Origin of the sequence: Eikenella sp. NML070372, assembly GCF_001648415.1 — a bacterium.
Classification (GTDB): domain Bacteria; phylum Pseudomonadota; class Gammaproteobacteria; order Burkholderiales; family Neisseriaceae; genus Eikenella; species Eikenella exigua.
On record NZ_LXSN01000004.1, the window covers coordinates 848,151 to 904,880 of the forward strand.

General features: G+C 57.0%; 52 protein-coding genes, 1 other RNA gene and 4 pseudogenes (2 of these 57 running past the window's edge). 39 read left to right on the plus strand and 18 right to left on the minus strand.

Going from position 1 to position 56,730, the window contains the following annotated elements; translation table 11 throughout:
* A protein-coding gene (locus A7P97_RS05880; RefSeq protein ID WP_067530768.1) for a surface-adhesin E family protein crosses the window boundary here: on the minus strand, positions 1-334 show its 5' portion. 101 nt of this gene lie to the left of the window's left edge; the window shows 334 of its 435 coding nt (coding positions 1-334); its start codon is at positions 332-334; its stop codon lies off the left edge, out of view.
* Between the two features lie 81 nt (positions 335-415).
* On the opposite strand from A7P97_RS05880, the gene recQ reads away from it, so the two are divergent.
* Positions 416-2,248, plus strand: coding sequence for a DNA helicase RecQ (recQ, locus tag A7P97_RS05885; RefSeq protein ID WP_067596331.1), 1,833 nt, complete (start codon positions 416-418; stop codon positions 2,246-2,248).
* A 451-nt stretch (positions 2,249-2,699) separates the two neighbouring features.
* Here the strand turns inward: recQ and A7P97_RS05890 are convergent.
* Positions 2,700-3,924: pseudogene (locus A7P97_RS05890) on the minus strand (alpha-isopropylmalate synthase regulatory domain-containing protein).
* 1,468 nt (positions 3,925-5,392) lie between these two features.
* On the opposite strand from A7P97_RS05890, the gene A7P97_RS05895 reads away from it, so the two are divergent.
* The 5 genes from A7P97_RS05895 (at position 5,393) to A7P97_RS05915 (ending at position 10,778) form a co-directional block, all read left to right on the plus strand.
* Complete coding sequence (locus A7P97_RS05895; RefSeq protein WP_067525661.1) at positions 5,393-6,367, plus strand: class 1 fructose-bisphosphatase; 975 nt, start codon at positions 5,393-5,395, stop codon at positions 6,365-6,367.
* A 133-nt stretch (positions 6,368-6,500) separates the two neighbouring features.
* Positions 6,501-7,307: a carbon-nitrogen hydrolase family protein gene (locus A7P97_RS05900; RefSeq protein ID WP_067530770.1), complete on the plus strand. Its 807-nt coding sequence runs from the start codon at positions 6,501-6,503 to the stop codon at positions 7,305-7,307.
* A 110-nt stretch (positions 7,308-7,417) separates the two neighbouring features.
* On the plus strand, positions 7,418-8,107 hold the full coding sequence (locus A7P97_RS05905; RefSeq protein WP_067530771.1) for an NAD-dependent deacylase: 690 nt from the start codon (positions 7,418-7,420) through the stop codon (positions 8,105-8,107).
* Positions 8,108-8,288: 181 nt separating this feature from the next.
* Positions 8,289-10,169 (plus strand): monovalent cation:proton antiporter-2 (CPA2) family protein, encoded by a 1,881-nt coding sequence (locus tag A7P97_RS05910; RefSeq protein WP_067530772.1) that lies wholly within the window; start codon positions 8,289-8,291, stop codon positions 10,167-10,169.
* A gap of 15 nt (positions 10,170-10,184) precedes the next feature.
* Positions 10,185-10,778 (plus strand): 5-formyltetrahydrofolate cyclo-ligase, encoded by a 594-nt coding sequence (locus A7P97_RS05915; protein ID WP_067530773.1) that lies wholly within the window; start codon positions 10,185-10,187, stop codon positions 10,776-10,778.
* 202 nt (positions 10,779-10,980) lie between these two features.
* Here the strand turns inward: A7P97_RS05915 and grpE are convergent, their stop codons facing one another.
* On the minus strand, positions 10,981-11,562 hold the full coding sequence (grpE, locus tag A7P97_RS05920) for a nucleotide exchange factor GrpE (protein ID WP_067530774.1): 582 nt from the start codon (positions 11,560-11,562) through the stop codon (positions 10,981-10,983).
* A 260-nt stretch (positions 11,563-11,822) separates the two neighbouring features.
* Here grpE and dsbD point away from each other — a divergent pair, with 260 nt between their 5' ends.
* The 8 genes from dsbD to A7P97_RS10415 all read left to right on the plus strand — a co-directional run bounded on the left by dsbD (position 11,823) and on the right by A7P97_RS10415 (position 22,475).
* Positions 11,823-13,607 (plus strand): protein-disulfide reductase DsbD, encoded by a 1,785-nt coding sequence (gene dsbD, locus A7P97_RS05925; RefSeq protein WP_067530775.1) that lies wholly within the window; start codon positions 11,823-11,825, stop codon positions 13,605-13,607.
* Between the two features lie 430 nt (positions 13,608-14,037).
* Positions 14,038-18,813 carry an NAD-glutamate dehydrogenase gene (locus A7P97_RS05930; RefSeq protein WP_067530776.1) on the plus strand — a complete coding sequence of 1,592 codons (4,776 nt, stop codon included), beginning with the start codon at positions 14,038-14,040 and terminating at the stop codon, positions 18,811-18,813.
* Positions 18,814-18,824: 11 nt separating this feature from the next.
* The gene (gene tsaB / locus A7P97_RS05935; protein WP_156497486.1) at positions 18,825-19,526 is read left to right on the plus strand and encodes a tRNA (adenosine(37)-N6)-threonylcarbamoyltransferase complex dimerization subunit type 1 TsaB; all 702 of its coding nucleotides are present in this window, start codon (positions 18,825-18,827) and stop codon (positions 19,524-19,526) included.
* The gene (rimI, locus tag A7P97_RS05940) at positions 19,523-19,966 is read left to right on the plus strand and encodes a ribosomal protein S18-alanine N-acetyltransferase (RefSeq protein ID WP_067530777.1); all 444 of its coding nucleotides are present in this window, start codon (positions 19,523-19,525) and stop codon (positions 19,964-19,966) included. Before tsaB ends, rimI begins: the two co-directional genes overlap by 4 nt.
* On the plus strand, positions 19,960-20,988 hold the full coding sequence (locus A7P97_RS11040) for a uracil-DNA glycosylase family protein (RefSeq protein WP_067530778.1): 1,029 nt from the start codon (positions 19,960-19,962) through the stop codon (positions 20,986-20,988). Before rimI ends, A7P97_RS11040 begins: the two co-directional genes overlap by 7 nt.
* Positions 20,989-21,211: 223 nt before the next feature.
* On the plus strand, positions 21,212-21,550 hold the full coding sequence (locus A7P97_RS05950) for a hypothetical protein (protein ID WP_067530779.1): 339 nt from the start codon (positions 21,212-21,214) through the stop codon (positions 21,548-21,550).
* A 178-nt stretch (positions 21,551-21,728) separates the two neighbouring features.
* On the plus strand, positions 21,729-21,878 hold the full coding sequence (locus A7P97_RS10140; protein ID WP_156497487.1) for a hypothetical protein: 150 nt from the start codon (positions 21,729-21,731) through the stop codon (positions 21,876-21,878).
* Positions 21,879-22,031: 153 nt separating this feature from the next.
* On the plus strand, positions 22,032-22,475 hold the full coding sequence (locus tag A7P97_RS10415; protein ID WP_255361622.1) for a DUF945 family protein: 444 nt from the start codon (positions 22,032-22,034) through the stop codon (positions 22,473-22,475).
* A 108-nt stretch (positions 22,476-22,583) separates the two neighbouring features.
* Here the strand turns inward: A7P97_RS10415 and A7P97_RS05960 are convergent, their stop codons facing one another.
* Together A7P97_RS05960 and A7P97_RS05965 are read right to left on the minus strand one after the other, a co-directional pair.
* Complete coding sequence (locus tag A7P97_RS05960; RefSeq protein ID WP_067530781.1) at positions 22,584-23,225, minus strand: NAD(P)H-hydrate epimerase; 642 nt, start codon at positions 23,223-23,225, stop codon at positions 22,584-22,586.
* 56 nt (positions 23,226-23,281) lie between these two features.
* Complete coding sequence (locus tag A7P97_RS05965) at positions 23,282-24,022, minus strand: hypothetical protein (RefSeq protein ID WP_067530782.1); 741 nt, start codon at positions 24,020-24,022, stop codon at positions 23,282-23,284.
* A 311-nt stretch (positions 24,023-24,333) separates the two neighbouring features.
* Here A7P97_RS05965 and A7P97_RS10420 point away from each other — a divergent pair, with 311 nt between their 5' ends.
* Both A7P97_RS10420 and A7P97_RS11045 read left to right on the plus strand, forming a co-directional pair.
* Positions 24,334-25,257, plus strand: coding sequence for a UbiD family decarboxylase (locus A7P97_RS10420; protein WP_197474175.1), 924 nt, complete (start codon positions 24,334-24,336; stop codon positions 25,255-25,257).
* Entirely contained in the window at positions 25,254-25,718 is a 465-nt protein-coding gene (locus A7P97_RS11045; RefSeq protein WP_197474176.1) for a UbiD family decarboxylase, read from the plus strand. Before A7P97_RS10420 ends, A7P97_RS11045 begins: the two co-directional genes overlap by 4 nt.
* Before the next feature lie 127 nt (positions 25,719-25,845).
* Here A7P97_RS11045 and A7P97_RS10725 read toward each other — a convergent pair whose 3' ends face one another.
* Both A7P97_RS10725 and A7P97_RS05980 read right to left on the minus strand, forming a co-directional pair.
* A complete protein-coding gene (locus tag A7P97_RS10725) occupies positions 25,846-26,178 on the minus strand; it encodes a LysR family transcriptional regulator (RefSeq protein WP_231865662.1) in 333 nt (110 codons plus the stop codon).
* A 178-nt stretch (positions 26,179-26,356) separates the two neighbouring features.
* Positions 26,357-26,692: pseudogene (locus A7P97_RS05980) on the minus strand (heavy metal translocating P-type ATPase metal-binding domain-containing protein); the annotation flags it as partial.
* Positions 26,693-27,129: 437 nt separating this feature from the next.
* Between A7P97_RS05980 and A7P97_RS05985 the strand changes: the two are divergent.
* The 3 genes from A7P97_RS05985 (at position 27,130) to hemH (ending at position 31,230) form a co-directional block, all read left to right on the plus strand.
* Entirely contained in the window at positions 27,130-27,435 is a 306-nt protein-coding gene (locus A7P97_RS05985) for a hypothetical protein (protein WP_156497488.1), read from the plus strand.
* A gap of 334 nt (positions 27,436-27,769) precedes the next feature.
* Entirely contained in the window at positions 27,770-30,160 is a 2,391-nt protein-coding gene (locus A7P97_RS05990) for a DNA translocase FtsK (protein ID WP_067530785.1), read from the plus strand.
* A 56-nt stretch (positions 30,161-30,216) separates the two neighbouring features.
* On the plus strand, positions 30,217-31,230 hold the full coding sequence (hemH, locus tag A7P97_RS05995; RefSeq protein ID WP_067530786.1) for a ferrochelatase: 1,014 nt from the start codon (positions 30,217-30,219) through the stop codon (positions 31,228-31,230).
* 54 nt (positions 31,231-31,284) lie between these two features.
* Here hemH and A7P97_RS11050 read toward each other — a convergent pair.
* The 3 genes and pseudogenes from A7P97_RS11050 to ttcA all read right to left on the minus strand — a co-directional run bounded on the left by A7P97_RS11050 (position 31,285) and on the right by ttcA (position 33,414).
* Positions 31,285-31,740: pseudogene (locus A7P97_RS11050) on the minus strand (DUF6678 family protein).
* Between the two features lie 47 nt (positions 31,741-31,787).
* On the minus strand, positions 31,788-32,471 hold the full coding sequence (locus tag A7P97_RS06005; protein ID WP_067525630.1) for a CPBP family intramembrane glutamic endopeptidase: 684 nt from the start codon (positions 32,469-32,471) through the stop codon (positions 31,788-31,790).
* The gene (gene ttcA, locus A7P97_RS06010) at positions 32,461-33,414 is read right to left on the minus strand and encodes a tRNA 2-thiocytidine(32) synthetase TtcA (protein WP_067530787.1); all 954 of its coding nucleotides are present in this window, start codon (positions 33,412-33,414) and stop codon (positions 32,461-32,463) included. Before ttcA ends, A7P97_RS06005 begins: the two co-directional genes overlap by 11 nt.
* A gap of 149 nt (positions 33,415-33,563) precedes the next feature.
* On the opposite strand from ttcA, the gene A7P97_RS06015 reads away from it, so the two are divergent.
* From A7P97_RS06015 to A7P97_RS06025, 3 genes are all read left to right on the plus strand, one after another.
* Positions 33,564-34,019 carry a DUF4149 domain-containing protein gene (locus tag A7P97_RS06015; protein ID WP_067530788.1) on the plus strand — a complete coding sequence of 152 codons (456 nt, stop codon included), beginning with the start codon at positions 33,564-33,566 and terminating at the stop codon, positions 34,017-34,019.
* A gap of 123 nt (positions 34,020-34,142) precedes the next feature.
* Entirely contained in the window at positions 34,143-34,418 is a 276-nt protein-coding gene (locus tag A7P97_RS06020) for an accessory factor UbiK family protein (RefSeq protein WP_067530789.1), read from the plus strand.
* A gap of 10 nt (positions 34,419-34,428) precedes the next feature.
* Positions 34,429-35,925, plus strand: a complete 1,497-nt coding sequence (locus A7P97_RS06025; protein ID WP_067530790.1) for a YifB family Mg chelatase-like AAA ATPase — start codon at positions 34,429-34,431, stop codon at positions 35,923-35,925.
* Positions 35,926-35,970: 45 nt separating this feature from the next.
* On the opposite strand, the gene A7P97_RS06030 is transcribed toward A7P97_RS06025, so the two are convergent.
* The 3 genes from A7P97_RS06030 to pcnB all read right to left on the minus strand — a co-directional run bounded on the left by A7P97_RS06030 (position 35,971) and on the right by pcnB (position 38,702).
* On the minus strand, positions 35,971-36,630 hold the full coding sequence (locus tag A7P97_RS06030) for a deoxynucleoside kinase (RefSeq protein WP_067530791.1): 660 nt from the start codon (positions 36,628-36,630) through the stop codon (positions 35,971-35,973).
* Positions 36,631-36,700: 70 nt separating this feature from the next.
* Entirely contained in the window at positions 36,701-37,195 is a 495-nt protein-coding gene (gene folK, locus A7P97_RS06035) for a 2-amino-4-hydroxy-6-hydroxymethyldihydropteridine diphosphokinase (RefSeq protein WP_067530792.1), read from the minus strand.
* A 133-nt stretch (positions 37,196-37,328) separates the two neighbouring features.
* On the minus strand, positions 37,329-38,702 hold the full coding sequence (gene pcnB, locus A7P97_RS06040; protein WP_067530793.1) for a polynucleotide adenylyltransferase PcnB: 1,374 nt from the start codon (positions 38,700-38,702) through the stop codon (positions 37,329-37,331).
* Between the two features lie 157 nt (positions 38,703-38,859).
* Between pcnB and A7P97_RS06045 the strand changes: the two are divergent.
* From A7P97_RS06045 to A7P97_RS10730, 7 genes and pseudogenes are all read left to right on the plus strand, one after another.
* Positions 38,860-39,045: pseudogene (locus A7P97_RS06045) on the plus strand (DUF3460 family protein).
* Between the two features lie 15 nt (positions 39,046-39,060).
* Positions 39,061-39,753, plus strand: a complete 693-nt coding sequence (locus tag A7P97_RS06050; protein ID WP_067530794.1) for an O-methyltransferase — start codon at positions 39,061-39,063, stop codon at positions 39,751-39,753.
* Positions 39,744-40,409: a tol-pal system YbgF family protein gene (locus tag A7P97_RS06055; RefSeq protein WP_067530795.1), complete on the plus strand. Its 666-nt coding sequence runs from the start codon at positions 39,744-39,746 to the stop codon at positions 40,407-40,409. Before A7P97_RS06050 ends, A7P97_RS06055 begins: the two co-directional genes overlap by 10 nt.
* 74 nt (positions 40,410-40,483) lie before the next feature.
* A complete protein-coding gene (locus A7P97_RS06060; protein WP_067530796.1) occupies positions 40,484-40,990 on the plus strand; it encodes an SH3 domain-containing protein in 507 nt (168 codons plus the stop codon).
* Between the two features lie 236 nt (positions 40,991-41,226).
* Positions 41,227-42,819: a bifunctional phosphoribosylaminoimidazolecarboxamide formyltransferase/IMP cyclohydrolase gene (purH, locus tag A7P97_RS06065; RefSeq protein ID WP_067530797.1), complete on the plus strand. Its 1,593-nt coding sequence runs from the start codon at positions 41,227-41,229 to the stop codon at positions 42,817-42,819.
* Between the two features lie 106 nt (positions 42,820-42,925).
* Complete coding sequence (locus A7P97_RS06070) at positions 42,926-43,420, plus strand: hypothetical protein (RefSeq protein WP_067530798.1); 495 nt, start codon at positions 42,926-42,928, stop codon at positions 43,418-43,420.
* An 84-nt stretch (positions 43,421-43,504) separates the two neighbouring features.
* Complete coding sequence (locus A7P97_RS10730) at positions 43,505-43,864, plus strand: DUF6348 family protein (protein ID WP_231865663.1); 360 nt, start codon at positions 43,505-43,507, stop codon at positions 43,862-43,864.
* Between the two features lie 354 nt (positions 43,865-44,218).
* Here the strand turns inward: A7P97_RS10730 and A7P97_RS06080 are convergent, their stop codons facing one another.
* Positions 44,219-44,914, minus strand: coding sequence for a Bax inhibitor-1 family protein (locus A7P97_RS06080; protein ID WP_067531012.1), 696 nt, complete (start codon positions 44,912-44,914; stop codon positions 44,219-44,221).
* A gap of 204 nt (positions 44,915-45,118) precedes the next feature.
* Here A7P97_RS06080 and aroE point away from each other — a divergent pair, with 204 nt between their 5' ends.
* The gene (gene aroE / locus A7P97_RS06085) at positions 45,119-45,934 is read left to right on the plus strand and encodes a shikimate dehydrogenase (protein ID WP_082887631.1); all 816 of its coding nucleotides are present in this window, start codon (positions 45,119-45,121) and stop codon (positions 45,932-45,934) included.
* Positions 45,935-46,049: 115 nt separating this feature from the next.
* Positions 46,050-46,404: RNase P RNA component class A (rnpB, locus tag A7P97_RS06090), an RNA gene on the plus strand.
* A 167-nt stretch (positions 46,405-46,571) separates the two neighbouring features.
* On the opposite strand, the gene A7P97_RS06095 is transcribed toward rnpB, so the two are convergent.
* A complete protein-coding gene (locus tag A7P97_RS06095; protein ID WP_067526285.1) occupies positions 46,572-46,778 on the minus strand; it encodes a glycine zipper 2TM domain-containing protein in 207 nt (68 codons plus the stop codon).
* Positions 46,779-46,940: 162 nt separating this feature from the next.
* Between A7P97_RS06095 and A7P97_RS06100 the strand changes: the two genes are divergently transcribed.
* From A7P97_RS06100 to A7P97_RS06135, 8 genes are all read left to right on the plus strand, one after another.
* The gene (locus A7P97_RS06100; protein ID WP_067439548.1) at positions 46,941-47,174 is read left to right on the plus strand and encodes a hypothetical protein; all 234 of its coding nucleotides are present in this window, start codon (positions 46,941-46,943) and stop codon (positions 47,172-47,174) included.
* A 242-nt stretch (positions 47,175-47,416) separates the two neighbouring features.
* Positions 47,417-47,842, plus strand: a complete 426-nt coding sequence (gene rimP, locus A7P97_RS06105; protein WP_067530799.1) for a ribosome maturation factor RimP — start codon at positions 47,417-47,419, stop codon at positions 47,840-47,842.
* A gap of 39 nt (positions 47,843-47,881) precedes the next feature.
* Complete coding sequence (nusA, locus tag A7P97_RS06110) at positions 47,882-49,378, plus strand: transcription termination factor NusA (protein WP_067446468.1); 1,497 nt, start codon at positions 47,882-47,884, stop codon at positions 49,376-49,378.
* A gap of 15 nt (positions 49,379-49,393) precedes the next feature.
* On the plus strand, positions 49,394-52,111 hold the full coding sequence (infB, locus tag A7P97_RS06115; protein WP_067530800.1) for a translation initiation factor IF-2: 2,718 nt from the start codon (positions 49,394-49,396) through the stop codon (positions 52,109-52,111).
* A gap of 292 nt (positions 52,112-52,403) precedes the next feature.
* Positions 52,404-52,736 carry a hypothetical protein gene (locus A7P97_RS06120; protein ID WP_067447331.1) on the plus strand — a complete coding sequence of 111 codons (333 nt, stop codon included), beginning with the start codon at positions 52,404-52,406 and terminating at the stop codon, positions 52,734-52,736.
* Positions 52,737-52,757: 21 nt separating this feature from the next.
* Positions 52,758-53,129, plus strand: a complete 372-nt coding sequence (gene rbfA, locus A7P97_RS06125) for a 30S ribosome-binding factor RbfA (RefSeq protein WP_067530801.1) — start codon at positions 52,758-52,760, stop codon at positions 53,127-53,129.
* A 102-nt stretch (positions 53,130-53,231) separates the two neighbouring features.
* Positions 53,232-54,140, plus strand: a complete 909-nt coding sequence (locus A7P97_RS06130; protein WP_067530802.1) for a MoxR family ATPase — start codon at positions 53,232-53,234, stop codon at positions 54,138-54,140.
* The gene (locus tag A7P97_RS06135; protein ID WP_067530803.1) at positions 54,137-55,045 is read left to right on the plus strand and encodes a DUF58 domain-containing protein; all 909 of its coding nucleotides are present in this window, start codon (positions 54,137-54,139) and stop codon (positions 55,043-55,045) included. Before A7P97_RS06130 ends, A7P97_RS06135 begins: the two co-directional genes overlap by 4 nt.
* A 96-nt stretch (positions 55,046-55,141) precedes the next feature.
* Here A7P97_RS06135 and dut read toward each other — a convergent pair whose 3' ends face one another.
* From dut to fabD, 3 genes are all read right to left on the minus strand, one after another.
* On the minus strand, positions 55,142-55,594 hold the full coding sequence (dut, locus tag A7P97_RS06140) for a dUTP diphosphatase (protein WP_067526300.1): 453 nt from the start codon (positions 55,592-55,594) through the stop codon (positions 55,142-55,144).
* A gap of 98 nt (positions 55,595-55,692) precedes the next feature.
* Positions 55,693-56,439 (minus strand): 3-oxoacyl-ACP reductase FabG, encoded by a 747-nt coding sequence (fabG, locus tag A7P97_RS06145; RefSeq protein WP_067530804.1) that lies wholly within the window; start codon positions 56,437-56,439, stop codon positions 55,693-55,695.
* Positions 56,440-56,622: 183 nt separating this feature from the next.
* On the minus strand, positions 56,623-56,730 hold the 3' portion of the coding sequence (fabD, locus tag A7P97_RS06150; RefSeq protein WP_067530805.1) for an ACP S-malonyltransferase. 819 nt of this gene lie beyond the right edge of the window; only the last 108 of its 927 coding nucleotides appear in the window; its start codon lies off the right edge, out of view; it ends in the stop codon at positions 56,623-56,625.

The window sequence follows — 56,730 nt, forward strand, 5'->3', positions numbered from 1 at the left end:
CCAGCTTGTTGCCGGAAGCATCCCACATATCCACCGCAGCCAAACGGCGTGTACGCGTCTGGCAGTCGAACTGCCATTGGTTTACCGCCGTTTTGAAATGCGGCGTGTTCACATAATGCTCACGCCCCACATCCGACACGGTAATCCGCTCGCGGAAGCTAACCCAGCTGCCTTCTTTCCGAATACTGGAAGTGTCTATTTCGTAACGCATATTGCCGTTTTGGCTCAACCCCACTTCTCTCCAGCTGCCGCCCAGGCTCGGCCCGCTGCTCATGCTCGGACAACCCGCTAATACTAACACCGCACACAGCCCGGCCAATCTCTTCAGTTGCATAAAAATCCTTTCAGGTAGCCTTCAAACGCTATAAAATCCGCGCCATTATATCCAACAAATCCCGCAAACGGAAAACTACTCATGCCACAGCCCTCCGCCCTCAACATCCTGCGCGAAGTTTTCGGCTATCACGCCTTCCGGGGGCGGCAGGAAGAAATCGTGAACGCACTGGCAGAAGGGCAAAACCTGCTGGTGCTGATGCCCACCGGCGGCGGCAAATCCCTGTGTTATCAAATTCCCGCCCTGATGCGGCGCGGGCTGGCCGTGGTGGTGTCGCCGCTGATTGCCCTGATGGACGACCAAGTGGCCGCCCTGCAGGCTGCAGGCGTGGCCGCCGCCAGCATGCACAGTGGCATCGGCAGCAGTCAGGCGCAGCAGATTGCCGACACCATCGAGGCAGGCTACCTGAAACTGCTCTACGTTTCTCCCGAACGCCTGGTGAGCGAACGCTTCCTGCGCTTTCTCGACCACACCGAAATCAGCCTGTTCGCCATCGATGAAGCCCACTGCGTGAGCCAATGGGGGCACGACTTCCGCCCCGAATACCGCCAGCTCGGCCTCCTGGCCGACCGCTACCCCGCCATCCCCCGCATCGCCCTCACCGCCACTGCCGACGCCGAAACCCGTGCCGACATCAAACACTACCTTAAGCTGGAAAACGCCGCCGAATACATCGCCAGCTTCGACCGCCCCAACATCTACTACCAAATCATCGAAAAAAACAACGGCAAAAAACAACTGCTCGATTTTCTGCATAACCGCCCCCACGACGAAAGCGGCATCGTTTACTGCTTAAGCCGCAAAAAAGTAGAAGACACCGCCGCCTTTTTAAACGAATACGGCTACCGCGCTCTGCCTTATCACGCCGGCCTCACCATGACCGAGCGCAACGAAAACCAGCATCGCTTCACCCGCGAAGAAGGCCTCATCATCGTGGCCACCGTCGCCTTCGGCATGGGCATCGACAAGCCCGACGTGCGCTTCGTCGCCCACCTCGACATGCCGCAAAGCATCGAACACTTCTACCAGGAAAGCGGCCGCGCCGGGCGCGACGGACAGCCTGCCGCCAGCTGGCTGTGCTATGGCCTCAACGACTACTCCCTGCTGCGCGAACGCATCCAAACCGGTAACAGCAACGACTTCCAAAAGCAAATCGAACAGCAAAAACTCGAAGCCATGTTTGCCGTATGCGAAACCTCCGGCTGCCGCCGCGCCGCCCTGTTGCGCCACTTCGGCGAAGAAATCCCCCCCTGCGGCCACTGCGACAACTGCCTGCACCCGCCCGTCATCTTCAATGCCACCGAAAACGTGCAGAAACTCCTCAGCTGCGTTTACCGCGTTGGCCAGCGCTTTGCCGCCGGCTACGTTATCCACGTATTGCGCGGCAAAGCCGACGACTGGATTCGGCAAAACCGCCACGACCAGCTCTCCACCTACGGCATCGGCACCGCCCTGTCAGATAAAGAATGGCGTGGCATCATCCGCCAATGCATCGGCCAAGGCCTGCTCGCCACCGACCCGCACAACTACCACGCCCTCATGCTCACCCAAGCCGCCCGCCCCGTGCTGCAAGGCAAGCAGACCGTGATGCTGCGCCCGCTCAAACGCGAAAAATCCGCCACCCGCACCCCGCGCGAACAATGGCTGCGCACCGAGCGCGAAGAACGCCTCTGGCAAGCCCTGCGCCAATGGCGCACCGAACGCGCCCGCGCAGACAATGTGCCCGCCTACATTGTGTGTGGCGACCGCACCCTGCAAGACATCGTGCAGCAACGCCCCGCCAGCCTCACCGAACTGCAAAACATCTACGGCTTGGGCGAAGCCAAAATTCAAAAGTTCGGCAGCGACATCCTCGAAGTCTGCACGCGGTTCACCCAAGACAGCGACACAGCAACCACCCTGCCGGATGCCTAAGCCAATCCATAAAAGGCTACCTGAAATTTTCAGGTAGCCTTTTAAATGCGGACAACACGTTTCCAGCCAATTTGCCTTTGCCAAACATGGCGCAGCCCATGTTGTTCGGGCCGGTAAGCCAGGCAATACCGAAGCGGCAAAACCAGCTAGTTTAAATATAAAAACACAGGCTTTAGTCAGATTTGATGTGGCAGGGATCAACTAGCTGGGGCACAAACCGTCCTGCTCATACAGAATGATTCAGGCTACCTGAAAGAAGTCTGGCGCTGCAAAACTCAGGCGGGGATACCTGCATTGCTCAGATGTGTACATCCCCGCCTCCTGCACAACAAAAAGGCTACCTGAAAACCATACCACATAGTTTCAGGTAGCCTTTCGCGCAAAATCAAACCGCCCTGCGACATGATGCCGAAGGGCGGTACTTTAAAAGCAAGCGGAAAACAAAATCCTGCTAAATCCCTCCTTGCGCCTTCACTTTTTCACCACCTTCCAGCTTATTCAGCGCAGAAAGATAGGCTTTGGCGGTGGCGGCCAAAATATCGGTATCCGCACCTTGGCCGTTGGCCACGCGGCCGTTTCTGGCTAGGCGCACACCGGTTTCACCTTGGCTTTCCGTACCAAAAGTTACCATGTTCACCGAATAAATCTGCAATTCGGCACTGCTTTGCACCACGCTTTCGATGGCTTTGAAAATTGCATCCACCGGGCCGGAGCCGGTGGCTTCGGCATGCTGCTCTTCGCCATCGGCACTAAACACAATTTCGGCGCGCGGTAATTCGCCGGTTTCGGTAATGATGCGCTGGGAGATGATTTTGTAACGGTCTGGCGTAAGATTGAATATTTCGTCTGACACCAGCACATGCAGGTATTTATCAAAAATCTCACGTTTTTTATTGGCCAGTTCTTTGAAGCGGGCAAAAGCAGTATTGAGTGTTTCCTCGCTACCCAATTTGATACCCAGCTCAGCCAATTTGGTTTTTGAAGGCATTGCGGTCGGAAAGTTTACCCAAACTCAATCGGTTGGCCGACCAACCCACCGATTCGGCCGACATGACCTCATAGGTTTCCCGATGTTTAAGTATGCCATCTTGGTAGATGCCGGATTCGTGGGCAAAAATTGGCACCCATAATGGCCTTATTGGGCTGCACCGGATAGCCGGTGATGCTGGACACCAGCTTAGACGCGGGTACGATTTGGGTGGTATCGATGCCAGTTTCCAGGCCAAACAAGTCGTGCCGCACTTCCAGCACCATCACGATTTCTTCCAAGCTGACGTTGCCGGCCTCGATTACATCCACCCCCAGCCTCTCCAGCTGTCGTGCCACGCGTACTTTTTCTTCCTTGGTTATGGCGGCGCCCGGAGATTGCTCACCATCGCGTAGAGTGGTATCGACCACTATGCGGCTACTACCGGGCTGTGCCGGGACATGCTGCAAAGTAGGCTACTGCTCCAAAAAAGCATTCAAGTCCAACGGCCTGCCCTGCACTTCAGCCAGAGTAGTCAGCCTTTGCAGCTGCGCCAGCGGCAGCGAGCGCCGCGTGCGCGCCATTTGTAAATTGCCGCCGTGGAGGTAACTCCTTCGGGATCATGTAGGCGCAGTACCTCGGCTAATGCATTTACACCGACTAAATAAACAATCAGGAGATCGATATCGAGTTCATAATAGACTTTCAATCTAAACCGAGAATATAGTAGATGCCGCCATATATAGACATTTCTATAGACATAAAAACAAGCACGATTTTTACAAATAATGTGTAAACGAGTGAATTTTTATGCTTATTGCCCACAACCATTCACTTGTTGCGCATATGTTTTATCTTTTTTCACCTTTTTTGGTCACTATACTAGACATAAATGTAAAGAAATCGCTATAATTCAAAATAGATACAGAGGGTTTCCGAAAAAGAGAGGCTCGTTGAAACATAATATGTAAACAGCATTCTGCTAAAAGCGGCAAGCTTTGAACTCTTACCCTTGCGCTGCGATAACAAACAAATAGTAAAACTAATTCTGATACCCACAACCAGACAACTTCATCCCATACAACCAAGACTTGTTGCCTTACTAGATAAATTACAAAATAATTGAGGATGCAAGGTGTTTTGCGCTATTACTTTCGGGAGAATAACGATGTTTGATTTATCTCTCTCTTTCTTATTGCTAGCACTGCTGCTATGGCTGCTGGTGCGGCTGAAACAGCACCACCACCGCCGGCGCAAGCCGCTCACCGCCCACGGGCACGATGATTGCAGTTTTTTTACTCACGAGTATCACCGTGACGAACAATAGCCAATTCTGTGGCAACCGCCCAATGTACGTTCTACTTTCAGGTGGTAGCCTCTCAGCCTAGAAAGAAGCTTATATCCCACACCTACTGCGCAGCCTCGCCTTGGCCGCACTCCCAACTCCCCTCCCGCTACAACACAAACCCCATCTGAACTAAGTGCTCGACCAACTGATTGATCCGCTAAATCTTTCCACTTGCCTGTGCACCACCGTGTCCACCACCTCCGATTTCACCAACCAGAAAATCGCCTCACCGAACCAACAATAACCCCTGTCCGAACCTCGAACAACACGCTGCCGAGCAATATATTACCGGTATTAACCGCGAAGTATTCCAATCTGAAGAAGTACTGAACCAATTGCATGGAATCAGTCACAATGCAATAAACCAAACCTATACACAGGAAGAGGTGAACATCATGATTACCTTCTACCGCACGCCGATTAGACAAAACGTGCTGAACAGGGTGATTAACTAAAGCCATGATACCGCCAATAATACGCCTGATTAGCCAACACTACGAACAGACAAGCCAACACCTCACTCCGCCATTCCGGCACAAAGTAAAATGCATTCAGCGCGAAGCGGAATGCACAGTTCAGCCAGGCCGCGTCGGCAGTAATAAGCGCCGTTAAACTTCCCACGCCAAAACATGGCTGCACGTCAAATTTCTCCCTGCAAACCCTACCCCGCCAAGCCGCTGTGCGGGTAAAATATGGCCATGCCAACAGGCTACCTGGAAATAAAGTCCCTACGCAGTTCAAATCCAGCGTAACGGCGCTGCCATGCCAAACTTTTCAGGTAGCCTTTAACACAGATAACCCACAAAAACATCCTAATCGAGTTTTCCCCATGCCCACCCTGTCCCAATTCCTCCAGCAACACCTCGCCGAACACCACCTCCCCGCCGAATTAGGCAGCGTGGTTTCCACCATCGTCCAAGCCTGCCAAATCATCAGCGGCCAAGTGCGCCAGGGCGCGCTCGCCGGCGTGCTGGGTGAAGCCGGCAGCAGCAATGTGCAAGACGAAGCCCAGAAAAAACTGGACGTGATCGCCAACCAAATCTTGATTGACTCCCTCTCTGCCAACCCCGCCGTGGCCGGCTTGGCCAGCGAGGAAGAGGAGCAGTTTGTATCCGCCAACGATCAAGGCCGCTACCTCGTGCTGTTCGATCCTTTAGACGGCTCGTCCAATATCGACATCAATATTTCGGTCGGTACCATCTTCTCCATCTTGGAAAAACCTGCAGGCCCGCTTTCCACCCAATCCTTCCTGCAAAGCGGCCGCGCCCAAGTAGCCAGCGGCTACACGCTCTACGGGCCGCAAACCCAGCTCGTGTTCTGCCTGCGCCACGGCGTGGCTGTGTTTACGCTGGATGCCAGAGGCCAATTTGTCCAAACCCAGCTCAACCCGCAAATTCCACAGGCCACGCGCGAATTTGCCATCAATATGTCCAACCAGCGCCATTGGCAGCCGCCCATGCAGCAATACATTGCCGAACTGCTCGCCGGGGAAACCGGCCCCCGCGGCAAAAACTACAATATGCGCTGGGTGGCCAGCATGGTGGCCGAAATCCACCGCATCCTCATGCGCGGCGGCATCTTTATGTATCCCAAAGACGCGCGCGACCCGGCCAAACCCGGCAAACTGCGCCTGATGTATGAAGCCAACCCCTTGAGTCTCATCATCGAACAAGCAGGCGGCGCGGCCACCAACGCCCGCGAAAACATGCTCGATATCCAGCCAGAAGGCCTGCACCAACGCGTAGCCGTAATCATGGGCAGCCGCGAAGAAGTGGATTACGCCACCCGGTTGCACCAACAATAAACCCTTGGGCTACATGAAATAATTTCGGCTTCGCCGAAACAGCCGCCCGCAACAAAATATTGCTTTAACCCCGTTGAAGCAGATGCTTTCAGGTAGCCTCCCCTTAGTTTTCCAATCCGACATAGAACACACCATGCAAACCATCCGCGCCGCCGCCATCCAACTCGTTTCCCACACCGACCCCGCCGTCAACCGCCGCAGCGTCGTACAGCAAGTAGCCGCTGCCGCCCAAGCCGGCGCTGACTGGGTGCTGCTGCCCGAATACTGGCCGCTGATGAGCCGGCACGACACCGACAAACTCGCCCAAGCCGAACAATTCGGCCGCGGCCCCCTGCAAATCTTCATGTCCGAGCTGGCCGCCCGCCACCGCATCGTCTTATTCGGCGGCAGCATCCCCCTGCTCGCCAACGAAAGCGGCAAAATCATCAACAGCCTGCTCGTATACGGCCGCGACGGCCAGTGCCTCAGCCGCTACGATAAAGCCCACCTCTTCAGCTACACCGGCATCGGCGAAAGCTACCGCGAAGCCGACACCATCGAAGCCGGCAACAGCATCCCCCCGTCTGTGGAAATCGACGGCTGGCGCTACGGCCAAGGCGTGTGCTACGACTTGCGCTTCCCCGAAATCTTCCGCGCCCAGCAGCCGTTCGACGTACTCCTCCTGCCCGCCGCCTTCACCTACACCACCGGCAAAGCCCACTGGCAGACCCTGTTGCAGGCCCGCGCCATCGAAAACCAATGCTACGTTATCGCCGCCGCCCAAGGCGGCCTGCACGACAGCGGCCGGCGCACCTACGGCCACAGCATGATTATCGACCCCTGGGGCGAAATCCTCGCCGAGCGGCCCGAAGGCGAAGGCTGGATCATGGCCGAACTCAAGCCCCAACGCCTGCACACCGTGCGCAATCAACTGCCAGCCCTGCAACACCGCCGGTTTTAAATACAAAGGCTACCTGAAAATCCATATCCTATTTTTCAGGCAGCCTCTTTCAAACAACTCAAGCTACCTGAAAACGAGTATTTCAAACAAAACCTGAAAGAAAGCAAACCATGCAAAAAATCGTCGTCCTCACCGGTGCCGGCATCAGTGCCGACAGCGGCCTGCGCACCTTCCGCGACACCGACGGCCTGTGGGAAGGCTACAAAGTGGAGGATGTGTGCACCCCCAAAGCATTCGCGCGTAATCCCAAGCTCGTGATCGATTTCTACAACGAGCGCCGCCGCCAAGCGCAGGCCGCCGAGCCCAATGCCGCCCACCGCGCGCTGGCCGAACTGGAAAAATATTATCAAGTTCAAATCGTTACCCAAAACGTGGATGACCTGCACGAACGTGCCGGCAGCAGCACCGTGCTACACCTGCACGGCGAATTGAACAAAGCCCGCAGTAGCGCCGATGAAAACTACGTGATCGAATGGACGGGCGACCAATCCACTGCCGACACCGACCCCCAAGGCCACCCCATGCGCCCGTACATCGTTTGGTTCGGCGAGGCCGTGCCGCTGATTGAAACCGCTGCCCGATGGGTGTCGCAGGCTGACAAAGTGCTGGTAGTCGGCACCTCGATGCAGGTGTATCCCGCTGCTGGCCTGTTGGAATATGCTCCCTACGAAGCCGAACGCTATCTGGTCGATCCACGCCCGCCGGTGGGCTTGGCCGATATCAGCATCATCGAAGCCAAAGCCAAAGACGGCGTGCCGCAGCTGGTGAACAAACTGATTGCCGAAGCCGCGCAACAATAATTGCCGAAAGGTTACCTGAAAACATAAGTTTCAACGAAGTTAAAACGAGTGCAACAAGCTTCGCCCAAACGAACGGTGCAAACACCACTATCTATTTTCAGGCAGCCTCTCGCCCGTCAAATAGGCTACCCGAAACCCTAAGCCATTGTTATAACAACCACTCACCTAGCACCACAAGTCCATGACTTCTATCTTACCCTACACTTTCATCTATCTTGCCTTCGCTGTGGCTGCTGTGCTTACCTCCAAAAAACTGGGCTTGGGCTCGGTGTTGGGCTATTTGATGGCCGGTATCGCCATCGGCCCGGTTTTAGGTTTTGCCGGCAAAGAAACCGAATCCATCCAGCACGTTGCCGAATTCGGCGTAGTGATGATGCTGTTTCTGGTCGGCTTGGAACTGGCGCCGCAAAAGCTATGGCAGCTGCGGCACAAGCTCTTAGGACTAGGCGGATTGCAAGTGCTGCTCTCAATAGCAGTCATTGCCGGTATCACCGTAACCATTGGTAAAAGCTGGCAAATGGGCATAGCCGTAGGCTGCATCCTGGCTCTCTCCTCCACCGCCATCGTGCTGCAAACCTTCAACGAAAAAAACCTGATGCGGTCACCCGGCGGGCAGGCCGGCTTTGCCATCCTGCTGTTTCAAGATGTGGCTGCCATCCCGATGCTGGCACTTTTACCGCTCCTGGCCACCACCCACCACCACCAAAGCAACCAGCACACCACCAACCTTCTGGCGAACCAACCCGGCTGGGTACTTGCCACCGTGAGCATTGCCGCCATATTGGCGATTGCCGTGAGCGTGCGCTACCTTGTGCCGCGCATGTTCTGCTTCATCAGCAAAGTCCGCCTCAACGAAATGTTCACCATGTTCACCCTGGCCTTGGTGGTGGGTATCGCCACACTGATGTCGCTCATCGGCCTCTCCCCCGCGCTGGGCGCGTTCGTGGCCGGCGTGGCGCTGGCAAACAACTCCTACCGACACGAAATGGAAAGCCACCTCGAACCCTTCAAGGGCCTGCTTTTGGGGCTGTTTTTCATCACCGTGGGCGCAGGCATGAATTTCACCCTTTTATCCAAAGAATTCTGGGTAGTATCCACCATCACCTTAGCCACGCTGGCAGTGAAAGGCAGCATTCTCTTTATCCTAGGCCTACTGTTCCGCCTGCCACGCATGGGCAGCAAGCTACTCGCGCTGAGTCTGGCGCAGGCCGGTGAATTCGGCTTTGTGCTGCTTTCCATCGCCCGCCAGAGCCATGTGCTGCCGCGCGCCATGGCCGACCGCATCTCGCTGGTGGTCGCCCTTTCCATGCTGCTCACTCCGCTTTTGTTCATCTTCTACGACAAAGTGATCTCCCCGCGCGGCATCGTGGAAGAAAACCAAGAGCGCCCGCAAGACATGATTGAAGAAGAAAACCCCATCATCCTACTCGGCCACGGCCGTTTCGGACAGCAAATCAATAACATGCTCACCGCCTGCGGCTTCCACACCACCGTTATCGACTACCAGGCCGACACCGTGGAAGGCCTCACCAAATACGGCAGCAAAACCTACTACGGCGACGCTACCCGCCCCGAGCTACTCAATTCCATCGGCCTGGCACACGCCAAGCTGCTCATTATCTGCATCGGCAACCTCGAACAGGCAACCGAAATCGTGGAATTCGTACAGCGCCACTACCCCAACCTGCCCATAATTACCCGTGCCCACGACCGTATCCACGCCTACTACCTGCACCATGCCGGTGCTAACTACATCATCCGCGAAACCGTGGATGCCGCCATCCGCAGCGGCCGCCTCGCTCTGGAAAAACTCGGCATCAACCCCGAAAAAGCACAAGAACTCAGTGAATTCTACGCTGCCCGTGACCGCTATCAAATGGACAAAATGGCCGAAGAATACAATCCCGACCTGCCCATATTCGCCAACGAGCCCCTGCTGCAAACTGCCCGTGAAATCGATGCCGAAACCGCCCAAATGATGCAGGCCATACTGCGCGGTGAAAGCGTAGAATGGCAGGAAGACCCAGAAAGCTGGACCCGTCTAAAAAAAGGCCTCACCTAAACCACTGAGCCTGCCATGCCAAGTAAAACCGACCTCCGCCGCCACTTCCGTCGCCAACGGCAAGGCCTGACGCCTGCCGCACGTCAGCGTGCCGAGAAACGCATCAACAACCTGCTCAAAGGCTACCTGAAACGTGGCAAACGGCTGGCCATCTATTGGCCCATCGGCAGCGAGCTGCGGCTCGACAGCCTCGCTGCTGCCGCCCGCCAACGCGGCACTGAACTCTACCTGCCCTATATCGAGCCGCGCCGCCAGCGCCTGTGGTTTACCCCTTTCCCGCAACAAGGCCGCCCCGAACGCCGCCGCCAAGGTAAGATGAACATCCCCCAATTTGCCGGCCACAAAATCCGCATCCACAACCTGCACAGCATCATCATCCCCCTAGTCGGCATCGACTGGCGCGGCTACCGCCTCGGCCAAGGCGGCGGCTTCTACGACGTTACCTTCGCCGCCACCCGTCACCGCCTATGCCCGCACAAAATCGGTGTCGGCTTCGCCTGCCAGGAAACCGACATCCTGCCTGCCGGAGAATATGATATGCAGCTAGACGTATGGGTGTGCGAAAATGGCATCCGGCGTTTCGGCAAAACGGCAGATGGTCAGCAATAACAGATAAAAACGGTCACAACAAAGGCTACCTGAAAGTCTGAGACCTTTGCAAAACCCCAGATTTGGCACATTTCTGCGCGGTGCGCTTCTCGAACGCTTGAAAATATTTCAATATTATCTACGCATTCTGCGATGCTACCGCTTTGAACTGCACTCAAATCTGGGGTTTTGCAAAGGTCTCAGTCTGTTTATAGGCCGAAAGCTATTTCGCCTCTGGCACCTTGGCTACGGATACGGTGGCCGGACGTAGCACACGATCGTGCAGGGTATAGCCCTTCTGCATCACATTCACGATAGTGTTCGGCTCTTGCTCGCTTTCCACAGTTTGGAAGGCCTGGTGGCGGTGCGGGTCGAGCTTATCTCCGGGCTGGGGCAGGATTTCTTTAATTTGAGCTTGCTCGAAGGCACGCTTGAGCTCGGTGAGGGTCATCTCCACGCCCATTTTCAGCGCATCGAAATTGCCGCTTTGGTCGAGCAGCGCCATTTCCAAATAGTCTTTTACTTTCAACAGCTCTTCGGCAAATTTCTTGGCGGCGAATTTGTGGGCGGCCTGGATTTCTTCCTGATGGCGGCGGCCTAGGTTTTGCAGCTCGGCCTGATGGTATTTGTTGATGTCGGCCAGCTCGGCTTCCAGTTCGGCCACGCGCTGAGCAAGCTGCTCGGGCGTAAGCTCGGCAGTGGCTTCAGCGTTGTCCTGCGCCTTGGTAGCTTCAGCCTGTGCTTCTTGCTGCGGGAATTCGGTTTCTGGGCTTTGGTGTTGCTGGTGGTTATGGTGATGAGACATGGGAGTTCCTTTTAATAGAGAGCATTTGATCTGCCAAATGGGGAGGGATGGCGGCTTTTCAAGCAAAAGGGTGGCAGCGGGCGCAATTATTTTGCGGTGGCTGTCAGAAACAGCGTGTACCATCCGTCTATTCAGCAGGTCGGCTGTGGCGGCAAAGTTAATCCCATCAATCGCTTTGTTAAATTAAGCCCATAGCTGGCATGATACTATTTCCTATCATATACGCAGATTTCTGTGTTTTTAATTTTCAGGTAACCTTTATGTTCAAAAAATTTATTCAATCTTTCATCCTGCCCGTGCTGTTATGCTCAGGTATGGCCGCGCATGCGGTGGATGCCAGCAACCTGCTGCCGTCGGAGCAAGCATTCCGCCCCACGGTAGCAGCGGGTGAGCAAGATGTGACCGTGCAGTTCCAGATTGCCGATGGCTATTATCTCTATCAAGAGAAAATTCGTGTGGAAACCGAGCCTTCCGGCCTGCTGGGCGCAGCTGAATTTTCGCCGGGTAAAGAAAAGGAAGATGAGTTCTTCGGCAAACAAACTGTGCATTACCGCCAAGCTGTTGTCAAACTGCCCTTCCAATCCGCTGCACCCGCCGCTTACCGCCTCACGCTCACCTACCAAGGCTGTGCAGATGTGGGCATATGCTATCCGCCAGTAACGAAAACGCTGGAAATTAAAGGTACGGGTGTATATGGCGATACGTCCACCCCGCCTGCCAGCGGCAGCAACCGCTTTACTGCACCGCAGGATGGCACGCCCGCTGCCAGCCCTGTGCCGCAGCAACGCAAAAGCCCATTCAGTCTGTCACGCGATACATTGGGGGCGAACCTGCTGGCTTTTTTTAGTTTTGGCATTGGCTTGAGCTTTACCGCCTGCATGTATCCCCTGCTGCCCATTGTGTCGGGCATTATCGTGGGAGACCGTGCCAATGCCGGCAAACGCCGCGGGCTGATTTTGTCTTCGGTTTATGTGCAGGGGCTGGCGCTCACCTATGCCGCTGTGGGCGTATTGGCCGGACTCACCGGCTCGCTGCTCACCGTGTGGCTACAACAGTCATGGGTAGTGCTTTCCGCTGCCGCGCTGATTGTAGTGCTGGCGCTGGGCATGTTTGACGTATTTACCATCCAGCTGCCCTCCTTTATCCAGAGTTATTTCCAGCAGCAAAGCAGCAAGCTTTCCGGCGGCAAAATGGCTTCCGTATTTGTGATGGGTATGCTCTCAGCACTAATTGTTGGCCCCTGCGTGGCGCCACCCTTGGCCGTGGCCTTGGGCTATATCGGCCAAACCGGCGATGCCGCGCTAGGCGGCCTGGCCTTATACAGCATGGCGCTGGGCACTGGTGTACCCTTGGTGTTGGTAGGTACTTTCGGCGGGCATATCCTGCCCAAGGCTGGTACGTGGATGAACAGCATCAAACACGCCTTCGGTATCATCCTTTTGGCCGTGGCCGTGTATCTGGCTGCCCCCTTCCTGCCCTATGCACTCACTGTTTCGCTCTATTCCCTGCTGCTGGTGATTCCCGGTGGCCTGCTCTTGGGCAAACACCTGCGTGCGCGGCAACTCAAGCCGCTGGCTATGGGGCTGGGCAGCCTCTTGCTCACCATCGGCGTGTTTTTTGCCGTGCAGAGCGTGCGCATGCAGCCCACCTTCCTGCACCAAGCACTCACCGTGTTCCCGCCGCAGCAAACCGCACACCAAGTATTTACCACGCCGCAGCAGCTCAACAGTGCCATGCAGAGGGCTTTGGCCAGTGGTAAGCCGGTGGTGCTGGATTTTTATGCTGACTGGTGCGCCAGCTGCAAAGAGATGGAACATAAAACCTTCAGCCGCCCCGAAGTGCAGGCTGCTGTGCCGCCCGATCGTGTATTTAAAATCGACCTCACCGACAACACGCCCGAGCATCGCGCGCTATTACAGGAATACGGTCTGCCCGGTCCGCCCGGCATCTTCGTTATCCACCCCGATGGCCGCCGCAGTAGCCCGCTCATCGGCTTTACCGAGCCAGCAGCATTTATCGAGTGGTATCAGCAGCAGGTTTCCTGAGACCGATTGGAATTTAAGAGTGAGGGCTGCCTGAAAAGTGTTTCAGGTAGCCTTTTCTTTATTACAAGCAACAATTGCAATACATTCTTTATACAGTAAACAACAAGACACGTTCCCTCGATGGATTATTGCGCCCCTACAGGCTTACCACCTTGCCCCTAAAAATAATCATTTTCGCTATAACACTCTATAAAACAAAGTATTTCGGCTATTGCCTTTCCCACATCTGAGGCTACCTGAAACCTCTCCGCCACATCCTACCGCCACATCCTCACCACACCCTACCTCAAACCGCACATTTCGCGTATCATTAGCCCGTCTTAATTTTCATTATGATGGGTTAAAACCAGCAAAGAGAAACGCGGCCAAACTGCGTTGCTCAGATTGCAATCCGCCATACCAACCCAAGAAGCTCAAGAGGAGCCCCAGCATGAGCCTGCCGACCCCCGTTTTGCGCCTGCAAGACAGTGCCCGCCAACAGAATTTTGCAGAAGATTTCCTCCCCTTCCTCGCCGGCTATTATCGCCAGGCCGACTTTGCCGACCTAGCCAGCTATAGCGACACCGAACTATTATCTGCCGCCGATTCCCACCGCAAGCTTGCCCAAGAGCCCCGTGCTGCAGGTACAGCCGTGGTGCGCGTTTCGCCCACTGGCGACACTGTGCAGCACACGCTGGTGGAAATTGTGGCCGACCATCTCCCCTTCTTGCTCGATTCCCTGTTGATGCTGCTCAACCGTGGGCAGCGTGTGCCTTTGGCTGTGTTGCACAGCGCATGGCAGGTAAAACGCAATGCAGACGGCAAAGCTGCCGCTCTTGAAGAAGCTGCCAAAGAAAGCAGCGCACAGGAAACATTGGTGGCCGTATATCTGGAAGGCGGCGAGGCCGCACAGGATCAAAAACTGGCCGAACAAATCCGCAGCCTCTTAGCCGAATTGGGCACAATTGTGGAAAGCGAACACAAACTGCGCGGCCAGCTTTTACTGGTTAACCAAATGATTCTGAACGAAGGCCGCAGCCAAGATGCGGAAATCGTCTCCTTCCTCAGCTGGCTGGCCGACCGCCATTTCCTCCTGATGGGCTTCTGCGAATACGATTTGGTCAACCATTCCGGCAGCCCGCGCCTGCAGGCCAAAGCCAACACCGCGCGAGGCATTCTTGCTGGCAACAGCAATCTGATTGCCGATGATTTTGCCGCCCTCTCCGATGCCGACAAAAAACAATGGCTGCGCCACGACCGCCTGCTGCTCAACAAATCGCAGCAGCGTAGTCGCATCCACCGCCCGGCCTATCTTAACCAAGTCAGCATCCAAAAACTCAACGCCAACGGCCAAGTTGTCGGCCAATGGTGCTTCATCGGTCTCTACACCGCCACCGCCTACACAGACAGCATTTGGAACATCCCCATACTGCGCGGCAAAGCCGAACATGTGCTGAACCACTTTGATTTTGCCGATGGCAGCCACCAAGAGCACAACCTGCGCCACCTGCTGCAAACTTACCCGCGCGACGAGCTGTTTGAATCTGGCAGCGAAGAGCTGACCGAAGCTGCTGCCGGTCTGCTTGCGCTGGGCCAGCGCCCGCGCGTGCGCCTGTTTGCCCGCAGAGATGTATTCAAACGCTACGTTTCCGTGCTGTGCTATCTGCCCAAAGAACAATTCGGCAGCCAACTGTGCCAACGCATTGCAGGCTACCTGAAAACCACTCTGGCCGCCGAAAGCTGCGAATACGCCGTGCAACTGACCGACGACAACCCGCTCGCCTGCGTCCAATTCCTGTGCCGCACCAATGCCGGCAAACTGCCTGCCTTTACCCGCAGCGAGCTGGAACGACACGTTGCCGGCCTGGCAGCCAATGCCGAAACCACCCCGCAGGCTGCCGCACCACAACCCAAAGCCGAACAGAAAAAACAGCCTGAAGCCAAACACAAAGCCAAGGCCAAATCTGCATCTGCCGCCCACGAAGACGATACCGCCTTCTCCGCCGCCTACCGCGAAGCTTTCAGCCCCGACCAGGCCCTTACCGACCTCAAACACGCCGAACTCCTCAATGACGACCGCGTGCTGGTTACCGTCTTCTCCGAGCAGGAAAACCCGGCCGCGCCCTACGCGCTGCGCCTCTACACCCCGCAAATCAGCCCGCCGCTGTCGCAAACCCTGCCCATTATTGGGAACATGGGGTTCGACGTGCATACCGCCGTGCCCTATACCCTGCACACCGAGAACAGTGCCGTCGGCCTGAACCACTTCTCCCTCAAACCCAATGTGCCTGTCCACGCCCAAGCCGATGGCTGCGATACCTTGGGAAGCGAACTGCCAGCGCTGTTTGCCGAAGTATGGGCAGGCCGTGTGGAAAACGACCGCTTCAACGCCTTGGTGCTCTCCGCCGGCATCACTTGGCGCAACAGCGTGCTGCTGCGCGCCATCGCCAAATACCTGAAACAGGCTACTCTGCCGTTCTCGCAAGAGCACATCGAGCAAACCCTCATCCGCCACGGCGCCATCGCCGCCAAGCTGGTGGAGCTGTTTGCCGCCCGCCTGCATCCTGAAGAAGCCGACGATAACCGTGCGCTGATGATTAACAGCGAACTCACCGGCCTCTTGGCCGACGTGCCTTCGCTGGACGAAGAGCGCATCATCAACGCCTTCCGTTCCGTGATTTTGGCCGTGTGCCGTACCAACTTCTGGCAAACCGATAAAGAAGGCGGCCTGAAATCCGAAATCAGCCTGAAAATCAAATCCAAAGACATCCCCTTCCTGCCCAAGCCGCTCCCGCTGTTTGAAATTTGGGTGTACAGCCTGCGCGTGGAAGGCACCCACCTGCGCGGCAGCAAAGTGGCGCGCGGCGGCCTGCGCTGGTCCGACCGTTTCGACGACTTCCGCACCGAAGTGCTGGGCTTGGTGAAAGCGCAGATGGTGAAAAACGCCGTGATCGTGCCCGGCGGCTCCAAAGGCGGTTTCGTGTGCAAACAACTGCCAGATGCCGCTACTGACCGCGAAAGCTACCTGAAAGAAGGCGTCGCCTGCTATCAGATCTTCATCAACGCCCTGCTCGACCTCACAGACAACCGCACCGCCGAAGGCATCGAGCCGCCGCCGCAAGTACACCGCCGCGACGGCGACGACCCCTATTTGGTAGTGGCTGCCGACAAAGGCACCGCCTCCTTCTCCGACACCGCCAACGCCCTCTCCGCCGAACACGGCTTCTGGCTGGACGACGCTTTCGCCTCCGGCGGCAGCGCCGGCTACGACCACAAAGGCATGGGTATCACCGCACGCGGTGCGTGGGAATCGGTAAAACGCCATTTCCGCCATTTGGGTAAAGACATCCAAAACGAAGACTTCACCGTAGTCGGCATTGGCGACATGGGTGGCGACGTATTCGGCAACGGTATGCTGCTGTCCGAGCATATCCTGCTCAAAGCCGCCTTCAACCACCGCCACATCTTCATCGATCCGAACCCCAGTGCTGCCAAGAGCTTTGAAGAACGCAAACGCCTGTTCCAAAGCGGCGGCGGTTGGGAAAAATACAGCCGTGCGCAGATTTCGCAGGGCGGCGGCGTGTATGACCGCAGTGCCAAATCCATCGCCATCACGCCGGAAGTGAAAGCCTGGCTCGGCATCGAAGCCGACAGCCTCACCCCCAACGAGCTCATCCGCGAGCTGCTCAAAGCCGATGTGGAACTGATCTACAACGGCGGTATCGGCACCTACATCAAAGCCGCTTCCGAAAGCCATGCCGACGTGCGCGACAAGGCCAACGACGAAGTGCGCGTGAACGGCGGCGAAATGCGCGCCAAAGTGTTGGGCGAAGGCGGCAACCTCGGCGCCACCCAACTGGGCCGCATCGAATTCTGGCAAAATGGCGGCCGCTGCTGCACCGACGCCATCGACAACTCCGCCGGCGTAGATTGCTCCGACCACGAAGTAAACATCAAAATCCTGCTCGGCGAAGCCGTGCGCGCCGAACGCATCAGCTTGGAAGAGCGCGACGAATTGCTCCGGGACATGACCGGCGAAGTGGCGCAACTGGTGTTGCAAGACAACTATCTGCAAACCCAAGCCCTCTCCGTCGCCCAGCTCAACCCGGCAGGCTACCTGAAAACCGCCGCCGCGCTCATCCGCTATCTGGAAGAAAACGCCGGCCTCGACCGCGCTGTGGAATTCCTGCCGGACGAAGCCGAAATCAAACGCCGCGCCGAAGCCGGGGAAGGCCTGAGCAACCCGGAAGTTGCAGTATTGCTGTCCTACAGCAAAATACACTGCCAAGACAACCTCTTGGGCAGCGACCTCCCCGACGATCCCAACTTCCTGCCCGCACTTATCCGCTATTTCCCCGCCCCGCTCCAACAGCAATACGGCAGCGAAATGCAGCAGCACTATCTGCGGCGCGAAATCATCGCCAACCAGCTGGCCAACCGCGTCATCAACCGCATGGGTATGCACTTCATCCAGCGTTGCAGCGAAGAAAACCAAGCTTCCGTGGCCGACGTGGTGCGCGCCTACTGGATGGCCGATATCCTGCTCGACGGCGAAGCCCGTTTCCAAGCCGTGCAGGCGCTCGATAACCGCCTGCCTGCCGAAGCACAAATACGCCTGTGTGCCGACATTGCCGACCTTATCGGCCATGTAGCCGGCCAGCTGCTGCGCAGCAAACGCCCCTTCAGCAATATCGGCAGCCTCATCAGCCACTACCGCGCTCCCACCACCGAATTCATGCAGCAACTGCCGGAGCGCATCCAGGCCGAAGAGCACCCCAGCATCGCCGAACGCGAAACCTGGCTCAGCAGCTACGATGTGCTCAGCCAGCAAGATGTGGCCATGCTCGCACGTCTACCCTTTGCTGCCAATGTGTTGGCCGTGGTGGATTTGGCCGCCAAAATCGACAAGCCCATCGCCACCGTTGCCAAAGCCTACTTCATGCTCTCTGAAAAACTGAACATGAGCTGGATTTACCGCGCTATCGCCAAACTGCCGAGCGACAACCAATGGCAGTCGCAAGCCGGTTTGGCCATGTACGAAGACGCCACCAATATCTATTTGGCGTTCACGCGCGACTTCCTGCAGGCCGGCAGCAACGGCCGTGCCGCTGCCAAAATTGCCGCAGCCCGCAGCCAGATTGCCGACATGCAGCACTACGAACCGGCCGACTTGTCTATGCTCTCCGCGTTGGTACGTAATCTGTCCAAAATCGTGGCAGCAGACTGAAACTGTACAGCATGAGCCACACCATCTTTGCCGAACAGCCGCTGCTCGCCATCGACACCTCCACCCAGTGGTTGTCGTTGGCGCTGCGGCACAACGGCCATACCCGTCTATTCCATCAGGAGACCGGCAACCGGCAGTCTGAACTCATCCTGCCGCAGATTGCCGCCCTGCTGGACGAAGCCGGGCTGGCGGTGCGCGAACTGGCCGCCATCACCTATGCCCAAGGCCCGGGCGCATTTACCGGCCTGCGCATCGGCGCCGGTGTGGCACAAGGCTTGGCTGCGCCGTTCGGCATCCCGCTCATCCCCGTACCCTGCCTCGATGCAGCCGCTTCGCTCTGCCCCAGCCAAACTGCCGTACTGGCTGCCACCGATGCACGCATGGGCGAAGTGTTCTATGCCTGGTTCAACACCCAAACCCCTCAACGCTTGAGCGATTACCAAGTGGGCAAAGCTGCCGAAATCAGGCTACCTGAAAACTTTTCAGGTAGCCTCAGCCCTGACGGCATCAGCGGCATCGGCAACGCTTTCGCCCTGCCCGAGCCCCCGCCCTTCCCCGGCCGACCCGACATGCCCACCGCCGAGCACTACTTGGCGCTGGCCGCCTCCGACCGCTATCCCGCCGTTTCCGCCGCCGAGGCCGAACTGCTCTACGTGCGCGACAAAGTCGCTCTCACCGCCGCCGAACAGGCCGCGCGCAAAGGAGCGGCATGATCGTCTGCCTCGCCCGCCCGGGCGACAGCGCCGCCCTGGCCGCGCTCGATGCACAATGCAACCCCTCCCCTTGGTCGGAAAAGCAATTCGCCGCCTGCATCGGCCATGCCAACGAAACCGTACTGCTGGCCGAACAAGGCCGCGAGCTGGCCGGGCTCATCGTGTGGCAAACCATCCTCGACGAAGCCGAGCTGCATCTCATCGACACCGCCCCCGCCTACCGCCGCCAAGGTGTGGCCAGCCTGCTGCTTGATTACCTATTCAAACAGGCCGATGCCAAAAACATCCACCGCATCTTCCTCGAAGTGCGCCACAGCAACCGCGCCGCCATCGCCCTGTATCAACAACACGGCTTCATCCCCTGCGGCAGCCGCCCCGGCTACTACCCCCGCCCCGACGGCAGCCGCGAAGACGCCCTGCTGATGGAGAAACCATGCTGAGCAGCCGCTACCCCCGCCTGCACGAAGCCCTCGGCCTCGGCCCCATGTGGCTCAAACGCAGCGCCCGCCTTGCCGAAAACACCCGCCCCGAATCGCAAAGGCTACCTGAAAACGGGCAAACCGAACTCCGCACCGCTCCCGCCGCCGAACAAAGGCTACCTGAAAACAGGCAAAGCGAACCCCGTCCAAGCGGGCACAACGCGCTTCAACCAATCCCGCCCCACTCCGCCGCAGCCCAAACCAGGCTACCTGAAAATGAACAGAGCGGGCTTCGGCAAAACGAGGCCGGCGGGCTGCAGCAACATCCAAACCGCACCCTTGCGCCCAACCAGGCCGCCGCCCGCCCCGCGCCGCCCCCGCAAGGCCACCGTGCCGACGTGCTGGCTGCCATGGCCACTTCCCAACCACTCCAGCCCACACCTACGCAAACCGATAACGAAAGCGACCCCCTCGCCGTCGTGCAACGGCTTTGGGCAGCACTGCCCCCTGCCACCTTCGCCAACATAGAAGAGCTGCAACAGCAAGCCGCCGCCTGTGCCACCTGCTCCCTACACAGCCAGCGCAAACAAGCCCTCAGCGGCTACGGCGCCATGCCCGCCCGCCTCATGGTGATCAGCCTCAACCCCGCCCCCAGCGATGACGAAACCGGCCAGCTCATCAGCGGCTGGCACGGCCGGTTGCTCGACAATATGCTCGCCGCCATCGGCCTGGCGCCCGAACAAGTCTTCCGTACCGCCTGGCTGCGCTGCACACCGCGCATCGCCCTCAAAACCACCCCCGAAGAACAAGTGCGCTGCGCCGCCTTTATCCGCCAAGAATTCGCCTGGGTGCAGCCGCAAGCCGTCCTCCTGCTCGGCAACAGCTTCTACGACCCCGCCCGCCACTGGCTGCTCGAACAACTCATCGGCCGCACCCCCGCTTTCACAGTCCCCCACCCCGCCATCCTCCTGCGCCAGCCCGAGCTCAAAGCCCAAACCTGGCACAGCCTCAAACAGCTCAAAGCCGCCTTGGCCAAAGCCTAAGCAAGCCGCACAATATTTTTCAGGTAGCCTCTGCCCCGCAGGCTACCTGAAATTTTTTCGATTCAACCCAAACAAACCCAGCCACACTCGCCAATGTTATACCCTACCCCGTTACGTTATACTGAATTATAAATTCATATAAATCAATAAATTACTTGCAACCAACATCCATTTCCACTATCATTACCCCATCTATAAACACACCCTTATGAAAGGAAACAAAATGAGCAACTGCCATACCCATGCCAACCACCAACACGTTCACGGCGAAGGCTGCGACCATACCGCCATCAAACACGGCGACCACATCGACTACATCCACGACGGCCACCTGCACCACGAACACAACGGCCACTACGACGAGCACAGCCTCGATGTAAACGCCACCAACCCCGACGGCTGCCACCCCGTGCAAACCTGTAACGGCCATGTTCACGGCGAAGGCTGCGGCCACGAAGCCGTACCGCACGGCGACCACATCGACTACATCGTAAACGGCCGGCTGCACCACCAACACAGCGACCACTGCGATGACCACGGCCCGGTGGAAATCGTTAAGTAAGCCCATGCCAAAACTATTTCAGGTAGCCTTTGCATCACGAAAGGCTACCTGAAAATTTTTAGCCAGAGTCAAATCGACCATTGCCTCAGCAGAACCAAAGCAATTATTGATTCCCCCATCAGGCGGCAAACCGCAGGCATGCTAAAATTTCCTCTCCCCACCATCCCGAAAGCCCATCATGAACAAAGCCATCATCGGCAGCATTGCCGGCCTCATCGTACTCGGTGGCGCTGCCGCCGGCGGCAGCCTCTATGCTGACCAACAACTCACCGACAACGCCTACTCACCCGAGCTCATGCACCGCTCATTCGGCTTGGCCAACTTCTAAGCCCAAACCAAACTGGGCGCCCTGTCCGGCAGCGCCCAATGGCAAGGCGACCTCGTTCTAGACCCCTGCCAGCCTAGGAATAAAATTACCATCCGGAGCAGCGACACCATCCACCGTTCTCTCTCCGGCTACCGCATCGACAGCAAAATCTACATCGTATCCAACTCACCGGAGCTCCACACCTATTTCCCAGAAGGCTTCCTCCTCAATGCCCGCCGCCACATCAGCTGGGGCGGCAACGTGCAAACCAGCTTCAACCTCCCCGGCCGCACCGTGCAGAAAGACGGCAACACCCTCACCTGGCAAGACATCAACGGCCAAGTCAGCCTGTACAAAGAAAACAACGAGCTCATCCCCACCGAGCTCCAATTCAGCATCCCCGCCATCGAACTCAAATCCGGCCAAACCAGCTTCAGCCTGCAAAACCTCAGCCACCACAGCCAAAACAGTTTCCTCGGCCACGGCAAGCTGCAGACCGGCAGCAGCGAAACCACCCTCGCCGCCCTCACCTTCATCAGTTCACCTGGCAACAGCATCGTTTTCAGCCAAATTAAAACCACCGGCACCCAAAGCATCAACGACCAAACCACCGCCTAGGGCAGCAATTTCCACATCCAGCGCATCGACATCACCCAGCAAAGCCACTGCGACGACAGCAACTCCACCCAAAGCGCAGGCAGCAAACACAGCATCGAAGGCCTGCAGCTAATCAATCCCGATATCCAAACACACAATCTCGCCGCACCACTGCTGCGCGGCGGGGCTGGCGTGGGCGGGTTTGAGGGCGGCGAAGGCGTAGGTGAGGTTGGCGCGGAAGGTGTCGGCAGCAGCTTCCCCAGTGTCGCCGTTGAGGCCGGTGGGGATATCGAGCGCCATTTTGTAACCGACAGCGCGGTTGAGGCGGCGGCAGCATTCAGCGGCCTCGGGCGGCAGGCTACCTGAAAAACCGGTACCGAAAATGCCGTCTATAATCAAGCCATAGCCTTGCTCCAGCGCGGCAGGCAATGCCTCAGCCGGCAGGAAGCAGATACCATCCAAACCATGGAGGCGTTGGCGGTTGGTTTCGGCCAAATCCGACAGTACCGTACCCAAAAGCAGCACAATATCGGCCTGCCAGCCGTGCTGCTGCAACACACGGGCAATCACCAGCGCATCGCCGCCGTTATTGCCTTTGCCGCACACCAGTAGGGCCCGGCCCGGCATGGGCAGTCGGCGCAGCAAATCGGCAGCAGCAGCCTGCCCAGCATTTTCCATCAGCTGCAAAAAGCTGGTGCCAGCCGCCACAGCAGCCTGTTCGCGCTCGCGCATTTGGGCGGCGGTATAGATTTTCGGGGGATTCTGCGGCATAGTGTTCTCCTGTGTTGGTGTGGGCAAAATTCTATGCCCTTCTAGGCAAGGCAATTTTAATGCCGATGCTGCTTAGACAAACGCTGCAAATGGCTCGGATACACCGTGTGCGTTTCCACCCTGCCCTGTTCCACCGCATTGAGGATGACCCAGCCTTTTTGGTCTTGCGGGAAGTTGCGCACATATTCGCGCAGCAGCGGCAGAGCTTCGCTGCGTTTATTTTGCGTTAACAGGGCGGTGGCCAAATCCCGGCCGCTTTCTTTATGGCCGGCTTGGTAGGCGGCGCGCAACATGGGAATGGCGCGTTCCATGCGGGCGCCGGAAGCGAGGAAATTGCCGAATTCGCCCTGCACGGCGGGTTTGGCGGCGGCAGGAGCGAGGGCAAGCAGGCGGGTATAGTCGGCTTCGGCACGCTCGGCATAGCCGGCTTGGTCGAGGTTATGCCCCATCCAGTTTAGGCGAGCGCGCATTTGCAGGAGCGCCAAGTACCCTTGGCTGGGCGCGGCATCGGCACGCAGCGTATTGTTTTGCACGAGGCTGTCGAGCAGCACGCCCAAAGGCTGCAAATCGGCGATGGCGCGGCGGCGGTCGGCATCGTTGTCGAACTGCACCGGATATTCCGCCGCGTGTGCAGCCAAATTATCGAACGCACGCTGCACGGCAGGCATATTCACATTAATCGGCGGATGCTCGGGGCTGCCACTCACCAAGCTTTGCAGGCTCAGCGGCTGATAAGGCGCGGCCAAGACGGCGGAAGCGGCCAGTGCCAATAGGATGGCGAGCAGGTGTTTGTTCATGACGTTCCTTATATATAAATTGAGCTCAATCCGGCAGCAAAGGCTACCTGAAAATATTTCAAATAACACAGCGGCAATATACCGAAATTCACATTTGCGGCAAAGAGAGTGTTTTAACTTGGTTGCAGCAGAGCTTTCAGGTAGCCTCAAATAGTTCGGGCAGTCTGAAACTCCTGTATCCCACCTTCTTTCTCCCCATATCTTTTTGGTATCCCCCATCAAATAAAACGGTATTTTTCTATTGGCTACCCGCCGCCTATACTGCAACGGCATTCAAAACTTTCCCCCAACGCAACAGAGAGGTGTAGAAAATGCCGAACCCGCAAAAATCCCCCGTTCACGACCTGCGCTCCGCCATCGAGCTTTTAAAAACCCTGCCCAGCGAATTGGTGTCCACCGATGTGGAAGTTGATCCGATTGCCGAGCTCTCCGGCGTATACCGCTACGTTGGTGCCGGCGGCACCTGCCAGCGCCCCACCCGTAAAAACGGCCCGGCCATGCTGTTTAACAAAGTAAAAGGCTATCCCGGCATTCAGGTAGCCATCGGCTTGGTCGGCTCGCGCAAACGTGTTGGCCAGTTTCTCAATTGTGCTCCCGAACGCCTGGGCTTCCTGCTCAAAGACTCCGTACAAAATCCCATTCCGCCGGTACTGCTCGGCGAAGGGCAGCAACCGCAATGTCAGGAAGTGGTGCACCTAGCCAGCGATCCCGATTTCGACCTGCGCACCCTGCTGCCCGCACCCACCAACACCGTGGAAGACGCCGGCCCTTATTTCACGATGGGTTTGTGCTATGCCTCCGACCCAGAAACCGGCAAATCCGACATCACCATCCACCACCTGTGTGTGCAGAGCAAAGACGAGCTTTCCATGTGGCTTACCCCCGGCCGCCACATCGACGCCTTCCGCCAAAAAGCCGAAGCCGCCGGCAAACCGCTGCCGATTTCCATCAGCATCGGCGTGGATCCCGCCATTGAAATCGCCGCCTGCTTCGAGCCGCCCACCACGCCGCTGGGCTTCGACGAACTGAGCATTGCCGGCGCGCTGCGCGGCCACGGAGTGGAAATGGCCAAATGCCTCACCATCAACGAACGCGCCATCGCCCATGCCGAAGTGGTGATTGAAGGCGAACTGCTGCCCGATGTACGCGTGCGCGAAGATCAAAACAGCAACACCGGCAAGGCCATGCCAGAATTCCCCGGCTACACTGGCGACGCCAAGCCGCCCTGCCCGTGATCAAAGTGAAAACGGTTACCCACCGTAAAAATCCGATTCTGCGCACCACCATGGGCCCGGGCGAAGAGCACGTAAACATGGCCGGCATCCCCACCGAAGCCAGCATTCTGGATATGGTTGAACGCGCCATGCCCGGCCGCCTGCAAAACGTGTTTGCCCACTCTTCCGGCGGCGGAAAACTTTTGGCTGTGATGCAGTTTAAGAAAATCACGCCGGCCGACGAAGGCCGCCAACGCCAAGCCGCCCTGCTCGCCTTCTCCGCGTTCCCCGAATTGAAACACGTAATCCTGGTGGACGAAGACGTGGATATTTTCGACACCGACGATGTTTTGTGGGCTATGCAAACGCGCTACCAGGGCGATAACGACACCATCTTTCCCCGGCGTGCGCTGCCATCCGCTCGACCCATCACAATCGCCGGCGTTCAGCAACCGTCTGATTCAGGAAGGCACATCGTGTAAAACAATCTTCGATTGCACCGTGCCGCTGCACCTGAAAGAGCACTTCCAGCGCTGCAAGTTTATGGAAGTAGACGTAAAACGCTTCCTGCCTGACTTTGAAGCATAGGCAAAAAGGTTTCAGGTAGCCTCACTCAGCCTTATATGGCCAAGCCGTAGAGGCTACCTGAAAACCTAAGCGCATCCCACACCATCCACTCAAGGAGTAATCATGGGCAAACAACGCATCATCATTCCCAATGCCCACTAAAATCTCCAGCGCCCGCTCATAAAGGAAAAAACCGGTGGGTGTGGGCCGAATGCGCCCACCATCGCGAAACAGCAGCGGCGTACCGATTTCCTGCTCCAACTCCTGCACCCGCTTGCTCAACGGCGGCTGGGAAATATGCAACATTTCCGCCGCCTTGGTGAAGCTGCCGCATTCCACCACGGTGCAGAAGTATTTCAGCCGTTTAATGTCCATGGCGTTTCTCCTTGATTTTTAGTCGTACTGAATTAGAAACCAGGCAAAACAGCGAGCTGCTGATTTACTAAGCATTCTATCCTCGCCGCCCTGCCATACCTATTTTCAGGTAGCCTTCCCCTATTTTGCCCGCCGCAACAGGCGCAAGGCATTGGCGGAAACCAAAAGCGAGCTCAGGCTGCTGCCCAATCAGCCACACGCAGGCCGCACAGGTTATCCCGCCCAGTATCAGCACCGCCTCTCGCTCGTTTTCCGCCTTCACTTCCACAAATTCCGCCTGTATATCCGGCAACTCATACAGCTTGAGCTGCTCCAGCACTTCCGGCGGCGGCACCGCCTGTTCCGCCTCCGCCGTGCGTCGGGAGTAGTAGCTGCCCAGCTGCACCACCACCTGGCAGCCCGCACAGCAAGCCGGATGGCACACGCCTTCAAATTCAATCGGCAAATCCAAACCGCGCGGCACGGGTAGGCCGCAGTAGAAACAGGTGTTGGCTTGGGATTCGGTGTGGCTCATGGTGTGTGCTTTGCTTATAGGACGGCGCGGATTATAGGCTACCTGAAAATTTTCGGGGCGGGAATAATCTGATGAGAAGCGGATTGATACCGATATTTGATGTATCGCATTCAAATTTAAAAAGATTTGCTTGCAAAAAATTATTAAACCAGCTATATTCCCAGCAAGCTGTGAAGGCAGTATTTTCAGAGCGATGTATCCGATGTTTTAAGGCATGACGGCAGGCAAATTGCCCGAAATGCACCGAATATTTCGTAAATTAAGGAAATTATGATGGACATGAAAAACCTATCTGTCTATTTATAGCTGCTTTCACGCTCACCGGATGTGAAACCCTCGGCCTGCCCGGCGGCAGTTCCGCAAACAGTTGCAGCAACATCAACTGGGTTCGTCAAAACATCAAGCCGGGACAAACCACCCATAACGAAGTTATCGAATTGTGCGGCCAGCCCACTTCTTCCAGACAGGCCGGCGGTTCGCTGCAACTGAATTACGTCCGTACGCGGGAAGCGGATGAAACAACGACCAGTATGGTAAACGCGGCAGGCAGCATCGCTTGGTCTCAGTTCAATGCTTTGAGCACTACCAGCAAAAATCCGGTGCTAGGTCAAGTGGTAGCCAGAGGGATCAGCCCCGTGGCGACCAATGCCGGAACATATCTGCCAAGAAGAACCGAAGGCGTAACCATTTTCGTGCGCAACGGCAAAGTCAGCCGTATTGCTGCCAACAATTCGGCGCAATAACGCCCATTCCGAGCCGTCGTACTGCAACGCATAGTGGCAGCATGGGTAGGGTGTTGCGGAACGCACGCACGCGTTGCTTGAAGTTAAGTTCCTATCCGCGTGCGTGGCTGCGCCACATACCCTACCTCGCCAAGTCAAACCCGAAAGGCTACCTGAAATTCTCAGGTAGCCTTTTCCGCCCGCCCTTGCCGCGCCGAGCCTTGGGCAATACTGCTATAATGCGGCGTTTTGTATGGCCGCCCCCAGCCGTCATCCCTGGCTGTAATCCCAGGCTGTAATCAGTTATCCACCGTTTTTCAGGTAGCCCCCATCAGGCTGCCGGCAGTTGTGAAATATGAGCAAGAAACCTTCCCGCAAACCCGCCAAGCCGAAGCCAAACCGGCATAATCCCCCTTCCAAATCCGCGCGCCGGAGCCATATGCCTTCGGCGGCTACGGCGGCGTCACAATCCATTTCGCTGCTGGCAGATATGCTGTGGCTGTTGGTGCTGCTGTTTTCTGTGTGCCTGGCTTTGGCGCTGGCGAGCTTCACCATGGACGACCCAGCCTGGTCGCGCAGCATCCCCACCGATAATGAGCCGCACAATCTGGCCGGACTCGTGGGCGCATACACGGCCGATGTGGCCTATTATCTGTTCGGGCTGTCGGTGTGGTGGCTGCTGCTGGCGGCAGCGGTGTGGCTCTACCGCAATTTCCGCAGCGTGAAGCAGAGCAGCAAGAAGCCGTATCACTTGGGCATGGGCTTGAGCGGTGCGGCGCTGCTGCTATTTGGCAGTCCGCTTTTGGAGGCAGCGGCCTGGTCGGCAGAATTGCATGACAGCCTGCCGATGGGCGCGGGCGGCTTAATCGGCCAATCACTCGGCAGCGGCTTTATGCGGCTGCTGGGGGTTTCAGGTAGCCTGCTGGTGCAGGCAGTGCTGATTGTGGCGGGGCTGTCGCTGCTATTGCAGGTGTCGTGGCTCACGCTGTTGGAAAAGGCGGGGGCGCAGCTGGAATGGCTATGGTATCGGCTTATCCGCCAGCCGCACCAGTTTGTGCGCGACATACCGAATGCGAAGTTTGTCCGCCGCATGGTGCGCACGGCGAAAACAATTACCGCCGAAGAAGTGGCAACGGTGGAAGGTGCCAGCAGCAACCGCAAGCCGGTGGCGGTGCAGATTAACCAGCCCGCCAGTCAGGGGCTACCTGAAAAAGAAAAACCAGCACCCGAGCGGCAAAAAGATTTGTTTGCCCCCAAACGGCAGGCTGAAGACGGCGAATATCTGCTGCCGGAATTGGATTTGCTCACGCGCCCGCAGGAGCACAAACCAGAAATCAATCCCGAAGCCCTGCAGCACATGGCCGAGCGCATCGAGGCCAAGCTGGCCGAGTTCGGCATTCAGGTTACCGTGGTGAGCGCCACCGCCGGGCCGGTGATTACGCGTTTTGAAATCGAGCCGGCGCAGGGCGTGAAAGGCAGCCAGATTACCAATCTGGCCAAAGATTTGGCGCGTTCGCTTTCCATGCAGTCGGTGCGCGTGGTGGAAACCATTTCTGGCAAGAGCACCATGGGCATCGAAGTGCCGAACGAGAAGCGGCAGGAAGTGCTGCTGCGCGAAATCTTGTCTTCGCCGGTGTTTGCCGCCGCACCGTCCAAGCTCACCGTGGCCTTGGGCAAAGATATTGCCGGGCAGCCGGTGGTGGCTGATTTAGGCAAAATGCCGCATCTTCTGGTGGGCGGCATGACCGGCTCGGGCAAATCGGTGGGCGTGAATGCCATGATTATGTCGATGCTGTATAAGGCCGCGCCGGATGAAGTGCGATTTATCATGATCGACCCGAAAATGCTGGAGCTTTCCGTATATGAAGGCATTCCGCACCTGCTCTGCCCGGTGGTAACCGATATGCGCGAGGCCGGGCAGGCGCTGAATTGGTGTGTGGCCGAGATGGAAAAACGCTACCGCCTGCTCGCCCATGCCGGCGTGCGCAACCTGGCCGGCTTCAACCAAAAAGTGGCCGAGGCCGCCGCTTCCGGCAAGCCGCTGCCCAATCCCTTCAGCCCCAACCCCGACGAGCCCGAGCCGCTGCAAAAGCTGCCCTATATCGTGATTGTGATTGATGAATTGGCTGATTTGATAATGACCGAGAAAAAGGCGGTGGAAACGCAAATCGCCCGCCTGGCACAAAAAGCCCGTGCCGCCGGTATGCACCTGATTGTGGCTACCCAGCGCCCCAGCGTGGACGTGGTAACCGGCCTGATTAAGGCCAACATCCCCACCCGCATGGCCTTCACTGTGCAAAGCCGCATCGACAGCCGCACCATCCTCGACCAGATGGGCGCGGAAGACCTGCTCAAATACGGCGACCTCCTCTTCCTTCAGCCCGGCAGCGCCGAGCCCGTGCGTCTGCAAGGCGCGTTTGTGAGCGACCACGAAGTGCACGAAGTGGCCTCCTTTGCCAAACGCCAGCAGGGTGCCAACTACATCGAAGGCCTGCTCTCCGGCGAAGCAGCGCAGGAAACCGTAAACGCCGTCAGCCCCAATGCTGCCGGCGACGAAATGTTCGACCAAGCCGTCACCTTTATTCTGGAAAGCCGCAAAACCTCCATCTCCTCGCTGCAACGCCAACTGCGCATCGGTTACAACCGAGCCGCCAACCTGATGCAGGCTTTGGAAGACGCGGGCATCGTTTCCCCCGCCGATGTGAGTGGAGCGCGTAAAATATTGGCAAGGAAGGATGACTTATAGAAATATTGGAGCCGATGTTTTCAGGTAGCCTCCAATAAAAACACCCAAGGAGCCCCATGCCCCACTTCCAACCCGAGCCGCCACACGGCGGCCGGCAGCAAGCTCGAGTCGGCATTCTTCTGGTCAACCTCGGCACGCCCGCTGCGCCCACCCCCGAAGCCATGCGCCATTTCTTGCGCGAATTCTTGTCCGACCCGCGCGTGGTCGAGCTGCCACGCTTGTTGTGGCAGCCGCTGCTGCACGGCATCATCCTGCCCTTCCGTGCAAAAAAAAGCGCACATAGCTACCGCCAGATCTGGCAAAGAGAAGGCTCTCCGCTGGCTGTGTTCACAGCCAAACAGGCTGCCGCCCTGCAAGCCGAGCTGCCGCAAGTGCTGGTGGGACACGCCATGTCCTACGGCGTGCCTGCCGTGGCCGATGCCATCGCCGTCATGAAAGCCCAAGGGGTAGACCGCTTGCTCGCCATCCCCCTCTATCCGCAATACGCTGCCAGCAGCAGTGGCGCCGCGCTGGATAAGGTGTTGAGCGTATTGCTCCAACAGCGCAACCAAATCAGTCTGCGCACCATCAGCCGCTTCTACAACCACCCCAGTTACATCCAAGCCATGGCCGCACATATCCGCGCTTACTGGCAGCTGCACGGCCGCAGCCAACGCATCCTGTTCAGCTTTAATGCCATCCCCAAAGCCGCCGTGCAGCAGGGCGACCCTTACGAGGCCGAATGCCATGCCAGCGCAGAAATGCTGGCTAAAGCCCTGCAGCTCACCACCCAAGAATGGTATATCGCCTTCCAAAGCCACTTTGGCCGCAACCGCTGGATAGGTCCTGCCACCACCGATTTGCTCACCGAACTGCCTGCCAAACACAACATCCGCGAGCTCGACATTTTCTGCCCAGGCTTCGTGAGCGACTGCCTGGAATCCCTAGAAGAGCTCGCGATAAAAGGATGCGAACAATTCCACGAAGCCGGTGGCCAAACCTTCCGCTTCATCCCCTGCCTCAACGACAACCCCATCTTCATCGAGGCTCTGGCCGATATCGCACAAGAAAACTTAAGCGGCTGGGTGTAGAGAGAGGCTACCTGAAACACTTTCAGGTAGCCTGTATCTTTGCTTTTCCGGCACTCAAACTTTCAGGTAGCCATATACCGTGAAGCACAACTCGCCCTCCACATATGGAATGGCAAACCGATCCAATATCGCGCGGATACCCTCGCTATTATCCACGATTTCCCGCGCAATCAGGTGCCCGCGAAACACCGAGCGCAATTTCCGAATTTTCACCCATTCTAATGTCGAACATCGGATAAAAATGCTCATGGCCCCAATCGCCGATTGCCACCGTTGTTTCAGCTATGGCTTGCTCAACCTCCGCTTCCGATATTTCGTCAAACAAATACTTGATTTCATAGGCCGGCGCATTTTCCATTCATCCATTGCCTCACGCAGCTCCCGCCATTTGGTGTTGTTCATCGCACCCACCAGTCTGTTTTGCTGCACAAATTCACGCACGCGGCGGCGGTAGCGTTCTTGTTTGCTTTTGAGCTCCGCCCATTCGTCTGTTGGCATCGACATCTCCATCAGGCTACCCAAAAATCAAACTGCTTCCAGGTAGCCTTCCCCCATTCTTACTCAAACAACATCCCGGCCAAGCCCAATGTGTTGTTTACCATATGAATCAAAATCGGGTATTTCAAATCTCTGGTGTGTAGATAGGCCGCGCCGAGCACCAGTCCTATGGTGAAATACAACAGGAAATCGTAATGTACCGGCGGGCTGTGCAGGCTGCCGAAGATGAAGGCAGACAGCAACAGCAACAGCCAGCGTTTGGTGCGGTTTTCTACGCTGCCGAAGCTTTGGAAAAAAATGCCACGCAGCAGCAGCTCTTCCAAAATCGGCGCAAATAGCAGGATATAGGCCGCCATCGTCAGCGGGGCACGTTGCAGCATTTCCATAACCATGCGCTGATTTTGCAGGTTGTCCACGCTGCTTTCTAGGCCCAGCGCAGCCATCAGTATTTCATAGAGCGGGTTGGTGGCCAGCATCAACGCAATATAGCCCACCGCCCACAACAGTTTTTTGCCGGAAAACCGGCTTTGCCAATCATGGAAATAGCCGTCTGCCTGCTTAAGGTAGAGCTGCAGGGATAGCCTGCACATGGCCACGGCGGCAACCGTAAACAGCAGTGCAGCCACAGCTTGGGCAGCCATGCTTCTGCCCATGCCGCCGAGCAGCCAGGCCAATGTCGGCAGCACCTGCATCAGTATCAGCAGGGGAATAAACTGTAAGAGTGAAATGAATTTATCCCGCACCGCAGACTCCGGTTTTCGGCTTGCTGCCCAAGATATTAATCACTTTGCGTGCGGGTTTTTCAGGTAGCCCTTCGTCTTCATTGTCACGCGGGGCGTTAAAGAAAACGGTTTCGCTGTCGAAGGCCAAATCGCCGCCGTGTTTCAAGGTCTGACCGCGTTGCAAACCGGCAAAATCAAACAGTTCGGTATCGGCCAAATGCGAGGGCACCACGTTTTGCAGCGCGGAAAACATACTTTCGATACGGCCGGGGAAGTGTTTATCCCAATCTTTCAGCATTTCACTCACTACCTGCCGCTGCAGATTGGGCTGCGAGCCGCACAGGTTGCAGGGGATAATGGGGAACTGCTTGATTTCGGCGTATTTGATCAAGTCTTTTTCTTTCACATAGGCCAGCGGGCGGATCACGATGTGCTCGCCGTTGTCGCTCACCAGTTTGGGCGGCATGGCTTTGAGTTTGCCGCCGTAGAACATGTTTAAAAACAGGGTGGCGAGAATGTCGTCGCGGTGGTGGCCGAGCGCGATTTTGGTGCAGCCCAGCTCTTTGGCCGTGCGGTAGAGGATGCCGCGCCGCAGGCGGCTGCACAGCGAGCAGGTGGTTTTGCCTTCGTCCAACACGCGCTTCACGGTGGAATAGGTGTCTTCTTCCACAATTTTGAACGGCACGCCGATAGAAGTCAGATATTCTGGCAACACGTGTTCGGGAAAGCCGGGCTGTTTTTGGTCGAGGTTCACCGCCACCAGCTCGAAATCGATCGGTGCGGAGGCTTGCAGGTGGCGTAGGATGTCTAAGAGGGCGTAGCTGTCTTTGCCGCCGGAGAGGCAGACCATGACTTTGTCGCCCTCTTCAATCATATTGAAATCGTTAATCGCTTGGCCCACGGCGTGGCGCAGGCGTTTGTGCAGTTTGTTGGCTTCGTGTTCGTGTTTTGGTTTATTGGACATAATGATGTGTCGGCAACGTAAAGTGCGGGATTGTAACGCAATGTAGGCTGATTTTATAGCAGGTAAAGTATCGGCCCGACAGCTGAAAGTATGCAAAGAATACGGTACACTGCGTTTCGTTTTAAACAAAAAGCAGGGAAAGGAAACGAATGTTTGCAAATCGAGTGTTGGCCCTGTTGGCCGCCGTGTGGTTTGGCGCGTATCTTTTGGCCGGCTATGGCGTGGCGCCGCTATTGTTCCAATCTCTGCCCAAAGAGCAGGCTGGCAGCCTGGCCGGCGCGCTGTTTAGCGCGGTGAACTATATCGGGCTGTTTGTGTGGGCCATCCTTTATTTGGCCGGCCTCTCGGCACAGAAACGCAGCTACGGCCAACGCAGCAAACTCAGCTCACGCATCGCCGCCCTCACTTGGCTGCTGCTGGCCATCTCGCAATTTGCGCTGGTACCGCTTATCCGTGCCCTCCGCAGCGGGCAGGCGCATTGGCTCTCCAACCTACTCGGCGGCGGGCTGTCTTTCTGGCACAGCATGTCCAGCAGCCTATATGTGCTCATCAGCCTGCTCGGCCTGTTTTTAATCATGCGCCTGCTGCGTTTCGAGTGGCAATAAATCGGGCTGAAAAGGCTACCTGAAAGTTTAGCCGCGTTTCAGGTAGCCTCTACTGCTTGCCGCCCTATTCCCGCACTTATACAATGCGCCTCATTCCAACTCTTCAAAAATAAAGGAAACCCCATGTTGGCCAAACAAATCCTCGACGAACTCGCCGGAAAAATCGGCAACGCCATTGCCGAAAGCCCGGTGAAACCGGTGAAAGACGTGGAAAAAAACGTGAAAACCCTGCTCGGCAGCACATTCGGCAAGCTCGATTTGGTAACGCGCGAAGAATTCGACATCCAACAGCAGGTGCTCATCAAAACCCGCGAAAAGCTGGCCGCCTTAGAAGCGCGCCTGGCCAAGCTGGAAGCCGCCGCCCCGGCCGCCCTGCCCAATCCTTCCGAACAGCAATAGGAAGCGCGGCATGAGTTTGGCGGTGGTATACAGCCGGGCGCTCAGCGGCATGGCCGCGCCCTTGGTGGAAGTGGAAGCCCACTTGGCCAACGGCCTGCCCGCATTCAATATCGTCGGCCTGCCCGACACCGAAGTGAAAGAAAGCCGCGACCGCGTGCGCGCCGCCATCATCCAAAGCGGCTTCGACTTCCCCGCCAAAAAAATCACCGTCAACCTCGCCCCGGCGGATTTGCCCAAAGAATCCGGCCGTTTCGACCTGCCGATTGCCGTGGGCATCCTCGCCGCCTCCGGCCAAATCGCCATTTCGCCCGAAGAATTGGCGCAATACGAGTTAGCCGGCGAACTGGCCTTGTCCGGCCTGCTGCGCCCGGTGCGCGGCGCGCTGGCCATGGTGTGGCAGAGCACGCAGGCGCGGCGGCATTTTATTTTGCCGCCAGAGAGCGCCGGGCAGGCCGCGCTGATTGAACGTGCCGAAGTGTTGGCTGCCGAAAGCCTGGTGGCCGTGGCCGCCCACCTCAACGGCATCGCCTCCCTGCCCCGCTGCCAAGCCCGTGCCGAAGCGGCCGAAGAAGCGCCCTATCCCGACCTGCAAGACGTAAAAGGCCAGCACACCGCGCGGCTCGCGCTCGAAATTGCCGCTGCCGGCGGCCACAGCATCCTGATGAGCGGCCCGCCCGGCACCGGCAAATCCATGCTGGCGCAACGCCTGCCCGGCATCCTGCCGCCTCTCTCCGACGACGAAATCACCGAAACCTGGGCGCTGCGCTCGCTGCTGCCCCAACAGCACAGCTTCTCCCGCCGCCGCCCCTTCCGTTCGCCGCACCACAGCGCCAGCGCCGCCGCCATGGTGGGCGGCGGTTCCGACCCAAAACCCGGCGAAATTTCCCTGGCGCACAACGGCGTATTGTTTCTCGACGAATTGCCCGAATTCGACCGCAAGGTGCTGGAAATGCTGCGCGAACCGCTGGAAAACGGCCTTATCCACATTTCCCGCGCCAGCCGCCAAGCCACCTATCCCGCCCGCTTCCAGCTGGTCGCCGCCATGAACCCCTGCCCCTGCGGCTACCTCGGCCACCCCGCCAAACCCTGCCGCTGCACGCCCGAAAGCATCGCCCGTTATCGCGGCAAAATTTCCGGCCCGCTTCTGGATAGGATTGATTTGATTATCGAAGTGCCCGCCCTCTCCGCCGCCGAGCTTACCCAAGCCACACCCGGCGAGCCCAGCGCCGCCGTTCGCGAACGCGTGCTGGCCGCGCGCGAGCGCCAACAACGGCGGCAGGGCAAAAGCAACGCCCTGCTCAACGTAACCGAGCTGGACGAACTGGCCGCCGTCGAGCCTGAAGCCAAAGCCGCCCTCTCCGCCGTGCTGGAAAAACTTTCGCTTTCCGCCCGCAGCTACCACCGCATCCTGCGCATCGCCCGCACCCTGGCCGACCTGGCCGGCAGCGAAACCGTAAACCAGCGCCACGTGATGCAGGCCGTGAGCTTCCGCCGCACCCCGTCTTAAAATAAGGCTACCTGAAACATTTCAGGTAGCCTTTACCATTCCGCCCTAGCGTTCGCTCAAATTCAGATAATGCCGGCTGCCGCGCATATTGGCGATAGCGTGCAGCAGCAGTTGAAAATGGTCGGGGTTGTTCACAAAATCCAGCTCTTCGGTGTTGGCAATCAGCAGCGGGGCGCGGTCGTAGAGGTAGAAATAGCGGTGGTATTCCTCGTGTACCTGCTGCAGGTAGCCGGGCGGGAACAGGTTGATGTGGTTGTCGCCCCGGCTGCGCAGCTGCGCTTCGGCGGCACCGGCGCTGGTTTGCAGGTAAATCACCAAATCGGGCACGGGAATTTCGGGCATGATTTTTTGCTTGAGCTGCCAATACAGCGCCTGCTCGTCTTCACGCAGGATGGTGGGCACGAAAATCTGGTCTTTTTCCAATAAGAAATCGCTCACCACACGCTGCATACTGTGGTTGGCATTGCCGATTTCGTCGGCAGCGGCGATGAGGTTGAGCGTTTCGGTGCGGCGTAGCAGGAAGTAGAGCTCGGCGGCCAGGCCGTGGTTGGCGGCATTGAGGTAGAACTGCTCCAAAAACGGGTTCTGCTCGGGCTGTTCACTGATGAGGGTGCAGCCGAAATGCTCGGCCAGCTTGCGGCTAAGCGGGGATTTGCCGCTGCCGATGGGGCCTTCCACAACAATGTAGCGGTAGTCTGACTGCATAGTTTCTCCTTGGAATGTTTCAGGTAGCCTTTCGGGGGTTCAGGCAGCCTTTCAAAGGCTACCTGAAAACTTAACTCTCTGTTCCATCTAAACGTTGCACGCTTTCATTGCCCAGAGTGGCGGCCAGCTCGGCAGCGGTGGTAGTTTGGCCGGGCAAGATGTGCTGCGGGGCGATTTCGGCCAGGGGAATCATCACGAAGCCGCGCTGATGGGCGCGCGGGTGCGGCAGCTGCAAGGCGGGGCTGTCGAGCGTTTGGCCGGCGTAGTCGATTAAGTCTAAATCCAGCGTGCGCGGGGCATTGCGGAAGCTGCGCACGCGGCCGGCGGCGGCTTCGGTTTGGTGCAGCAGCGCGAGCAGTTCGGCAGCGGGCAAATCGGTAGAGAGCAGCGCCATGGCATTGATGAAGTCAGGCTGGTCGGCATAGCCCACCGGCGCGGTGCGGTAAAACGAGGAAGCGGCCAGCACCTGCACTTGCGGATGTGCGGCCAGCGCGGCCAGGGCGTTTTGCAGCTGGGAAACGGGCTGTTCGAGGTTGCTACCCAAGGCAATAATGGCTTGCTTCATTTGGCGTTTTTAATCATGGAGTGATTGGAATTGGGGCTACCTGAAAACGGAGTTGTCGGTATTTTTCAGGTAGCCTTTGAATGAGGTGTCGGATTCGAGGATCCGACCTATGGCTGCTTCAACCCAATGCCGCCTATTCAGCCGCGCCCTTATCTACCGCATCTGTTTTCTTCTTGCGCCGGCGGCGGCGTTTTTTGGCCGGGGCATCGCCGCTGTCGGGGCGTTGTTCGGCGGCTTGAATCATCTGCTTGCGCTGTTCTTCATCGGCTTCTTGGAAAGCTGTCCACCAGTCGGCAATGCCCTGCCCCACTTCGCCGGCACGGGCGCGCAGCAGCAGGAAATCGTAGGCGGCACGGAAACGGGGCTGGGCGAGCAGGCGGAAGGGGCGGGCGCCGCGCCGGTGCTCAAACTGGGGCTGGAGCTGCCAGATTTCGCGCATCGAGGCGGTGAAGCGGTGTGGCACGCCCCAGCCTTTTTCCATGTGGGCGCGGGTTTCGGCCACGGCGGTGCTGAGCGCGGGCATGGTTCTGAGCCCGCTATTCTGAGCGCGCTGCCAGGCCTCGAGCACCTGCGGCCACAATACGGCGGCCAGCACAAAACCCACCGATACGCCTTGGTCGGCGCGCAGGCGGCTGTCGGTGCCGTTGAGGGCAAGCGCCACGATGCTGCACCCTTGGTTTTCAGGTAGCCTTTCCAAGGCGCAAGCAAGCAGGGGGTGCACGCTTTGGCCATCCATGCCCAGAGCCTGCATCTGTTTGAGGCAGCTGATGGCTGCGCCGGAAAACAAGAGTTTCATCACTTCGTCGAACAGGCGCGCCAGCGGCTCTTTGGGCAACAGGTGCAGGCATTCGGCAATCGGCGCGGCGGTGTCGGGGGCTACCTGAAAACCGAGTTTGCCCGAAAGCCGGGCGGCGCGCAGCATGCGCACCGGGTCTTCCTGATAGCGCGCGCGGGTGTCGCCAATCATCACCAGGCGTTTGGCGCGGATGTCGGCCACTCCGTGATGGAAATCGGTGATTTCCCCGCGTGCGGGGTTGTAATACAGGGCGTTGCAGGTGAAATCGCGGCGGGCGGCGTCTTGCTCCATGCTGCCGTAGCTGTTGTCTTGCATGATGCGGCCGTGTTCGTTTTGCCGCGCGGGGCGGCGGCCGCCGCGGAAGGTGGTGACTTCAATCGTTTCCGACCCCACCATCACGTGCACAATCTGAAAGCGGCGGCCGATGATGCGGCTGCGGCGGAATACTTTGCGCACTTCTTCCGGGCGGGCGTTGGTGGCCACGTCGAAGTCTTTCGGCTCGATGCCCAAAAGCAAATCGCGCACCGCGCCGCCTACCACATAAGCCTCAAACCCGGCCTGCTGCAACCGCGACACCACCTTTTCCGCCGCATAGCTGATCTCGTCCGGCGTGATGCCGTGTTCGTTTTGCGGCAGCACCTGTTTGTGTGAATATGTTGCGGCGGCTTCAGGTTTGCCCGGCAGGATTTTGCGCAGCCATCTAGTCAGCATAGGGGATATTCTCTTCTTGTTTTTCAGGTAGCCTGCGGTGTGCACGCAGGCGCGTGTTTCAGATAAAGTGCGCAGTATAACCTTTCACCGCAACGGCTGCCAAACCAAGCGCTTTCCATTATAATCGCCGCTACCCCGCACCACAGGAAAACACACCATGTATAACTACCAATCCGACGCCACCCAGTTCCTGCAAAAATACATCGAAGAACACCCCGAAGAGCAAGAACGCCGCCTCCAAAACCGCGGCCTGTTGTAGGATGTTGAGCTCAACCCCGAAGAGCAGGCCAATTTCGCCGCCGGCAAAGTCGCCAAAAAACCCTACACCTACTATTCCTACTAAACCCCGCACCGCGCCATGACCGCAGCCACCGCCCATCTGCCCCCCGACCTGGCAGGCTACCTGAAAAGCATCAACCCGCCCGAAGCAGAAGTGTTGCAACGCCTGCGCCAAACCACCGCGCAGCACCGCATGGGCAAAATGCACCTGGCCGCCGAGCAAGCCCAGCTCCTCGCCTTTCTCGTGCAGCTCATCCGCGCCGAACGCTGCCTCGAAATCGGCGTGTTCACCGGCTACAGCAGCACCGCCGTCGCCCTCGCCATGCCCGAACACGGCCGCCTCACCGCCTGCGACATCAACATCACCTACACCAACACCGCACGCCGCTTCTGGCGCGAAGCCGGCGTGGAACACAAAATCGAGCTCCACCTCCAGCCCGCCCTCATCACGCTCGACCAACTTATCGAGCAAGGCCGCAGCGGCAGTTACGATTTCGCCCTTATCGATGCCGACAAACCGCCTACCGCCCACTACTACGAACGCTGCCTCACCCTGCTGCGCCCCGGCGGCCTCATCGCCATCGACAACCTCCTGCTCGGCGGCCGCGTGTATCAGGAAAATGCCGAGCCCGCGCCCGAACCCATCAAGCGCATCCGCGCCTTCAACCAATCCCTACAAACAGATTCCCGCGTCGCCGCCCTCACCCTGCCCCTGGGCGACGGCCTTACACTGCTGCGCAAACGTTATCCCGAGGAAACCCCATGCGCCTGATTATTCCAGCTGTCCTCTGCGGCCTCGCTGCTTGCACCGCTCTCCCCCCCACACGACCATCCGCCGCCGGCAGCCCCCAACCCTCGCAGCGTATCGTAACCGAACTTACCGCCCACAACCAGCAAATCAGCCAGCTGCAACAACAAATTGTCGAACTACGCGGCCAAATTAGCGAACTGCAACAACGCCAGCAGCAGCTCGCTCAGCTCCTCGATGCTCGAGCCGCCTCCCGCCGCAGCACCAGCCACAGCAGTGCCGAGCCTGCCACCACTCCGGCTGAAAACCCGCAAGAGCAAGCCTATCAACAAGCCCTGCAACTCTATCGCAGCGGCCTCTACAGCCAGGCCCTACAGCAGCTGCGCTTCGCCGAACGCAGCGGCAGCGGCGGCCGCACCGAGCAAAACGCCCTCTTCCTGCTCATGCAGAGCCACGAAAAACTGCGCAACTGCGAATCCGTCATCCTCACCGGCCAACGCTTCGCCGCCCGCTTCGCCGCCAACCCCAAAGCCGCCGAGGCCCTTTACAGTGTCGGCCACTGCCAATGGGGCATGCAGCAGCGAGACATCGCCCGCGCCACCTGGCGCAAGCTGATGCAAACCTACCCCAATAGCCCAGCTGCCCGCCGCGCTAATCAACGTATCCAAAACAACCGTTGATGAATGAGGTTACCTGAAATTTCAGGTAGCCCCTTGCCAGCCGGGCTTTTAAGCCCAAACAGAAGCCCTTCCAAATGAAAACCTTCCTAGCCGCCCTACTCACCGCCGCCAGCCTGTCTGCCCAAGCTGCAGACTACTTCCTGCCCCACATCGAAGCCGACGGCACGGCAAACGTCCGCACCGCGCCCAATGCCAACAGCAGAATCCTCGCCAGGCTGGATTACCGCAGCGCACAACGCGAAATCCTCAGCAGGCAGGGCAATTGGTACCACATCCGCCTAGATGGCCGGCGCATCGGATTTGTGCACCAAAACCAGGGCTTTATTGTGCAAAACTACATTGTCGCCAGCCCTAACGGCTCAGCAAATGTCCACAGCATCCACCCTGGCTGCCCAACTGGCAGAGCCCCAATCATCAAAACGCTATCCAACGGCACACGCGTGCAAATTGTTCCAGGTTTGAGCAAAGACAACTGGCTGCTATACGACAACCAGGGCGCATACACCGAAAAAGACGAATACGGCAACGATGCCGTATTCCAAGGCTATATCCACAAAAGCCAGCTGCGGCGTGTAAATTAACAGCCCTCCTCATATAGTGGATTAACAAAAATCGGGACAAGGCGGCGAGCCGAGGACAGTACAATCAATACGACAAGGCGAACCAACGCCATACCGGTTTTTGTTAATCCACTACATGAAATGCCTGCCATAAAGGCTATCTGAAATTTAGCTTCGCAGAAACTTTACTTCCTTCGGAAGCTCCGTTTTCAGGTAGCCTCTCCCCTTCCCACCAGCTACCACAAAAGGACTCCCCCATGCCTTCCATCAAACGTGCCCTGATCAGCCTGTCCGACAAAAACGGCGCAGTCGAATTTGCCCGAACCCTGCACAAACTCGGCGTCGAAATCCTCTCCACCGGCGGCACGGCGAAGCTGCTTGCCGATGCGGGCGTTCCCGTGATTGAAGTCGCCGACTATACCGGTTTCCCCGAAATGCTCGATGGCCGCGTGAAAACCCTGCATCCCAAAATCCACGGCGGCATTCTCGGCCGGCGCGATTTGCTTGATCACGTTGCCACCATGGAAGAGCACGACATCGGCAATATCGACCTCGTGTGCGTGAACCTTTACCCCTTCGCCGCCACCATCGCCAAACCCGGCTGCACGCTGGAAGATGCGATTGAAAACATCGACATCGGTGGCCCAACCATGGTGCGCTCCGCCGCGAAAAACTGGAAACACGTCGCCATCGTTACCGACACCGCCGACTTCCCTGCCGTCGCCGCCGAAATGGAAGCCAACGGCGGCGCGTTGAGCGACAAAACCCGCTTCAACCTGTCGCGCAAGGCATTCAGCCACACTGCCCAATACGACGGCATGATTTCCAACTACCTGACCTCGCTTTCAGACGACGTATTGAGCGGCACGCCAGAAATCGACGAATTCCCAAGCCAGTTCAAACAAAGCTGGATTAAAGTGCAAGACATGCGCTACGGCGAAAACCCGCACCAGCGCGCCGCGTTCTACCGCGATTTGCAGCCCGCCGCAGGCAGCCTCGCAGCATACAAGCAACTGCAAGGCAAGGAATTGTCGTACAACAACATCGCCGATGCCGATGCCGCTTGGGAAGCCGTCAAATCCTTCGACACGCCCGCCTGCGTGATTGTGAAACACGCCAATCCGTGCGGCGTCGCCGTTGCAGCCGATACATTGACCGCCTACAAACTCGCCTACGCCACCGACACCACCAGTGCGTTCGGCGGCATCATCGCCTTCAACCGTGAAGTAGACGGCGAAACCGTCAAACAGATTACCGATAATCAGTTTATGGAAGTCTTGATGGCGCCCAAGTTCACCGCCGAAGCACTCGAAATCGCCGCCGCCAAGAAAAACGTGCGCGTATTGCAAATTTCTCTAACAACCCCGCTCGAAGCAGGCGCGAACCGCTTTGAACTCAAACGCGTCGGCGGCGGACTGTTGGTGCAAACGCCCGACATCCACCGCATCAGCCGCGCCGATTTGAAAGTCGTCTCCAAACGCCAACCGACCGAACAGGAATGGAACGATTTGCTGTTTGTCTGGAACGTCGCAAAATACGTCAAATCCAACGCCATCGTGTTCGGCAAAGGCGGCCAGACCTACGGCATCGGCGCCGGCCAAATGAGCCGCGTGGACAGCACCTGCATCGCCGCCCGCAAAGCGCAGGACGCAGGCCTAGACTTAAACGGCGCGTGTGCCGCCTCCGATGCCTTCTTCCCCTTCCGCGATGGTGTGGACGCCATCACCGAACAGGGCATCAAAGCCATCATCCACCCCGCAGGCTCAATGCGCGATCAGGAAGTCTTCGATGCAGCGGACGAACACGGCATCGCTATGGTGGTAACGGGTGTTCGCCATTTTAGGCATTAAGCTTTTCCGTATGGCAAAAGGCTACCTGAAAGTTTCAGGTAGCCTTTTATATAACTGATATAATGAAGAAACATTGTTTCAGAACACAATTATTAGGAGAAGCAATATGCAAAAATATATTTTGACCACCCTATTGCTTGCCTGCGCCACAACAGCTGGGGCAGACAATTTCCGCCCACAAAAACTGGCCTTGATCCATAGCCTATATGTATCCTATCAAAACGGCAATACTATTCATGCACATCCGGAACGCCATTTTTCCGCCGATCTACAGGCTGTATACCAAGAAGACAAACAGCATACACCACCGAACGAAGTCGGCTGCATCGATTACGACCCGATTATTGCCGGGCAGGATTGGGATCAAACCAGCCTAAACCGGACGCTGAACATCCGGCCACTGGCCAACGGCCGAATCGAAGCCGTATTTCAGCAGTTTCCCGGCGATTTCTCGGCCACCCAAGTGCAATTCGTGCTGCAATGCAGCCCAAACGGCCACTGTTTGGTCGACGACATCTACTCCGCCACGCCAGGAAACCGCTTGGTTTCATTCAAACGCAACGTACGGCGCTGTATTAGCGAAATGACCAAACAGCACTAAGGCTACACCAAACTTTGTTAGAATCGATAACAACATAGCCCCTACCAACCACCATATTTTTCAGGTAGCCTCAAGAACAAACTCATGGAACCTCAAGAACTCGATACCCTAAACCTCAACGAAGCCCTCGCCGAAATCCTGCAAGCCTACGGCTATGCCTGCCAAACGCAAGGGGAAAAAATCCTGCCCGATTTCGCCGTGCCCGTGCAGCTCGAAACCTGGGCGTTTCCGCACCAACACGGCAACGGCGCGGTGGTGAACCGTTTCAATGTCGGTATCACGCTGCCTGACAGGCGCGAATTCTACGAATGCTGCGACGGCATCGGCGAAAACCTGGAGGACTCCCTCTCGCGCAACCTACACAACTTCTGCACCAACAGCCTGCACATTTTGCTCGATGCGTTCAATACCGGTGAAAACCTTGCCCACACGAAATCTGGATAAGCTGCAACGGTGAAAGTTTTCAAGCAATTCTGGGTTACTGGGTGACCAAAGGCGCCAGTGATAGTGGTATGGCAAACCATGAAAACGCAATATCATTAATCCACTTTTTTATGCCCAAGCCGAAAACGAAACACTGAATGCAGAGTTTATGATAGACAACCAAGACAATGCCGCTGCCGAGAAACAGCTTGCCCAATTCCCCTAGCCGCGCAAAGAAGCCTATTACAGCGTGCGGTGGTGCATCATGCTCAAGCCGTTGGCTTCGGCGTAATAACGTTGAGCTATATATTTTTCCATAACAAAAGGCTACCTGAAATTTTTCAGGTAGCCTTTATCCAATCTACTTAAAGCGACTTAGTCTTCACCGGCAAATGCCAACAGCAGGCGCAGCAGGCTGACGAAGATGTTGTAGATGGCAACAAACAAAGTCAGCGCGGCACTAATGTGGCTGTCTTCACCGCCTTCAACTACCACGCGCACTTGCCACATAATCAACACTGAGCTGACGATTGAGAATAAGGCAGATACGGTGAGCGAGAGTGCAGGAATCTGCAGGAAGAAGCTGGCAACCATGGCAATAACGGCCACCACGAAACCCACGCTAACGAAGCGGGCGATGCTGTTGGTTTGGAAGGTGGGCGATTTGGCCATGGCTGCCATGCTCAGAAATACGGCGGCAGTCATGACGGCGGCAATGCCGATGAGTTCTATGCCGTTGGAAAGCGCCAGGCTGTAGTTCAAAATCGGACCCAGCGTGAAGCCCAGGCCGAAAGTGAGCACCATCAGCAGGGCAGCACCCACATTGCTGTGGCGGTTTTTCTCGATTAGAAAGCTAATGCCGTAGAAAAAGGCGAAGAAAATGCCCACAGCAATCCAATAGTTGCCGGTAAAGCTGAACAGGCTCAGACCGGTGGCCATGGCGACGAATGCGCCGGCAGCTGCCGGAAGAAACGAGAGCCCGAGCAAGCCGTAGGTTTTACGCAAAATGGTGCTTTGTGCGGAAACGCTGCTGCCCACGTCGGTGTAATCGTAAACATTGCGTGGTTGCATGTGGAAAAACTCCTCTTGAATATCAAATAAAAAAGAAACGAATATTGATTGTAGCAGCAAATACGCCGTTTGCAAAAAACTCAGCCGGCCGCTGCTGCCTGCTTCGGCAGTCAAACAGTAAGATGGGGCGACATGGCAGATTTGCAAGCGTTGAGGCATATATTTGGCTATAATTCAGCACTTTTCTTTTCTCTGCTGCACACCATGCCTGCTTCCCGTTACGCCGTTTTCGGCAACCCCGTGGCTCACAGCTGCTCACCAACTATCCACCAAATGTTTGCCGCCCAAGAAGGCGTGACCATCAAATATGAACGATTGCTGGCCGAACCGAGCTGCTTCGCCCAAACTGCCGCCGCCTTTTTCGCTGCGGGTGGCGCGGGCGCAAACGTAACTGTGCCTTTCAAAACCGATGCCTATGCCTGGGCAGACAGCCTTTCCGAGCGCGCCCGCGCCGCCGGCGCAGCCAACACGCTGATTAGGCAGGGGAACAGCCAAATCCACGCCGACAACACCGATGGCTTCGGCTTGGTGGCCGATATTGGCCGCAACTTTCAGGTAGCCCTAGCCGGCAAGCGCATCCTCCTCATCGGCGCCGGCGGTACAGCGCGCGGCGTGATTCTGCCTCTGCTCGAATGCCGCCCAGCCAGTCTCACTATTGCTAACCGCACCGCTGCCAAAGCGCAAGAGCTGGCTGCCATTTTCGGCATCCGTGCCGCCGAGTTGGGCGAGCTGCCTGCCGCCGGTTTCGATATTATTATCAACGCTACCTCCGGTAGTCTGATCGGCCAAGTGCCCGCCATTGCCCCTGCCGTGTTTGCCCAATGCGAACTTGCCTACGACATGGCCTACGGCCGCGAGCCCACCGCCTTTATGCATTTCGCCGCAAAAGCAGGTGCACAACGCAGTGCCGACGGCTTGGGCATGCTGGTGGAGCAAGCCGCCGAATCCTACCACCTCTGGCGCGGCTTTTCCCCAAAAACCGCCCCCGTACTCGCCGCCCTGCGCGCCGGAGAGATTTAGTGCAAACCTGCCAAAGGCTACCTGAAATTTTGGCCCTGCAGAAACTCAGCTTCCTTCGGAAACTTCGTTTTCAGGTAGCCTTTCCCGCCCAATCCGTTATAATCCCGCCCGTACCGCAGCAGGCCAGACAGTCGCCACGCCTTTGGGTGGGGAGGAAAGTCCGGGCTGCACAGAGCAGGATGCCGGTTAACGGCCGGGCGCCGCGAGGCGACGGAAAGTGGAACAGAAAGCATAACCGCCGATGGCTGCGGCAACGCAGCACAGGTAAGGGTGAAATGGTGCGGTAAGAGCGCACCGTGCGGCTGGTAACAGCCCGTAGCAGGCCAAACCCCATCCGCAGCAAGACCAAACAGAATGCAACGACGCTGCTCGCCGAGCATTCGGGTAGGTTGCTTGAGCCGCTTGGTAACAATCGGCCTAGAGGAATGACTGTCCAACGACAGAACCCGGCTTACCGGCCGGCTGCGGTACACATTATCTCTAACTGTTTCGATCAAACCGATACAGCCTTAGTTTACCCTGCCTCAGCCTAATTGGAATGATTTAATATCGAAACCGTACCAGTCTATAAAATATCAAAAAATTGCAGGCAGAAGTGCTTTCACACTTCCGCCCGCATCATCACAAGGGTTTAAGCTTATTGAATCAAGCTACCGGCCACACCGCCCAACGCGGCACCACCCAAGGTTGAGCCGGTATCACCGCCGATCACGTTGCCTGCCACCCCACCCACTGCGGCACCGATGGCGGCATTGCGCTGTCTGGTGGTCATACCAGTGCAAGCGCTCAGGGAGGCGGCCAGCAGCATAATAGTGAAAATAGAAGTAACGGTAGATTTTCTCATGGTATATACCCTTTCTGTCAGTATCAGAGAGGCACGGCGAATTTAACCGCCCTACCTGCCTGTGAGAGTATCGTACTTTTCTGTGATTGCATCAAAAGGCAGGTAAATGTCTGTTTACTCCGTTGCACACATCATTCACTGATATTTTGTGCCATCATCTTCATGGGCGGGATGCTGTTTGAGTCGCTGGTTTTATCGGTACTGTACACCAAAAAAGTTAACCGCGAGGCGCAGCGCGAAACGGAACGGGTGCCGTCTGCGCAGGCAGTGAAGGTGATGCCGTGGGTGGTCAGGCTGCTGTTTCCTTCCGGCCTGGTGATGATGCACCGCTACCTGCAAATCCTGCACAACCCGATTGTGTTTCTGGCCAAAGAGATGTTTTACATTGCGTGGTAAAGAAGGCTGCCTGAAAGTGCTGCTGCAACGAAGTTAAAAAACCAAACAAAGCACCCTGCTCCATTATACTTCTTCATTGTTGCACGATTCTTACAACCCGCCCACCATCCTGTGCACCAAGCGAAAACAGAATTGCCAAACTGGCGAATATGGTTTAGAATTACACCGTTTTTCAGTTATTTATACAAGATAAATGAGAAATGGCCCCGAGGCCATTTTTTTGTTTTCCAACTAGGGAATTCATGGATATTCAAGCCGTTTTAGAAAAAACCCTGCCCGGCCTGGGCTACGAACTGGTGGATTTCGAACTCACCGCGCAAGGCGATTTGCGCGTGTTTATCGACAAACCAGAAGGAATCACTGTGGAAGACTGCGCCACCGTCAGCAACCATTTGAGCCGCCTCTTCATAGTGGAAGACGTGGACTACAAACGGCTGGAAATCTCCAGCCCCGGCCTCGACCGACCGCTGAAAAAGGCGGCCGACTTCATCCGTTTTTCAGGTAGCCTCGTCAAGCTAAAAACCCGTTTGCCGGTTGAGGGGCAGAAAAACTTCATCGGCCGCATCGAAAACTTTGAAAACGACGTGCTGATTATTGCCTTCGACGGCAAAACTGCTGTCATCGAATTATCCAATATCGACCAGGCGCGCCTGAAGCCCGAATTCTAATTTGCCTATTTATCAATTAATAATGGAGAGTTCATTCCCATGAGCCGCGAAATGTTGCAACTGGCCGAAGCATTGGCCAGCGAAAAAAACGTTGAATCCGAAGTGGTATTCGAAGCATTGGAGTTCGCCCTGTCGGTGGCTGCCAAGAAAAAGGACGACCGCGAACACATGGACGTGCGCGTGAGCATCGACCGCAATACTGGTGAATACCATACTTTCCGCCGCTGGTTAATTGTGGCCGATGAAGACTACACCTACCCCGACACGCAGAAAACCATCGAGGAAATCCAAGAAGAATTCCTCGATTCCACGCTACAAATTGGCGAGTATTACGAAGAAGAGCTGGAAAACGTGGCCTTTGGCCGCCAAGCCGCACAAACTGCCAAGCAAATCATCCTGCAACGCATCCGTGATGCCGAGCGTGAGCAAATTCTGCAAAAATTCCTTGCCCGCCGTGAAGACGTGGTAATGGGCACAGTAAAACGCGTTGAGCGCCACGGCATCATTGTGGAAGTCGGCCGTTTGGACGCACTGATTCCGCGCGACCAGTGTATCCCACGTGAAAACTTCCGCAGCGGCGACCGCATCCGTGCCCTCTTCCTGCGCGTGGACGAACAAGGCAACAGCGGGCGCAAACAAGTTATCCTCAGCCGCACCTCGCGCGAATTTTTAGTAAAACTGTTTGAGCAGGAAGTGCCGGAAATTGAAGATGGCCTGTTGGAAATAAAAGAAGTCGCCCGCGACCCCGGCCAGCGCGCTAAAATCGCCGTCAAATCCAATGATACGCGTATCGACCCACAAGGTACCTGCATCGGTGTGCGCGGCTCGCGTGTGAATGCCGTATCCAACGAATTGGCCGGCGAGCGTGTGGACGTGGTGCTGTGGTCGCCCGAAACCGCCCAATTTGTGATTAACGCGCTCTCCCCCGCCGAAGTCAGCCGCATTTTGATTGATGAAGATAACCATTCGGTAGACGTTATCGTAGCCGACGACCAGCTCGCGCCCGCCATCGGACGCAGCGGCCAAAACGTGCGCCTCGCCGCCGATCTCACCGGCTGGCAGCTCAACATTATGACTGTACAGGAAGCCGAAGAGCGCCACGAAGCTGAAGACGCACAAATCCGCAACCTGTTCATGCAGCACTTGAACGTGGACGAGCAAACCGCTGACCTGCTGATTGAAGAAGGCTTCGCCGCCTTAGAAGAAGTGGCCTATGTGCCCACTGCCGAACTGGTGGAAATCGGCTTCGACGAAGCCACCGTGGAAACCCTGCACAACCGCGCCCGCGATGCCATTCTTACCCTGGCCATCATGTCGGAAGAAAAACTGGACGAAATAGAAGAAGAGCTAAAAAACCTAAACGGCATCGATCTAGACATGCTGCGCGATCTGGCACAGGCCGGCATTACCACCCGCGACAGCCTGGCTGAGCTTTCCACCGACGAATTGATTGAAATCACCGGCGTGAGCGAAGAAGATGCCAAAACCGTTATTTTGGCCGCCCGTGAACATTGGTTTGCCGAAACACAGGAATAAGGAGGCCGGAAACTTATGAGTAATACCGTACAACAATTTGCTGCTGAACTGAAAAAAACCGTACCCACACTCTTAGAGCAGCTCAAAGCCGCCGGCGTGGAGAAAAACAATGGTGCCGACAGCATCAGCCCGGCAGACAAACAAGCCCTACTGGCGTACCTACGCAAACAGAATGACAGCGGCACTGTATCCATCAGCGTGAGCCGCACCCGCACCGAACGCAGCATCGTGGCTGGCGTACAGGTAGAAACCCGCCGCCGCCGCCGTGTAGCCGTGCCGCCAATTGAATCAGCTGCCGAGCTTGTTGTACTGCCCGCTGCCGAGCCGGCCACTCCGGTTAAAACTATGGCCACTATTGTTGAAACTGCCATCGAGCCCACTGCCACAGAGATTCAAATAGCCTCCAAAAACCTTGAAGCTGACACTGTACTTGCTGCCAAAGAAAAACCAGCCAAGGCGAAAACCGAAGCTGCTGCCGAAGTCAAACCAAAACGCAGCCGCAACCCCAAAAAAGAAAAAGCACCCAAACCACTGCCGCAGCCTGTGGAAGTGGTCAGTGCCGCCGAACAGGTCATGCGTAACGAAGAAGCCCGCCGTGCCGAAGCCTTGCGTGCGCACCAGCAAGCCCTATTGAAAGAAAAACAGGAGCGCCAAGCTCGCCGAGAAGCTGCCAAACTGCAAGCGCAACAGGAAGCCAAGCTGGCCAAAGAGCAGCAGTCTGCCCCGCGCAGTGCTGCGCCAAGCGAAAAAACCCCTCCCTCCTCTGGTAGCGCCGCCCCTGGAAGTAGCCGCCCGAAAAAAAGCGAACGCCACCAGCGCGACGACGATATGCCGCGCGGCCATTCCGCCAAAAGCAAAGGCAAAGAACGCAATAACCGTGGCGATGAAGAACGTGTGCGCAGCGGTAAAAAAAGCAAAAAACAGCTCAAGCTGGAGCCTAATCAGCACGCCTTCCAAGCCCCAACCGAGCCGGTGGTGCATGAAGTGCTCGTACCCGAAACCATTACAGTGGCCGATTTGGCACACAAAATGGCGGTTAAGGGCGTAGAAGTAGTGAAAGCCCTGATGAAGATGGGCATGATGGTTACCATCAACCAATCGCTCGACCAAGAAACCGCGCTGATTGTGGTGGAAGAAATGGGCCATATCGGCAAACCCGCCGCTGCAGACGATCCCGAAGCCTTCTTGGATGACACCGAAACCGCCGTTCAAGCTGAAGTCCTGCCGCGCCCGCCGGTGGTAACCGTAATGGGCCACGTGGACCACGGTAAAACCTCACTGCTTGACTACATCCGCCGTGCCAAAGTGGTACAAGGCGAAGCCGGCGGCATTACCCAGCACATCGGCGCCTACCACGTGCAAACCCCGCGCGGCGTCATCACCTTTCTCGACACCCCCGGTCACGAAGCCTTTACCGCGATGCGCGCACGCGGCGCACAGGCTACCGATATCGTGATCCTGGTGGTGGCTGCCGACGACGGCGTGATGCCGCAAACCATCGAAGCTATCGCCCACGCCAAAGCGGCCGGTGTGCCAATGGTGGTGGCCGTGAACAAAATCGATAAGGAAGCCGCCAATCCCGAACGCATCCGCCAAGAGCTGACTGCTCACGAAGTTATCCCCGATGCTTGGGGTGGTAATGTGCAGTTTATCGATGTTTCCGCCAAACAAGGCATCAATATCGATGCGCTTTTGGAAGCCGTGCTGCTGGAGGCCGAAGTGCTCGAACTGAAAGCCCCGGTAGACGCACCCGCCAAAGGCATCATCGTGGAAGCCCGCCTTGATAAAGGCCGCGGTGCGGTGGCTACCCTGCTGGTGCAGAGCGGCACGCTGAAAAAAGGCGATATGCTCCTGGCCGGCACTGCATTCGGTAAAGTACGCGCCATGGTGGATGAAAACGGCAGACAAGTACAGGAAGCCGGTCCCTCCATTCCGGTGGAAATCCTCGGTCTCTCCGACGTACCCAATGCCGGCGAAGATGCCATGGTATTGGCCGACGAGAAAAAAGCACGTGAAATCGCCCTATTCCGCCAAGGCAAATACCGCGACGTGCGGCTGGCCAAACAGCAAGCTGCCAAGCTGGAGAATCTGTTTGCCAACGCCGACGACGGCCAGGCAGCACAGCATTTGTCGGTAATCATCAAAGCCGATGTACAGGGTTCGTACGAAGCACTTTCAGGTAGCCTCAAAAAGCTGTCGAACGACGAGGTGAAAGTGGAAGTGTTGCACAGCGGCGTAGGTGGCATTACCGAAAGCGATGTAAACTTGGCCATTGCCTCCGGCGCATTCATCATCGGCTTCAACGTGCGCGCCGACGGCTCTGCCCGCAAGCTGGCCGAAAACGAAGACATCGAAATCCGCTACTACAACATCATTTACGATGCCATCGACGATGTGAAAGCGGCCATGAGCGGCATGCTCGCCCCCGAGCAGAAAGAGCAGCAGACCGGCACGGTGGAAATCCGCCAGGTCATCAATATTTCCAAAGTGGGCAACATTGCCGGCTGCATAGTTACCGATGGCATCATCAAGCGCGACAGCCGCGTGCGCCTCATCCGCGACCATGTGGTAATCCACACTGGCGAGCTCGAATCGCTAAAACGCTTCAAAGACGATGTGAAAGAAGTGCGTATGGGCTTCGAATGTGGCCTGATGCTGAAGAACTACAACGATATCCAAGAAAGCGATATGCTGGAAGCCTTCGATATTGTGGAAGTAGCCCGCACCCTGTAAACAGGCACAAGACGAAACAAGAGGCTGCCCGAACCTGTTTCAGGTAGCCTCTCGCTACATTTTCCGCACTGCAGGCTATATTGAGAGCGTTGTGGAGCAGTGAACTGTTTGGCAAATAAGAAAACGCAGCCAAACCCCACCATTCGGTTATGGTTTTTTAGCAGTTCGGCTATATATGTAAAGAAATAAATGCTTAGGCCTATACCCAGTCGGCGATGGTTATCGTATCATATCGCTTGTTTACACCGTGTTTGCCCACCATACCCACCGCTGCCCTGACGAGTACGCGAAAATGAACGACAAACAAACATATGCCTTTGAAACTTTTACCCTAATCCGCGAAATACGCCAACGCGAAAACGACGAACCGATCATCGTGGCCACCCTTGTCATGCCCGACAACTTCGTGCTCACCAGGCGGCTGCCCCTGCGCCCTGTCGATCGCGAAAATGACCTCAACATTATCCGCTTTTTGGAAAAGTCCTTCGACCTGAAGCCCTATTTCAAAACCCGCACTTTTGAAGAACAGCTGGGTGAATTCGACCAACTGCGCATCCAACACCGTAAAAAACAATACGACTCGTTGATGGATGCCCTGCTCGACCGCACCAGCGAACTGAAATAATCCCTGATCAAGAAAGACCATATGGCCAAAATCCACCGCGGCTACGCCCGCCAAGACCGCGTGCGCGAACAAATCCTGCGCGAGCTGGCCGAGCTCGTCCGCACTGGCCTCAAAGACCCGCGCGCCGGTTTCATTACCATCAACGAAGTCGAGCTTGCCCGCGACTACAGCCACGCCACCGTGTATTACACCGTGCTTGACGATGCCACGCGCGAGATTACCGCCGAAGCGCTCGAACATGCCAAGGGTCATCTGCGCAGCGAGCTTTCCCGCTGCATCAAGCTGTTTAAAACGCCCGAGTTGCACTTCAAATACGACCAATCGCTCGAACGCGGCATGAGCATTTCCCAGCTGATCGAACAGGTTGCCGCCGAAGAGCCGGTGCAGGATTAGTCTGCCTGGGAATATGCCCTGTTGATTGAACAGGGCTTTTCTTCATACCGCAAAATATTTTCAGGTAGCCTCACACACATAACAACTCAGATAATCCACACTATGAATCCCCACTTGCAAAACGTCTTCTCCCAACTCAACAGCCTGATTCTCGGCAAAGAAACCGTTCTCCAACACCTGATGGCCTGCGTCCTGGCCGACGGCCACGTTTTGCTCGAAGACGTTCCCGGCGTGGGCAAAACCACCCTCGCCCATGGCCTGGCCGCCGTGCTCGGCCTCGACTACCGCCGCGTACAGTTCACCAACGACATGCTGCCTGCCGATCTCTTGGGCATCAACGTCTTCCAACCTGCCGACGGCCAATTCAAATTCCATCCCGGCCCCATTTTCCACCACTTCCTGCTGGCCGACGAAATCAACCGTGCTTCGCCCAAAATGCAGTCTGCACTTTTGGAAGCCATGGAGGAAAAACAGGTTTCCGTAGACAGCAAAACCTACCGCCTGCCCAAACCCTTCTTCGTCATCGCCACCCAAAACCCCATCGAACAACTCGGCACCTTCCCCCTGCCCGAATCCCAGCTCGACCGCTTCATGATGCGCCTCTCACTGGGCTACCCCTCCGCCGAAGCCGAACGCCGGCTCTATGCCCAAGGCGACCGTCGCCAACTGCTGCCCGCGCTCAAAGCCGTGTGCAACGCCGAATTCCTGCTCCAATGGCAGGCGCAGGCCGCCCAAGTGAAATGCTCCCAGCAGGCCGCCGATTATGTTTACCGGCTGGTGCAATCCACGCGCCAGCCCGGCCTGTTCGTTACCGGCCTCAGCCCGCGCGCCGGACTTGCCGTGGTTAAAGCCGCCAAGGCCTGGGCCTTCCTTGCCGGCCGCGATTATGTGCTGCCGGAAGACATCAAAGCCGTATGGATAGCTGTGGCCGGACACCGCCTGCAAACCTTGCAACCCCAATCCATCACCCAGCTGCTGGAACAAATGCTGCTTCAGGTAGCCGTATCGTGAGCACCAACCAATACAGCCCGCGCCTGCGCGACCTGTGCCTGCGCCCTACCCGGCTCGGCATCAGCCTGGCCGCCATGATTGCCCTGTTGTGGCTCGTCGGGCTCAACTATCAGGTAAACCTCGCCTATATCGTCGCCTTCTGGCTCGCCGGCTTCCTGTTTGTCGGCACCCTGCTCAATTGTCTCCAACTGCTCGGCCTGCGCCTCGACCTCACCCTGCCCGAAGAACTCTTCCAAGGGCAGCCTGCCGATATCCAACTCTTCACTGCCCCTTCCGTCAAAGCCCGCCACCGCCAGCTTTGGTTTGCCCCCGAGAGCCGCCGCAACACCGATCCCGAATACCGCGCCGCCCTCTTCACCGCCAAGCAGCCCCAACCCTTCATCTGGCCCGTGCTGCCCGCACGGCGCGGCCTCCTCATCCTGCCCCCGCTGCGCTGCGCCAGCGTGTGGCCGTTTGCCGTGAGCAGCGTGGAATGCGTATGGCACTGGCCCGACAACGGCCTCGTCTATCCCGCCCCCCAACCACATACTGCCCCGCCCGGCAGCACGCCGGCCGAAGAAGGCGAGCCGCGCCGCAAGCTCGGCGGCAACGAAGACCTCGCCTTCCTGCAAGACCACCAACCCGGCACCTCTCTGCAACACATCGCCTGGAAAAGCTACGCCAAAAGCGGCCGCCTGCTCGACAAACACTTCGAAGCACCCGCCTTCCATGCCGCCGACCACATCATCAGCTATGCCGACTACCCCGCCGGCACCAGCGCCGACCGCCTCGCCGGCCTCCTGTGTTACCGCGTGCTCGAAGCCCACGGCCGCGGCCAGCGCTACACCTTAATCCTGCCCGGCCAAACCATCCCTCCGCAAAACGGCCAGCGCGAAAAATGTTTGGCCGCGCTGGCGGTGATGTAAGCACTTGTATACGACAATAAAAAAGGCTACCTGAAATTTTAGCTTCGCAGAAACTTTTCTGCGCTGCGTTTTCAGGTAGCCTTTTTCAAACCCGCTTCACATCCGTCCGGTGCTGCCGAAACCGCCTTCACCGCGTGAGCTCTGGGCAAATTCTTCCACCACTTTAAACTGCGGCTGCACCACAGGCACGATCACCATTTGCGCCACGCGTGCCATCGGCTCGATGATGAAGGCTTCGCTGCTGCGGTTCCACAACGAGATTTTAAGCTCGCCCTGGTAATCGGAATCGATGAGGCCAACCAGGTTGCCCAACACGATGCCGTTCTTGTGACCCAGCCCGGAGCGCGGCAGCAACATGGCGGCGTAGGCAGGATCGGCTAGGTGAATGGCAATGCCGGTAGGTACGAGGAATGTGCCGCCAGACGGTAACTCTACGGCTTCATCCAAACAGGCGCGCAAATCGAGGCCGGCGGCGCCGGGGGTGGCGTAGTGCGGCAGGTGGTCTTGCATTTTGGGGTTGAGGATTTTAAGTTCGACTGTAGGTTGCATGGCTGTCTCTATAAATGTTTGAATTCTAATGATAATAAATTTTCAGGTAGCCATTATGCCCTGCGGCAGGCTACCTGAAAATATGGCTGTTGCGCTACTTACGGCATCAGCATACCACCATTGACGTGCAGAGTTTGACCAGTAATATAGCGTGCCTGCTCGGAAGCAAGGAACAAGACGGCAGCAGCCACATCGTCAACCTCACCGAACTTACCTAGTGCCGTCTGCGCAGTAAAAGCAGCACGAACTTCCTCTGGTAGCGATTGAGTCATAACAGTATCAATAAAGCCCGGAGCAACGCAGTTAACAGTGATACCACGGCTGCCCACTTCACGTGCTAGTGATTTGGAAAACCCCATTAAGCCAGCTTTGGCAGCGGCGTAATTGCTCTGACCGGCGTTGCCCATCGCGCCCACCACGGAGGTGATACTGATGATGCGGCCGCTGCGCTGTTTCATCATACCGCGCAACACGGCTTTGCTGGCGCGGAACACAGATTTGAGATTGACCTGCATGATGTCATCCCACTCCTCTTCTTTCATGCGCATCAACAAACTATCGCGCGTAATACCGGCATTGTTTACTAAAATATCTAATCTACCAAATTCTTTTTCGATACCGGCAATCAAATTTTCGATACTATTTTCTTCATTGATTTCCAGCACACGACCATGTCCCTGCCAAGGTTCCAACTGCTGGCCAACAGCAACTGCGCTTTCTTCGGTAATAGCGGTACCAATCACTGTAGCGCCGGCTTGCGCCAGCGTGGAAGCAATAGCAGCACCGATACCACGTGAAGCTCCAGTAACCAATGCAATTTTTTGAGATAGATTTTGGGTAAGCATATTGGGATTCCTTGTGTTAAGAGTTAGATATAGCAGATTAGCTTAATTTTCGCTACGATTGGCTCGCCTGCCGTACTACTGTACTGTTTATGACTCGTCACCTTGTATCAAACAGTGTATTAATCCGCTATAGGTTTTCAGATAATGGTTCAATTCAGTAGCAACCAAAAGCTACCTGAAAATTTAATGGGCGGCGATAAATGCGTCCACCGCTTCCTGCGAAGTGAGCGCGGCGCACACGGCGGCTTTGTCGATGCGTTTGGCCAGGCCGGCCAGCACTTTGCCCGGGCC

Bases quoted from the DNA above. Each gene is read 5' to 3' on its own strand.
- recQ (WP_067596331.1), top strand. From the start codon at position 416: ATGCCACAGCCCTCCGCCCTCAACATCCTGCGCGAAGTTTTCGGCTAT.
- A7P97_RS05895 (WP_067525661.1), top strand. From the start codon at position 5,393: ATGCCCACCCTGTCCCAATTCCTCCAGCAACACCTCGCCGAACACCAC.
- A7P97_RS05900 (WP_067530770.1), top strand. From the start codon at position 6,501: ATGCAAACCATCCGCGCCGCCGCCATCCAACTCGTTTCCCACACCGAC.
- A7P97_RS05905 (WP_067530771.1), top strand. From the start codon at position 7,418: ATGCAAAAAATCGTCGTCCTCACCGGTGCCGGCATCAGTGCCGACAGC.
- A7P97_RS05910 (WP_067530772.1), top strand. From the start codon at position 8,289: ATGACTTCTATCTTACCCTACACTTTCATCTATCTTGCCTTCGCTGTG.
- A7P97_RS05915 (WP_067530773.1), top strand. From the start codon at position 10,185: ATGCCAAGTAAAACCGACCTCCGCCGCCACTTCCGTCGCCAACGGCAA.
- grpE (WP_067530774.1), bottom strand. From the start codon at position 11,562: ATGTCTCATCACCATAACCACCAGCAACACCAAAGCCCAGAAACCGAA.
- dsbD (WP_067530775.1), top strand. From the start codon at position 11,823: ATGTTCAAAAAATTTATTCAATCTTTCATCCTGCCCGTGCTGTTATGC.
- A7P97_RS05930 (WP_067530776.1), top strand. From the start codon at position 14,038: ATGAGCCTGCCGACCCCCGTTTTGCGCCTGCAAGACAGTGCCCGCCAA.
- tsaB (WP_156497486.1), top strand. From the start codon at position 18,825: ATGAGCCACACCATCTTTGCCGAACAGCCGCTGCTCGCCATCGACACC.
- rimI (WP_067530777.1), top strand. From the start codon at position 19,523: ATGATCGTCTGCCTCGCCCGCCCGGGCGACAGCGCCGCCCTGGCCGCG.
- A7P97_RS11040 (WP_067530778.1), top strand. From the start codon at position 19,960: ATGCTGAGCAGCCGCTACCCCCGCCTGCACGAAGCCCTCGGCCTCGGC.
- A7P97_RS05950 (WP_067530779.1), top strand. From the start codon at position 21,212: ATGAGCAACTGCCATACCCATGCCAACCACCAACACGTTCACGGCGAA.
- A7P97_RS10140 (WP_156497487.1), top strand. From the start codon at position 21,729: ATGAACAAAGCCATCATCGGCAGCATTGCCGGCCTCATCGTACTCGGT.
- A7P97_RS05960 (WP_067530781.1), bottom strand. From the start codon at position 23,225: ATGCCGCAGAATCCCCCGAAAATCTATACCGCCGCCCAAATGCGCGAG.
- A7P97_RS05965 (WP_067530782.1), bottom strand. From the start codon at position 24,022: ATGAACAAACACCTGCTCGCCATCCTATTGGCACTGGCCGCTTCCGCC.
- A7P97_RS10420 (WP_197474175.1), top strand. From the start codon at position 24,334: ATGCCGAACCCGCAAAAATCCCCCGTTCACGACCTGCGCTCCGCCATC.
- A7P97_RS10725 (WP_231865662.1), bottom strand. From the start codon at position 26,178: ATGGACATTAAACGGCTGAAATACTTCTGCACCGTGGTGGAATGCGGC.
- A7P97_RS05990 (WP_067530785.1), top strand. From the start codon at position 27,770: ATGAGCAAGAAACCTTCCCGCAAACCCGCCAAGCCGAAGCCAAACCGG.
- hemH (WP_067530786.1), top strand. From the start codon at position 30,217: ATGCCCCACTTCCAACCCGAGCCGCCACACGGCGGCCGGCAGCAAGCT.
- ttcA (WP_067530787.1), bottom strand. From the start codon at position 33,414: ATGTCCAATAAACCAAAACACGAACACGAAGCCAACAAACTGCACAAA.
- A7P97_RS06015 (WP_067530788.1), top strand. From the start codon at position 33,564: ATGTTTGCAAATCGAGTGTTGGCCCTGTTGGCCGCCGTGTGGTTTGGC.
- A7P97_RS06020 (WP_067530789.1), top strand. From the start codon at position 34,143: ATGTTGGCCAAACAAATCCTCGACGAACTCGCCGGAAAAATCGGCAAC.
- A7P97_RS06025 (WP_067530790.1), top strand. From the start codon at position 34,429: ATGAGTTTGGCGGTGGTATACAGCCGGGCGCTCAGCGGCATGGCCGCG.
- A7P97_RS06030 (WP_067530791.1), bottom strand. From the start codon at position 36,630: ATGCAGTCAGACTACCGCTACATTGTTGTGGAAGGCCCCATCGGCAGC.
- folK (WP_067530792.1), bottom strand. From the start codon at position 37,195: ATGAAGCAAGCCATTATTGCCTTGGGTAGCAACCTCGAACAGCCCGTT.
- pcnB (WP_067530793.1), bottom strand. From the start codon at position 38,702: ATGCTGACTAGATGGCTGCGCAAAATCCTGCCGGGCAAACCTGAAGCC.
- A7P97_RS06050 (WP_067530794.1), top strand. From the start codon at position 39,061: ATGACCGCAGCCACCGCCCATCTGCCCCCCGACCTGGCAGGCTACCTG.
- A7P97_RS06055 (WP_067530795.1), top strand. From the start codon at position 39,744: ATGCGCCTGATTATTCCAGCTGTCCTCTGCGGCCTCGCTGCTTGCACC.
- A7P97_RS06060 (WP_067530796.1), top strand. From the start codon at position 40,484: ATGAAAACCTTCCTAGCCGCCCTACTCACCGCCGCCAGCCTGTCTGCC.
- purH (WP_067530797.1), top strand. From the start codon at position 41,227: ATGCCTTCCATCAAACGTGCCCTGATCAGCCTGTCCGACAAAAACGGC.
- A7P97_RS06070 (WP_067530798.1), top strand. From the start codon at position 42,926: ATGCAAAAATATATTTTGACCACCCTATTGCTTGCCTGCGCCACAACA.
- A7P97_RS10730 (WP_231865663.1), top strand. From the start codon at position 43,505: ATGGAACCTCAAGAACTCGATACCCTAAACCTCAACGAAGCCCTCGCC.
- A7P97_RS06080 (WP_067531012.1), bottom strand. From the start codon at position 44,914: ATGCAACCACGCAATGTTTACGATTACACCGACGTGGGCAGCAGCGTT.
- aroE (WP_082887631.1), top strand. From the start codon at position 45,119: ATGCCTGCTTCCCGTTACGCCGTTTTCGGCAACCCCGTGGCTCACAGC.
- A7P97_RS06095 (WP_067526285.1), bottom strand. From the start codon at position 46,778: ATGAGAAAATCTACCGTTACTTCTATTTTCACTATTATGCTGCTGGCC.
- A7P97_RS06100 (WP_067439548.1), top strand. From the start codon at position 46,941: ATGGGCGGGATGCTGTTTGAGTCGCTGGTTTTATCGGTACTGTACACC.
- rimP (WP_067530799.1), top strand. From the start codon at position 47,417: ATGGATATTCAAGCCGTTTTAGAAAAAACCCTGCCCGGCCTGGGCTAC.
- nusA (WP_067446468.1), top strand. From the start codon at position 47,882: ATGAGCCGCGAAATGTTGCAACTGGCCGAAGCATTGGCCAGCGAAAAA.
- infB (WP_067530800.1), top strand. From the start codon at position 49,394: ATGAGTAATACCGTACAACAATTTGCTGCTGAACTGAAAAAAACCGTA.
- A7P97_RS06120 (WP_067447331.1), top strand. From the start codon at position 52,404: ATGAACGACAAACAAACATATGCCTTTGAAACTTTTACCCTAATCCGC.
- rbfA (WP_067530801.1), top strand. From the start codon at position 52,758: ATGGCCAAAATCCACCGCGGCTACGCCCGCCAAGACCGCGTGCGCGAA.
- A7P97_RS06130 (WP_067530802.1), top strand. From the start codon at position 53,232: ATGAATCCCCACTTGCAAAACGTCTTCTCCCAACTCAACAGCCTGATT.
- dut (WP_067526300.1), bottom strand. From the start codon at position 55,594: ATGCAACCTACAGTCGAACTTAAAATCCTCAACCCCAAAATGCAAGAC.
- fabG (WP_067530804.1), bottom strand. From the start codon at position 56,439: ATGCTTACCCAAAATCTATCTCAAAAAATTGCATTGGTTACTGGAGCT.